The sequence below is a fragment of the Siccirubricoccus soli genome, from assembly GCF_024178315.1.
Classification (GTDB): domain Bacteria; phylum Pseudomonadota; class Alphaproteobacteria; order Acetobacterales; family Acetobacteraceae; genus Siccirubricoccus; species Siccirubricoccus soli.
Genome location: NZ_JAMZIK010000091.1, coordinates 1 through 43459, shown reverse-complemented (window position 1 = coordinate 43459; position 43459 = coordinate 1). Strand labels below are relative to the sequence as shown.

Genomic DNA, 43459 nt, shown 5'->3' with positions numbered 1-43459 from the left:
CGGCGTGCTGGTGGAACTGCTGCGCGACGTCCAGCTCATGCCTGCCCCGCTGCGGCCCGAGGATGCCGCGGCGATGCTGCGCCGGCTCGCCCTGTGGCCGGTGCTGGACGGCGTGCGCGGCCGCCCTGCATTGGATGTGCGGGCGGCGGTGGAGGCGCTGGTCCGGCTCTCCTGGCTCGCCGCCGATCTCGGGCCGCGGCTGATCGAGATGGACCTGAACCCGCTGCTGCTGCGCGCCGCCGGGCGCGGGGCGGTGGCGGTGGATGCGCGCGCCACCATCGGGGGAGAGAGCCCATGAGGATTGCCCGCCGCCCCTTGCTCGCCGCCCTGGCCCTGTCCCCCCTGGCCCTGCCCGCCCTGGCACGGGCGCAAACCGCCTGGCCCAGCCGGCCCGTCACCCTGATCGTGCCCTACCCGCCGGGCGGCTCCTCGGACAATGTCGCGCGGCCCATCCAGCTTCCGCTCTCTGCCGCGCTCGGCCAGAACATCGTCATCGAGAACCGGGGCGGCGCCGGCGGCTCCATCGGCGCGGCCGCGGTCGCCCCGGCGAAGCCGGATGGCTACACCCTGCTGGTCTGGCCGACCGCGGTGCTGACCATCAGCCCGCACATGATGCGCCTGCCCTACGACCCGGCGAAGGATTTCACCCCCATCGCCATGCTCGCCGCCTCGGATGGGGTGATGGCCATGCACCCCCGCGTGCCGGTTCGCACCATGCCGGAATTCCTCGCCTATGCCCGGGCCAACCCGGGCAAGCTGCGCTTCAGCAGCGCCGGCAACGGCACCATCACCCAGATGACCGGCGAGATCTTCGCGGATGCCGCCGGCATCAGGCTGGAGCACGTGCCCTATCGCGGCTCCGCCCCCGCCTTCACCGCGCTGCTCGCCGGCGAGGTGGAGCTGCAATTCGACCCTGTGGCGATTCCGGCGGTGAAGGATGGCCGCGTCATCGGCCTGGCCACCACCGGCGAGACGCGCAGCCCGGAGCTGCCGGAGCTGCCGACGCTGCGCGAGCTGGGCCTGTTCGGCCAGGGCGGCATTTCCTTCTTCGGCCTGGCCGGCCCCGCCGGCCTGCCGGTCGAGGTGGTGGACCGGCTGGTCGCGGCGCTCGGGCCCGTGCTGGCCCTGCCGGAGGTGGCGCGGGCGATGGCGCCGGTCGGGCTGCGGCCACGGCTGGAAGCGGGGGAGGCCTTCGCCCAGCGCATCGCGCAGGACCGGGCGATCTTTGGCGACATGGTACGGCGGACGGGAGCAAGGGCCGAATGAGCTACAGCGACATCAAGGTGTGGGACGAGGGCACGGTGCGCGTGGTGGCGCTCAACCGGCCGGACAAGGGCAATGCCATCACCAGGACCATGGCCGAGGAGGTGCAGGCGGCGATGACCGAGTTCGCCGCCTCCGGGCAGCGCGTCGCGGTGCTGACCGGCAGCGGCAGCAAGGCCTTCTCCTTCGGCGCCGACGTGACCGCGCCGCCGGAGCTGTGGCGCGCCGTGCCCAATGTCGGCTGGCAGACCGACAAGCCGCTGATCTGCGCGGTGGAGGGCTGGTGCATCGGCGGCGCGCTGGTGCTGGCGATGATGGCGGACCTCGCCGTCTGCGGCGCCCGCGCGAAGTTCTACTACCCCGAGGCGAAGCTCGGCCTGACCGGCGGCATGATCGCCGCGCTCCCCTCCCGCATCCCGCATAAATTCGCCATGGAGCTGATGCTGCTCTGCCGCACCTTCGACGCGGCGAAGTCGGAGCGCGTGGGGCTGGTGAACGAGGTGGTGGAGGAAGGCGGGGCGTTGGCCCGCGCGATCGAATGGGGGCAGGAGATCGCCGGCTTCGCGCCGCTTGTCACCGGCGCCATCAAGCGCATGGTGCTGGACGACATCCTGCCGCGCGGCCCTTCCGAGCAATGGGCGCTGCAGCTGCAGCGGCTGACGAAGATCCGCGAATCGGAGGATTTCAAGGAAGGCGTGGCGGCGTTCCGCGACAAGCGGCCACCGCAGTTCCGCGGGGAGTGATCGGGGCTCCGCCCCGGGCCGGCAGAGGGCGCTGCCCTCTGCACACCCGCCGGGGGGGCGGCACTGCCGGCAACGACCAGCCCCCGGACCCCGGTGTGAGCTTTCCGAGCCGTCGGACGCCGCACGCCATCGCCGTGTCGCCGTCCGGTCAGACGGCTTTCCCCAAAGCTTCACTGTTCCGCCAAGCGCCGCTCCGTCACACCCCCCGGGCGAGGGATGGGAAACCGGCATGCGGCGAGTCGTCATCACTGGCATGGGGATCGTCTGCCCGCTCGGCCAGGGGATCGAGCCGGTGTGGCGCCGGCTGCTGGAATCGCAGACCGGCATCGGCAGCCTGACGGCCTGCAACGCGGATGGCCTGCCCTGCCGCGTCGCCGGCCAGGTGCCGCCGGGCGTCTGGTCGGACCTGCCCGGCCGCCAGGCGCCGGACCGCGCCGACCGGGCCGGGCAGCTCGCCCTGCTCGCCGCCCGCCAGGCGCTGGCGGATGCCGGCTGGGCGCCCGCCGAGGAAGCGGCGATGGAAGCCACCGGCGTCTCCATCGGCTCCGGCTGCGGCGCCCTCGATGCCATCCATGAGGGCGCGCAGCGGCTGCAGAACGGCATCGCGCGGCGGCACCCGCAAGGGGTGCTGCCCGGCGCGCTGATCCACCAGCTCGCCGCCCAGCTCGCCGAGGCCTTCGCCTTCCTCGGCCCGCGCCGCGCCGTCTCCACCGCCTGCTCCTCCGGCGCGCATGCGCTGGGCGATGCAGCGCGGCTGATCGCCTGCGGGGAGGCGGAGGTGATGCTGGCTGGCGGCGTGGATGCCGCCATCAGCGAGCTCGGCATCGCCGGTTTCGCCGCGGCGCGGGCGCTCTCCACCGGCTTCAACGACACGCCCGCCCGCGCCTCCCGTCCCTGGGACCGGGAGCGGGACGGCTTCGTGATGGGGGAGGGGGCGGGGATGGTCCTGCTCGAATCCCTCGACCATGCCCGGCGTCGCGGCGCGCGCATCCATGCCGAGATCGCCGGCTACGGCATGTCCGGCGACGCGCATCACGTCACCGCCCCCGCCGCGGGCCATGCGGGCGCCGAGCGCGCCATGCGCGCCGCGCTGCGCCAGGCGGGGCTGGCGCCGGAGCAGGTGGGCTATGTGAATGCGCACGGCACCTCCACCCCGCTCGGCGACGATCTGGAGCTGGAAGCGGTGGAGCGCCTGTGGGGCGAGGCGGCGCGGGAGCTGGCCATGTCCTCCACCAAATCCGCGACCGGCCACATGCTGGGCGCGGCGGGGGCGGCGGAGGCGATCTTCTGCGTGCTGGCGATCCGCGACGGCGTGGCGCCGCCGACGCTGAACCTGGATGCGCCGAGCCGCGAGAGTCCGATCGACCGCGTGGCCTGGGTGGCGCAGGAGAGGCCGATCCGGGCGGCGCTGTCGAACAGCTTCGGCTTCGGCGGGACCAATGCCAGCCTGCTGTTCCGGGCGGCGTAACGCCCGGCGAAACCGCGGCGCCGCCCTGCCGGCGTGAGTGGAATTGCGCGGCATTGGAGCATTTTCGGCTCGCATGCGTTCCCCGAAAACGCTCTACGCCTGTGTTTGCAGAGCAGGTTCACGCCTTCGGGCAATGGCGCCCTGCGGCGATCTGCTCTGGAGGTTCGCACAGCCTGCCCTGTGCAGGGCGGCAGGCTGCGTCTGGGCCTAGAGCGTTTTCGGTTTACATGCGTTCACCGAAAACGCTCTAAGCCTGTGTTTGCAGAGTAGATTCACGCCTTCGCGCGATGCCGCCCTACGGCGATCTGCTCTAATCGGCGATCTACGGCCTGGCCAGCGCGTGCGGGAAGCTCGGCAGCAGCAGCTCCGCCAGCAGCCCGGCCAGCACCGGCAGCGCGATGGAGGCGATCAGCCGGATGAGGATGAAGCGCGGCCCCAGCACCGGCCATTCCCAGGCGATCACCCGATGGAAGCCGAGGATCGCCCAGCCGGAGACCAGCGCCACCACCTGCGGCCCGCCCGCGCCCGCCTTGATGAAGGTGAGCACCAGGGGGAAGGAGACGAAGGGCCCGCCCGGGATGAAGCCGCCGGCGAAGGAGGCGATGACGAGTCCCGTCAGCCCGCTCTCCGGCCCCAGCAGCCCGCTGCCGATATCGGCCGGGATCAGCTCTGCCAGGAAGGCCGCCATGGGCAGGGCGAGCGCCAGCAGCGGCAGGACCCGGACCACCGTCTGACCGGTTTCCCTGAGCGCGCGCTGCGCCGTCGGCAGGCCGCGCCGCAGGGTGAGGCCGAAGGCGATCAGCGCCACGGCGATGAGGAGGATCTGCCCCGGCGTCATGCCGGGCCCGCCCCGGGCGGCGACCAGCGGATCGGCACCCGCCGCGCCAGGACGCCGGCGATGAAGGGCAGGGGCAGGCCGCAGAGGAAGCGCAGCAGGGCGAAATCCGCACCGAGCAGCGGCACCTCCCAGACCAGCACCCGTTGCAGCCCGTTCAGCGCCCAGGCGACGATGAAGGCGATGAGGGCACCCCGGTCCGCCCCGCCCTGGGCCAGCACCAGCACCAGGGGGAAGGCGGCCATCGGCCCGCCCGGCATGGCCATGCCGGCAACCGTGGCCAGCAGCAGCCCGCGCATCCCGCTCTCGGCGCCCATCCACCTGGCCAGCACGCCGGTGGGGACGAGCTGCTTCAGGCTGCCCGCCAGCAACAGCCCCGCCAGCATGGCCGGCAGGATCACCAGGAAGAGGTCGGCGGCATTGCCGAGGGCGTGGCGGAAGGCGGCAGGGCCGCGGAGCTGATGGACCAGGGCGCCGGCCAGCAGGCCGATGGCGCCGATGATGACGGCGCTGGAATTGCGACGAAAGAAGGAAAGCATGCCCGCCCAGGCTGCGCCCAAGCCGCCTCGGCGGCAAGGGGCCCCCCAGCCGCCGGTCCCCGTCCCTGATGGCGTGCGGCGCCCTGGCGTGGCCTTGCTGGGCCGGCCCCCGGGAAGCCGCGCGGCGGCTCCGGGCCTACAGCCTGACGCTCTCGGTCCGGAAATGCTCCTCCGCGGTCTGCTGGAATTCGGTGTCCAGCACGAAGGCGGCGGCACCGGCCAGCAGGATGGCGAGGACGATGCCGGTGAGGACGGCTTTCACGGCGGAACTCCCTGTCGGATGCGGGTCCGTTCAGCCTATGGGTGCGCGGCCGGCCCGTTGCAAGGCCGTTTCCGCTGCCGCCAGCTCCTCCGCCGTATTGGCGTTGAAGAAGGGGTCCAGCGGCACCGCCGGCCATTCCGCCGTGGCGCAGCCGAAGCGGGCGGTCCAACGGTCGATCTTGCGCTCGCCCGCCAGCAGCGCCGCCCGCAACTCCCCCCGCAGCGCGACGGGCCAGAGGCCGATGGGCGGGTGCATCCAGCCGCCGGAGGCGGCGCAGGCCATGGGCACGCCTGCCGCCTGCCGGGCCGCTTCCAGCCGCGCTGCCAGGTCCGGCGGCAGGAAGGGCCCGTCCCCCGGCACGGAGAGCACCGTCGCCATCCCCGGCCGGTGCGCCGCCGCCCAGTCCAGCGCCGCCAGCACCCCGGCCAGCGGCCCGGGGTAGTCCGGCAGCGGGTCCGCCAGCACCGTCAGCCCGAAGGCCGCGAAGCGCGCCGGATCGCCATTGGCGTTCAGCACCACCTCCGCCACCTGCGGCGTCAGCCGTTCCAGGACATGCGCCAGCAGCGGCCGGCCTGCCAGCCTCCGCAGCGGCTTGTCCCCACCCCCCATGCGCCGCGCCAGCCCGCCGGCCAGCACCACGCCCAGCAAGCCTTGGTTCCTAGCTTCGGTCAAAGGCGCCGTTCCTCCGTCCCGGCCATGCATTCGCAGCGCGGGGTGGCGGGGCCGGGGTCAAGGATGGCCGCAGGCGGCGCAGAGCGTCCTTGAGGCCGGCCCTGCCACCCCGCGACACTCGGCGCATCCGGGCGCGCTCACGCCCCCTCCGCCTCCCGGCTGTTCTTCCGCCAGTGCTTCGCGCTCTCCTCCTCGACATAGGTCAGGTCCGCGTCGAAGACGATCCGCGCCTCGCCCGAGAGCGCGGTGAACCGCTTGCCCTTGCACCGCCCGATGAGCGTCACCCCCACCTCTCGCGCCAGCTCCACCCCCCAGGCGGTGAAGCCGCTGCGCGAGACCAGGATGGGGATGCCCATCCGCACCGTCTTGATCACCATCTCCGAGGTCAGCCGCCCGGTGGTGTAGAAGATCTTGTCGCCGCCAAGCGTGCCGCTGCGGAACATCCAGCCCGCGATCTTGTCCACCGCGTTGTGCCGGCCGACATCCTCCATATAGACCAGCGGCCGGTCGCGCTCGCACAGCGCACAGCCATGGATGGCGCCGGCTTCCAGGTAGAGCGTCGGCAGGGTGTTGATCCGGTGCAGCAGCCGGTAGAGCCAGCTCGTTCGGATCTCGGCCGAGGCCGGCAGCCGCGCCGCGGAGAAATCCTCCATCAGGTCGCCGAAGGCGGTGCCCTGGGCGCAGCCGCTGGTCAGGGTCTTCTTCTTCAGCTTCTCTTCGAAGTCGGTGCGGCGCTCGGTGCGCACCACCACCACCTGCAGATCGTCGTCGTACTCGACCGCCGTGACCCGGTCGTCCGGCCGCAGCATGCCCTGGTTCAGCAGGTAGCCCAGCGCCAGATCCTCCGGCCGGTCGAGGATCGTCATCATGGTGACGATCTCCTGCCCGTTCAGGTAGAGCGTCAGCGGCCGCTCCACCGTCACGCTCGCCTCGATGCGCGCGCCGGTGTGGTCCAGCCCGGTCACGCGGCGGGTCAGGCGGGGGTCGGCGGGGTCCGGCTGGACCAGCAGCTTCGCATCCATGGGAGAGAGGGTGGTGCGGCGCCCGGCCGGGCGCAACCGCCCCGCGGGGCAGGACGTTCGCCCCCGGAAAGGGAGAATGCCATGCCCCGCTACCTCTTCCCCGCCGAGGCCGGCATCGGCCCGGCCGGCGCCCTGCCCTCCACCGAAGCCGTGCTGGCGCGCTTCGCGGCGCTCGGCCTGCCGCATCAGGGTATCTCTGCCCGGTTGAAGGGGGATTGCCTGACGCTGGAGGGCGAGGTGGCGGATGGTGAGGCGCGGGAGCGCCTGGTGCTGGCCGCCGGCAACATGCCGGGGATCGCGGCGGTGGATGACCGGCTGGCGCCGCGGCACACGCCCAGCCTGCTGGAGAGCCTCGGCAGCTTCGCCCGCCTGCCCGCCGGCAGCGCCAGTACGGCGGCGGCGGAGGAGACGGTGCATGCGGCGCAGCCGGAGCCCGGGGAGCGCTTCGGGGCCGGCGGCAGCCTGTTCCACACCGTGGCGCCGGGCGAGACGCTGGAAGCGATTGCCGCGCGGCATTACGGCGATGCGCGTCGCGCCGTGGCGATCCTGGAGGCCAACCAGCCGATGTTGAGCGGGCCGGACGCGGTGCGGCCGGGCGTCGTGCTGCGGGTGCCGGAGCGCTAGAGCGGTTTCCGTTCGCACTGGCTCACGGAGCCCGCTCTAGGTTGTTGTTATAGCGAGCAAATACCTCCGATCAGATGCTTCCATCTGATCGGAATTTGCTCTAGCCCGCAGGGCTGGCGGCACCTCCCGCGCCGCGGCGAGGAGGCCGGGCGGGAGGCAGCGGCTGCCGCGCCTCCCATGCCCGCGTATCGTGTTCGGGGTCCCACCGCGCTGGTCGCGGTGGCGGGCTGCCAACCGCGCCTGGCAAAGCTGCTGCCCTGCGTCCTTCCGCGGCCATGCCACGGAAGGCTTGTGAAGCCTTGAAACCTTGGACAGTCCGCGGCGCACGCCCTCGCATAGCCGCGCAGCGGCTTCTTGGGGGTCGCATTCCCAACGCCGGCGCCGGACGCTCCCGTGTGGCGCCCAGGGCGCGGCGCCCGGCCTTCCGGCGCCGCCTCGCCTAGCTCGCCACCTCATCCGCCATGCGCGCGCCGCGGGTGCCCATCGGCCGCTCCGGCCCCGTCGTCGTGTCACGCGCCGTCTGGTGCTCCATCTCCGCATCCAGCTCCGCCCCCACCAGCACGACGGTGGCGGAGAGCCAGATCCAGGTCATGAAGCCGATGACGGCGCCGAGCGAGCCATAGGTCTCGTTGTAGCTGCCGAAATTCGTGACGTACCAGGAGAAGCCCAGGGAGAAGACCAGCCAGGCGAGGGAGGCGAAGGCGCTGCCCCAGCTCACCCAGCGCCATTGCGCCCGCTCCCGGCTCGGCCCGTAGCGGTAGAGGCAGGCGAGGAAGAGGCCCACCGCCAGCAGCAGCACCGGCCAGCGCGCCAGGCGCAGCACCGTCTCCAGCACCCCGTCCAGGCCGATGAAGGCGAGGGCGACCGGCAGCACCACCACCGCCGCCATGGCGAGCAGGATGAACAGGATGCCCGCCAGGGTGAAGGTCATGGTCACCAGGAGGCGGCGGAAGAAGCTGCGTTTCTCCTTCTCCTCATAGACCACGTTCAACGCATCCACGATCGCCTTCATCGCCTGGTTGGAAGACCAGAGCGAGGTGGCGAGGCCGATCAGCGCGCCGAAGCCGAGCGTGCCCTCGCCCTTCGCCGTGATGCGCTTCACCTGCTCCTCGATGATCTCCATGCCGCCGCCCGGCACGACGGAGCCGACGGCGCCGAGATGCTCGCTGATCGTCGCCGGATCGGCGAAGAGCCCGTAGAGCGAGACCAGCGCGGCGAGGGCGGGGAAGAGCGCGAGCAGGGCATAGAAGGTGACGCCCGCCGCCTCGGTCAGCACCCGGTCGTCGGAGACCTGGGAGACCGTCCGCTTCGCGATCGCCCACCAGCCGCGTGGCGGGATCTCCTCGGGCCGGGTCGCGTCGCGGCCATGGCTGCCGCCGCCGCGGGCACGGTCCCCGTGGCGATGACGGGCGCGGTGGGAGCGACCGGCATCCTTCTCCGCCCGCGGCGCGGCACGCCGCGGCCGGGCCGCCTCCGCAGGCGGCCGTGCCTCGCGGTTGAAGGCCGCCAGCAGCAGGCCGCCGGCCGCCAGGGCACCGAGCAGGAGAGGGCTGGGCTTCGGCTCCTTCATGGTCGTCGCCTCCGCTGGCTTCGGAATGTCGGCAGGCGAACGCTATGGCCGCGCGATGGTCGCGAGTTGCATGGCCGGCCGGGCCGGGGCATCTCGGCGCCGCCAAGGAGACGTGCCATGCCCCGCCTCGCCCGCCGCGCCCTGCCCATGCTCGCCGCCAGCCTTGCCGCGCCGGCCTTCGCCCAGACCTATCCCGACCGGACCATCACCCTGGTGGTGCCCTTCCTTGCCGGCGGCTCCACCGACATTGCCGCCCGCATCCTGGCGGAGCGGATGTCGGCGAAGCTCGGCCCGCAGGCGCGCATCGTGGTGGAGAACCGGGCCGGGGCCGGCGGCTCGGTCGGCAGCGAATGGGTGCGGCACCGCCCGGCGGATGGCTACACCCTGCTGCTCGCCTCGGCCTCCGCCCTCGGCACCAACCCGGCCGCCCTGCCGCAGCAGACGCCCTACGACCCGGTGGCGGATTTCACCCAGATCGCGGTCATCGGCGGCGGGCCCATCGTGCTGGTGGTGCCGGCGCAATCGCCCTTCCGCAGCGCGCAGGAGCTGCTGGAGGCGGTGAAGGCCAGGCCTGGCCACTACAGCTGGGCGACCAGCGGGGCAGGGGGCATCGGCCACCTCACCGGGGAGGCGATCAAGGTCGCCTATGGCGGGTTGCGGGCGGAGCACGTGCCCTATCGCGGCGGCTCCGCGGTGATGGAGGCGCTGGCCAAGGGCGAGGTGGACTACTCGCTGGAAGTGCTGGCCTCCACCGCTCCGCATATCCGGGACGGGCTGTCGCGCGGGCTGGCGGTGTCCTCCCTGCGGCGGCATCCGCTCTTCCCCGACATCCCGTCGCTGGACGAGGTGGGGCTGAGCGGCTTCGAGATCACCACCTGGAACCTGCTCGTGGCGCCGCGCGGCCTGCCGGAGCCCCTGGCGGCGCAGCTCTCGGCCGCGGCGAATGCGGTGCTGGCCGAGCCGGCGGCGGCGGAGCGGATGGCGGCGGCCGGGGTGGACCCGGCGGCGCCCAGCACCCCGGCCAGCAGCCGGGATTTCCTCCTGGCGGAGGTCGCCAAGTTCAAGGGCATCGTGGAGAAGGCGGGGCTGCGGCTGGGGCGGGGGTGAAGGCCAGGGGCTCTGCCCGTTGGCGGCAGCGCCGCCAACCCCGCCGGGGCCGGGACTTGGCCCCGGACCCCGGTCCGGGTTTCGGACCCGACAATGCAACCGCACGCTCGCACCCAAGCCCGGGCGCGGCCCATGCCGCTTGCCAAGCCTGCCGCCGCGGGCGGAGGGTGGCACCATGCGCCCCCTCCTCGTCCTGCCATTCCTGCTGCTGCCCCTGGCCGCCCTGGCCCAGACAGCCCCGCCGTCCGCCCGCGGCGCGGAGGCGCGCAAGGCCGAGCTCGACCGCGCCTTCGAGGCGTTGCGCAGCGCCCCGGACGAGGCCGGCGCCGCGCTGGTGGAAACCCGCATCCGCCAGCTCTGGGCCCAGGCCGCCTCCCCTGCCGTCACCCTGCTGCTGCGCCGCGGCGCCCGGAACTTGGAGGCGCAGTTGCCCGAGGAGGCGCTGGAGGATTTCGACGCCGCCATCACCCTCTCCCCGGAATTCGCCGAGGCCTGGCATCTGCGCGCCCAGGCCTATCTCCGCGCCGGCGACATCCCGGCCGCGGTACGCGACCTGCGAGAGGTGCTGCGGCTGGAACCGCGACACTGGGCGGCGCTGGAAACCCTGGCCGCGGCGCAGGAGGCCGCCGGGGATGCGGAGGGCGCGCTGCGCAGCCTGCGCGCCGCGCTGGAGATCAGCCCGAAGACCCCGGGCGGGGCGGAGAAGCTGCGGGAATTGCAGCGCAAGGCCGAGGGCGAGGCGCTCTGATCGTTTTGCACTCGCATAGGATGGCGTCCGTGTCATGCAACGGACGCAACCCGGCCATCCGCTTAAATGACGTGCCGGTAAGGTATCCCTTGGTATCCTCGTAAGGATCGCAGCATTCCGCTGCCGCCGGAGGGAGGCCAAGTGTCGGAAATTCTCACCATGCTGCCCTGGGCCTTCGGCCTCGTCGCCGCGGCGGCCGCTCTCACCCGCATGCGCTGAGGCCGCTGGCCCCGGCCCCCCTGGGCCGGCATGATGTGAGGGCAACCCGCGGATGGCCCCGGGCGCGGCCACGGCCCATCTTGTGGCCATGCCCGACATGCATCCCATGCCCGACCCCGATGCCGCCCGCTGGGACGCCGTCCTGGCCCGCGACCCCAGCCCCGCCTGCGGGGCCTTCCTCTATGCGGTGACGACGCAGGGGGTGTTCTGCCGCCCCGGCTGCCCCTCCCGTCCCCCGCTCCGCCGCAATACCCGCTTCTTCCCCGATGCCGCCGCCGCCGAGGCGGCCGGCTTCCGTGCCTGCCGGCGCTGCGACCCGAAGGGGGAGCGCGCGGCGCTGCACGCCGCCGCCATCCGCGCCGCCTGCGACCTGATCGAGGCGAGCGAGAGCCTGCCGAGCCTGGCCGCCCTGGCCGACCGCGCCGGCTATGCCCGGCACCATTTCCTCCGGCTGTTCAAGGAGATCACTGGCGTGACCCCACATTCCTACGGCCAATCCGTGAAGGCCCGCAGGCTGCAGGCGGCGCTCGCCGCCGGCGACCGGGTCGCCGAAGCCGTCGCCGGCGCCGGCTATGGCAGCGAAAGCCGCGTCTATGGCGCGCCCGGCCAGGTGCTGGGCATGACCCCCGGCGCCGCCCGCCGCGGCGGGGCAGGGGAGGTGATCCGCACCGCCACGGCGATGAGTGCCCTTGGCCCGCTGATGGTGGGCGCCACCGAGAAGGGCGTCTGCTTCATCGGCTTCGCCGAGGATTTCGAGGCGCTGGAGGGCGATCTCCGCCAGCGCTTCCCGGGAGCCCGGGTGGAGGCAGCGCCCGACTCCCTGGCCGAGGCGGTGCGCGAGGTGATCGCCTTCCTCGAGGAGCCGAAGGCCGCGCTTGCCCTGCCGCTCGACCTGCGCGGCACCGCCTTCCAGCGCCGGGTGTGGGAGGCGCTGCAGGCGATTCCCTTCGGCGAGACCCGCACCTATTCCCAGATGGCCGAGGCGATCGGCGCCCCTCGCGCGGTGCGGGCGGTGGCACGGGCCTGCGCGCAGAATCACGTCTCGCTGGCGGTGCCCTGCCACCGTGTCATCGGCCGGGATGGCGACCTGACCGGCTATCGCTGGGGCGTGCCGCGCAAGCGGGCGCTGCTGGCGAAGGAGAGGGCCGGGGCGGGCAAGGGCTGACCCCGGCGCCCTGTCGATTCGTTGCGGGAGGCGGCGACGAATGTTGCCATCCGCGTCCCGGCTCGCGCAGATTGCCCCGGCCAGGAATGGGAGAATCGGGGCCGGATGGATATCGTCGCACGCGCCAAGGGGCTGATCACGCGCCCGGCGGCGGAATGGGCCGTCATCGCGGCGGAGCCGGCCGATACGAAGAGCCTGTTCATGAGCTACGCCGTGCCGCTCTCGGCGATCCCGGCGGTGGCGGGCTTCATCGGCTCCCTGCTCTTCGCCCGCATGCTGGGCGGCATGGTGGGCGGGCTGGGCGTGGTCTTCAGCCCCATTTCCCTGCTGCTGAATGCCATTGCCGGCTATGTGCTGGGCCTCGCCGGGGTATGGGTCTGGGGCAAGATCATCGAGGCGATGGCGCCGCGCTTCGGCGGGCGGGGGGACGAGGTCTCCGCCATGAAGCTCGCCGTCTATGCGCCCACCGCGGCCTGGGTGGCCGGAATCTTCGCCCTGCTGCCGCCGCTCGCCGTGCTCGGGCTGCTCGGCCTCTACAGCCTCTACATCTTCTGGAAGGGCGTGCCGGTGGTGGTGGGCGTGCCGGAGGACCGGCGGCTGGCCTTCACCGCCGCGGTCATCGTCATCGGCTTCCTCCTCAACCTGCTGGCCGGGATGTTCGCCGGGATGTTCCTGCGCTTCTGAGGCGAGGCGAGGGCCCCTCGCATCCGGGGCCCGCGGCTCCGGCCGCGTCTGCTGGACGCTCCGCGCCGAAGCTGGTCTGATCCCTGCCAAGGCCGCCCGGCAGGAGCGGCATGGGAGGGAGGATCATCCATGCAGGCATTCCCCGGCCGGCGCGCCCTGGGCGCCGCCGCACTCGCCGCGCTGGCGCAGCCCGGCCTGGCGCAGAATGAGGCGGCGGCCTGGCCGAACCGCCCGGTGCGGCTGATCGTCGGCTATCCCGCCGGCGGCTCCACCGATATCTGCGCCCGCATCCTGGCCGAGGACTTCCGTACCCGCCTGCCCCAGCCGGTCCTGGTGGAGAACCGCACCGGCGCGAATGGCTCCCTCGGCGCGGCCTTCGTCGCCGCGGCGACGGACGGCCATGCGCTGCTGGTCAGCAACACCAGCACCATGACGGTGAACCACCTGCTCTATCGCGACACGCGCTACCACCCGCTGCGCGATCTGCTGCCCATCGCCACGATCACCATCAGCCCCTTCATCCTGGTGATCAACCCGCGCAACCCGCGCACCCAGGGCGTGCGCAGCCTGGCGGAGCTGGTCGCGCTGGCGCGGCGCCAGCCGGGGCGGATCAGCTATGCCTCGGCCGGTGTCGGCAACCTGCAGCACCTGCATATGGAGCAGCTCCTGGCGGCGGCCGGGGCGCAGATGCTGCACGTGCCCTATCGCGGCTCCTCCCTGGCGACCAATGCCCTGGTGGCCGGCGAGGTGGACGTGCTGCTGGACACGCCGACGACCGCCGGGCCCCTGCTCCAGGCCGGCACCTTCCTGGCGCTGGCCACCACCGGCGACGCCCGCTGGCGCGAGCTGCCGGAGGTGCCGACGGTGAAGGAGGCCGGCTACCCGGAGTTCAGCGCGGTCTTCTGGAACGGGCTGGTCGCCCCCGCCGGCACGCCGCCAGAGTTGGTGCAGCGCCTCTACGCAATGATGGAAGCGGTGGCGGAATCGCCCACGGCGCGCCCGCCGCTGCTGGCGCAGGGCGACATCTTCGTGCTCGACCCGGCGCGCTTCCGCGCCCGCATCGCGGAGGACATCGAGCGCAACGCCGCGGCGATCAAGGCCGCCGGCATCGAGATGCAATAGGCGCGCGCCCTACTTCACCATCGCCACCCGGAGGGAATTCGTGGTGCCCGCCGTGCCGAAGGGTACGCCCGCCGTCACCACGATCTCCTGCCCCTGGCTGGCGAAGCCTTCCTGCTGCGCGGCGCGCAGGGCGCGGTTCACCATCTCGGACATGGAGTGGATCTCGCTGACCACCAGCGAGTGCACCCCCCACACCACCGCCAGGCGGCGTGCCGTGGCCTCGGACGGCGTCAGGCCGAGGATCGGGCAATCCGGCCGGTCCCGGGCCACGCGGAAGGTGGTGGTGCCGGTGGAGGTGAAGGCCGCAATGACCTGCGCCTTGATGGTGTGCGCCACCTGCACCGCGGCCGCCGAGATGGCGCCGGCGCTGGTCGCCTCCGGCTCCGGCCGCCCGGCATCGGTCACCGACCGCCAGCCCGGGTCCTGCTCCACCCGCGCCACGATGCGGTCCATCATGTTCACCGCCTCGAAGGGATATTGCCCGGCGGCGGTCTCGGCCGAGAGCATCACCGCATCGGCGCCGTCGAAGACGGCGGTCGCCACGTCGGACGCCTCGGCCCGCGTCGGCGCCGGGGCGCCGATCATGCTCTCCAGCATCTGGGTAGCGACCACCACCGGCTTGCCCAGGGCGCGGGCGGCGCGGACGATGCGCTTCTGGATGAGCGGCACCTCCTCCGGCGGCAGCTCCACGCCGAGATCGCCACGCGCCACCATGACGCAATCGGTCAGCGCCAGGATGGCGTCGAGATTCTCGACCGCCTGGGGCTTTTCCATCTTCACCATGATGAGGGCGCGGCCGGCGGCGATCGCCTTGGCCTCCGCCACATCCTCCGGCCGCTGGACGAAGGAGAGGCCGATATACTCGATCCCCCGGTCGAGGACGAAGGCCAGGTCCTCCCGGTCCTTCTGCGTCAGGGCGGGGATGGGCAGCGCCACGTCCGGGACATTGACGCCCTTGCGGTCCGAGAGGGCGCCGCCGACCAGCACTTCCGTCTCCAGATGGTCGCCGCGCACCCGGGTGACGCGCAGCCGCAGCTTGCCGTCATCCAGCAGCAGGGTGGTGCCGATCTGGGCGGCCTGGATGATCTCGGGGTGCGGAAGCTGAACGCGGCGGACATCGCCCGGCGTGGGCGAGAGGTCCAGCCGGAAGGGCTGGCCGGCCTGAAGCTGCACCCGCCCGCCCTGGAAGCGGCCGACGCGCAGCTTCGGCCCCTGGACATCGGCGAGGATGCCGATGGGGCGCCCGACCTTCGCCTCCACCGCCCGGATGATGGCGATTCGCTCGGCATGGTCGGCATGCGAACCATGGGAGAAATTGAGGCGGAAGACATCGGCGCCGGCGCGGTGCAGCCGTTCGATCATCTCCGGGCTGCTGCTGGCGGGGCCGAGGGTGGCGACGATCTTGGTGCGCCGCCGGCGGCGCAGGGCGATGCGGGAGGGCATGCGGGGCAGTCCTTGCGGCGGCGGGTGGAGGTCCGGGCGAAGCTGGTGCGGCGCCAAGTCCAGCAGCCGGGCGAGTTCCGCGACGCGCTCCGCCGGCACGCGCTGCCATTGCGAGACGGCGGCGGGGGAGATGCCGAGGCCGGTGGCGATGCGGGTGACCATGCCGCGGCGGGCGAGGAGTTCTTCCAGGGTCGGGTCACGCATGGGCGGTACTTATATAATTTAAGTTGGGGCTGTCTTGCTTAAATTTGCCGGCGGGGGCGCTTTTCATCCCACTGCAATGCCGCACCTCCCTCTTGGGCGGGAAGGGGCAGAGGCGCTCTCAGCCGGCGCCCTCGGTGATCCGCAGCGCCCGCTCCATCGCCTCCACGAAGCCGCCGCAGCGTGCCATCCCGCTGCTGCCGTCCCGCTGCTGCCAGAGCAGGGTCACCGGCACCACCTCCCGCCCGCCGCGGCCGATGATCGGCCGGGCCCAGATGCGGAAGCGGATGCCCGCGCCATCCCATTCCCAGCGGGTCAGGCCGAGGAGGGGCGGCAGGGGCGGTATCGCCTGGGGCAGCATGGCGCCAGCCTATGGCGGCAGACTGAACAAATAAAGAACATAATCAGCGGATGAGCACCGCCCGCACATCATTCACATTGGTCAGGGTCGGGCCGGTCACCACCAGATCCCCCAGCGCCCGGAACAGGCCGGTGCTGTCATGCGCGGCCAGCGCCGCCCGCGGGTCCAGCCCCAGGGCGCGGGCGCGGGCCAGGCTCTCCGGCGTGGCGATGGCGCCGGCGCAGTCGGATTTGCCGTCGATGCCGTCTGTGTCGCAGCAGAGCGCCCAGATATCGGGGTGGCCTTCCAGCGCCAGCGTTAGGCCGAGCAGGGTCTCCGTCCCCCGGCCGCCCTCGCCGGCCGGGCCGGCGATGGTCACCGTCGCCTCTCCGCCCGAGAGGATGACGCAGGGGGGGGGCACCGGCAGGCCATGGGTGGCGGCGGAGAGGGCAATGCCGCCCAGCACCCTGCCCATCTCCCGGGCTTCCCCCTCCAGTGCATCGCCGAGGATCAGCGGCGCCAGCCCCGCCGCCCGCGCCGCCTCCGCCATGGCCCGCAGCGCCAGCATGGGGGTGGCGATCATCCGCAACTCCGCCCCGGCCAGCCGCGGGTCGCCGGGCTTCGGGCTTTCCTCCACGGCCGCCGCCAGGTGGCGCGTCACCGCCTCGGGCAGCGTCATGCGGTAATGCGCGACCAGGGCGCGGGCCTCGGCGAAGCTGGTCGGGTCCGGCACGGTGGGGCCGGAGGCGATGACCGCCGGATCGTCCCCCGGCACGTCGGAAATGGCGAGCGTCACCACCCGCGCCGGATGCGCCGCCGCCGCCAGCCGCCCGCCGGAGAAGGCGCTGAGATGCTTGCGGATGCAGTTCATCTCGGTGATCGGGGCGCCGCTCCGCAGCAGCTCCCGGTTCACCGCCTTGAGGTCGTCCAGCGTCAGGCCAGGGGCGGGCAGGGTGGAGAGGGAGGAGCCGCCGCCGGAGACGAGGAACAGCACCAGATCCTCGGGCGAAAGGCCGCGGACCAGATCCAGCATCTCCGCCGCCGCCGCCGCGCCGGATTCGTCCGGCACCGGATGGGCGCCGAAGCGGAGGGCGATACGGCGGCCGGGCGGCGGGTCCGGCAGGTCGGCGCCATGCGGGGCGATGACGAGGCCGGTGAGCGGCACGCCGGCCCAGGCGCGCTCCACCGCCAGCGCCATCTTCGCCGCCGCCTTGCCGACGCCGATGACGAGGATGCGGCCGTTTCGCGGCGGCTCCGGCAAATGCGGCGGCAGGGAGACCAGCGGGTCCGCCGCCGCCAGCCCGGCCTCGAAGAGGCGCCGGAGCGCCGCCCGCGCGGTTGCGTCATCCCAGGCCATCGGCTGCCCCCCCTGCTGCCCCGCCTATGTCCCGCAGCGGCGGCGGGGCGGCAAGCTTCGGTCAGCGGGGGCAATCCCGCCCCGCGCTCCTGCCCTCTGGCAGCCCCCTTGGCAGCCCCCCCTGGCAGCCCCGCGCCCCTTGCCCCAAATTAGTGCGGACCGAGACCGGCGCCGCGCGCGAGGAGGGACCCATGGCTGCACCCGAGATGGACGAGAAGACCCGCACCGAGCTGGAGGCGGCCGCCTTCCGCACCCTGGTCGCGCACCTGCGGGAGCGCACCGATGTGCAGAACATCGACCTGATGAACCTGGCGGGGTTCTGCCGGAACTGCCTGAGCAAATGGTATCGGGCGGAGGCCGAGGCGAAGGGCATTCCGCTGAGCGACCCCGATGCGCGGGAGATCATCTACGGCATGCCCTACAAGGAATGGCAGGCGAAGTATCAGAAGGAGGCGACGCCGGAGCAGAAGGCGACATTCGCCGCCAGCAATCCGGGGCACTGAGGCTTTCCCCACGACCTTGCTGCGCAACGCCGCGAGGGCAGTGGGCGGGCCGGGCTCAGGCGGGGCGCTGGACGCCCGGTGGGGGCAGGGGTGCTGCCTTGGTCATTGATCCCTCCCCCCCGGGCCGGGTATTCCCCCGCCCTTCTTCTCTGGGGGAGTGGGGATGAGCGAAGCTGAGGCAGCGGCGAACCGGGCACGGACCGACGATCCGGAGGTGGGCGGCATCGCCGTGGACCGGCTGCGCTCGATCATCGAGCGCATCGAACGGCTGGAGGAGGAGCGCAAGGCCTTGGCCGGGGACATCAAGGACATCTTCGCCGAGGCGAAATCCGCCGGCTTCGACGTGAAGGTGATCCGCCAGATCATCTCCATCCGGAAGAAGGAGCCGGCTGAGGTGGAGGAGCAGGAGACGCTGCTCGACCTCTATCGCCGCGCGTTGGGGATGTAGCGTGTCCGATCGCCCGAACGACAGTGAGGGCGTGAAGCGGTCGGGTCAGGCCGGCATGGGCATGGGCGGGGCCATCCATGGCTGGCACGCCCATCTCTACTACCGCACGCCGGCGGAACCCACCCTGGCGGCGGCGGTCCGGGCGGAGATCGCGGCGCTGTTTCCCGTCGCGGTGCTCGGCCGCTGGCGGGACGAGCCGGTGGGGCCGCACCCGGCGCCGATGTACCAGGTGGCCTTCGGGCCGGACCTCTTCCCCGCCTTCCTGCCCTGGCTGGCGCTCAACCGCCGCGGCTTGGCCGTGCTGCTGCACCCGGAGACCGGGCGGCAGCGCGCCGACCATTCGCTGCATGCCCTGTGGTGCGGCGAGATCCTGCCGCTGAAGCTCGACCTGCTGCCGGAATAGCCGCCGTAACGCAAAAAGGCCGGGCATGGCCCGGCCGTTCCGCCTTTGCGTCCTCGGCGCCGGGCCGCAGCCCGGCCGGGGCTATTTGATCTTCGCCTCGCGGAATACGACGTGCTTGCGCACGACCGGGTCGTACTTCTTCAGCTCGAGCTTGCCGGTGGCGGTGCGGGTGTTCTTCTTGGTGACGTAGAAGAAGCCGGTCTCGGCGCTGCTCACCAGCTTGATCTGGATGGTGTTGGTCTTGGCCATGGGAGCCCTGCTAATGCCTTGGGCCGCTGGGCGGCCGAGAAAGGGAGGGGGTGGAAACTAGCCTGGAAATCCCGCAGGTCAAGCCTTGCGCGACAATTCGCCCCGGGGACCGGGGCTGGGCCCGGCTATCGCCGCCCCCCGATCGCCGTCTCATAGGCCTCCGCCACCTCCAGCAGCGTCTGGGCGGCGGACTCGTCGGAGGGCCGCCCCTCTGCCGGCGGGCAGGCGCTGCGCAGCGTCGCCACCTCCGCCTCAGGCAGCGGCGCCCGCAGCGCCCGGGCGCGGGCCAGCACGGGCGCCATCGGCGAAGGCTGCCCCTGCCGCAGCCCGGTCAGCGCCGCCTGGGTCGCCTCCGTGCCGAGGCTGGTGCACAGCATGGGCAGCACGCCGAGCCCCTGGATTGGCCAGCCCAGCGGCGCCAGGACGCGGGACCAGCTCACCAGCAGCTCCGCCCCGTTGGGCAGCGGCACCACGAGCTGGATCAGCCCCTTGCCCATGGTGGCGCTGCCCACCACCACCGCCCGGCCGCGATCGGCCAGCGCCGCCGCCACGATTTCCGCCGCGGAGGCGGTGCGGCCATCCACCAGCACCACCACCGGCAGCCCCGCCGTCAGATCGGGACCGGAGGCTTCCCAGACCCGCACCGCATCGGGATGCCGGCCGGAGGTCCGGGCAAGGACCCCATCCGAGAGGAAATTCCCCGCCACCGCCGCCGCCTGGCCCAGCAGCCCGCCGCGGTTGCCGCGCAGATCCAGCACCACGCCGCGCGGCCGCGGCCCGCGCAGCCCTTCCCGCAGCGCCACCGCCATCCGCGCTTCGGTGAGGCCGGAGAAGCTGTGCAGGCGGATCCACAGCACCTCCTCCCGCCGCTCCGCGGCCAGCGGCTCCGCCACCGCGGGGATGCGGCGCAGCACGAGCTGGAAGCGCCGGCGGCCGCGCGCCAGGCTCAGCGTCACCGGGGTGCCGGCGGCGCCTTCCAGCAGCAGCGCGGCCTCCGCCAGGTTGCGGGCGGAGACCGGCACGCCCTCCACCGCCAGCAGCCGGTCCCCGGGGCGGAGCCCGGCCCGGGCGGCCGGGCCGTCCGGCGCCAGCGCCGCCACCACCACCTCCCGCCCCCGCCCCGCCGCCAGGCTGAAGCCGAGCCCGGCCTGGCCGACGCGGCGGGTGCGGGAGGCCAGGGCCTCGGCCGGGGAGACGTAACGGCTATAGGGGTCCAGGTGGTTGAACAGCTCTTCGAAGGCGGAGCGCAGCATCGCCTCCTGCCCCGCCCGGCGCAGCGCCGGGGAGGCGCGCCAGCCTGCCTCGAACAGCGCCGCGAGCGCCAGTCCGAGCGGCACGGCGGCCGCTTCGGGCGAAGTGCCGGGCGGCAGGGCGGGGACCGGGCGGCTGGCCAGCGGGCGGTCCGGGCGGGAGAGCAGCAGGGTGCCGGCGCGCAGCTCCGGCTTCAGCTCCGGGTCCAGCACGGCCAAGCCGCGCAGCGACCAGAGGCCGAGCTCCGCCGGCGTCGCGGCATCCAGATGCCGTTCCAGCACCATGCCGAGGGCGATGGCGAGGACGGATTGCACTTGGTCCCGCGCGAAGCCCGGCTCCTCCACCGCCCCGGCGCCGAGCGGCCGGAGCAGCAGCCAGAGGATCAGCGCCGCCGACGCGAGGACCGTGCGACGCGGGGCGGTGGCATGCCCTGCAGCAGGTGGAACACCATGCCGCCGGTCAGCGGATTGGCCTCCGCAAGCCTGGCCTCCACCGCCTCGCCCAGGGCGAAGCGCAGCCCAGACCTTTCCCCGGCCAAGGCCTGACGGCCTTCGTCCAGTACCCATCGATCATCCGGCAGAGAGTTGAGCGGCACGAGTCCGCTCGCGCCATTCGCCAATACGGTGACGAAGAGGCCGAAGCGTGTCACGTTGGAAATGCGTGCCGCGAACACCTCTCCGACGTGCTGTGCCATGAAGGCCGCAAGATAGCGTTCCACCGCGTCACGTTCCGCCGCCGCGGCGCGGCGTTCGGTCGCGGTGATGTGTTCGCCGCTGTCCGGGAAGCGCGCCGCTTCCTCCTCCGCAAGCCCATCCGGGCCGAGCTTCAGCCCGCGGATCAGGGCGCGATGCACCAGCAGGTCGGCATAGCGGCGGATCGGGCTGGTGAAATGGGCGTAGCGCGGCAGGGCCAAGCCGAAATGGCCGATATTGTCCGGGGCGTATTCCGCCTGGGACTGGCCGCGCAGCACCGCCTCATGCACCAGCGGGGCTTCCGGCAGGTCGCGCGTCTGCTCCAGCACCTGGGCGAAATTGCGCGGCTGCACCTGGTCCCCGGGCGGCAGGGTGATGCCGAAGCTGCCGAGGAATTGCCGCAACCCTTCCAGCTTGCGGTCGGCCGGCCGGTCATGGATGCGGTACATGCAGGGCTGGCCCAGCCGCTCCAGCTCCTCGGCCGCCGCCACATTCGCCAGGATCATGAACTCCTCGACCAGCCGGTGGCTGTCGAGCCGGGCGCGGGGCTCGACGGCCAGCACGCGGCCCTCGGCGGAGAGCCGGACACGGCGCTCCGGCACGTCGAGATCGAGCGTGCCGCGCGCCTCGCGGGCGGCGGACAGCGCCCGGAAGGCGCCGTAAAGGGCCTCGCGCGTGCCGGCCGGGTCGGCGCCCGTCTCCACCTCCTCATAGGTCAGGCGGGCGGCGCTGCGCATGATGCCCCGGCCGAAACGGTGAGCGAGCTTGCGGCCGACGGCGTCGATGCGGAGCTCGGCGAAGAGGCAGCCGCGATCCTCGCCAGGCTTCAGGCTGCACCAGCCATTGGAAAGCGCCTCGGGCAGCATGGGCACGACGCGGTCGGGGAAATAGACGCTGTTGCCGCGCGTCCAGGCCTCCCGGTCCAGGGCCGAGCCGGGCGTCACGTAATGCGCGACATCGGCGATGGCGACCATTAGGCGCCAGCCGCTGCCCTCGGCCTCCGCCCAGACGGCGTCGTCGAAGTCGCGGGCATCCTCGCCGTCGATGGTGACGAGGGGCAGGGGGCGGAGATCCTCCCGCCCTTCGGGGCCGATGCCGCGGGCGCGCTCCGCCTCGCGCAGCGCCTCGGCAGGGAAGATCTCCGGGATGCCATGGGCGTGGATGCAGAGGAGGGAGACGGAGCGCGGCTCCCCCATCCGTCCCAGCCGTTCGACGATGCGCGCCGGGCGGGGGCCGAGGGGACGGCTGGGTAAGGGTTCAGCGAGGACAATCTCGCCCGGCTCGGCGCCGTTGGCCTCGCCGGGAGGCACCTGCCATTCCGCCTTGTGGCGGCGATCGGTCGGGATGAGGCGGCCTTCCTCATATACGCCGAGGATGCGCGCCGGCGTGCCGCCGCCGATGCGCTTCATCGTCCGGCCTTCGTACTTGCCGCCGCCGATGAATTTCAGCCGCGCCAGCACCCGTTCGCCGGGCGCCAGCGCCGCCTGGCCGGCTGCCTCGGGGCGCATGTAGATGAGGGGCGTGCGGCCCTGCTCCGCCTTCCAGCCCAGCGGGCGGGCGAGGGGGTCGCCATCCGGGTCGATGCCGAAGACCTCCACCGGCAGCACCTCCGGCAGCCGGTCGCCGCGCGGCGGCGGCACGAAGGCGCCCTCGGCTTCCAGCGCCTTCAGCATCACGCGCAGCGCGGGGCGCTGTTCGGCGGTCAGGCCGAAATGCCGGGCGATGTCGTTCTTGCCGAGACGGTCCGGGCTTTCGGCCAGGAGGCGGCGGATGTCGGCCTTGCTGGGAAGGGGATTGGGGGGCGCCATGGCGTTACTGCGGGCTCCGCCCCCGAGCCCCCGCCAGGGGGTGGACCACCCCCCGGACCCCGGTGTGAGTCGGCAGGTTCGACCGTCGGGTGTGGGGCCCGGAGCGGGGGCCGGGGCCAGGTCCTGGCCCCGGTGGGGGTGCGGGGGCAAAGCCCCCGATCTTCCTCATCACCCCTTACTCTTCTTCACCGCCGGCTTCTTCACCGCCGGCGCGGCCTTCTTGGCCGCCGGCTTCGCCTTCGGCTTGGCCGCCGCCGCCTTGCGCGGCGCGGGCGGGGCGGTGGGGATGGCTTCCGCCGCGGCGGCGGCGCGCTTCGGCGCGGGTTTGGCCTTGCCCTTCGCGCCTGCCTTGCCCTTCGGCGCCAGCTCCTTGCCCTTCTCGGCGAGCAGCGTGACCGCCTCCTCCAGTGTGATTTCCTCCATGGTCGCGTTGCGCGGCAGGTTGGCGACCATCTTGCCGTGCTGGGCGTAGGGGCCGAAGCGTCCCTTCTTCACCTCGACCGTCACGCCATCCTTCGGGTGCGGCCCCAGCACCCGCACCTTCGCGCGGGCCTTGGCCAGCAGCTCCATCGCCCGGTTCATGCCGAGGGAGAGCACGTCATCCCCCGGCTCCAGCGACTGGAAGACGGAGCCGACCTTGATATAGGGGCCGAAGCGGCCGAGGCCGGCCTGGATCTCCTCCCCGCTCTCCGGGTCCCGCCCGATGATCCGCGGCAGGGAGAGCAGCTTCAGCGCCCGCTCGAGGTCGAGCGTGTCCGGGTCCATGTCCCGCGTCAGGCTGGCGCGCCTGGGCTTGGTAGGCTTGCCGCGGTCATCCGTGCCGCCCTCGCCGAGCTGGACATAGACGCCATAGGGGCCGCGGCGGACCGTCACCATCTCGCCGGTCGCGGGGTCGCGGCCCAGCTCGCGCGGGCCTTCCGTCAGCCCCGTCGTGCCCTCGCCCTCGGCGCCGGGCGCGATCAGCGGGCGGGTGTAGCGGCAATCCGGGTAGTTGGAGCAGCCGATGAAGGCGCCGGTCCGCCCCAGCCGCAGGCCGAGCCTGCCATTGCCGCAGGCCGGGCAGGCGCGCGGGTCGGTGCCGTCGCCGCGCTCGGGGAAGAAATGCGGCCCCAGCTCCTCGTCCAGCGCGTCGATGACATCGCTGATCTTGAGGTCCTTGGTCGCGTCGACGGCGCGCTTGAAGGCCTCCCAGAACTGCCGCATCACCGCGCGCCAGTCCACCTTGCCGTCGGAGATCTCGTCGAGCTGCTCCTCGAGCGCGGCGGTGAAGCCGGTATCGACGTAGCGCTCGAAGAATTTCACCAGGAAGGAGGTGACGAGGCGGCCGCGATCCTCCGGGATGAAGCGGCGCTTCTCCAGCTTCACATAGTCCCGGTCCTGCAGGGTCTGCAGGATGGAGGCGTAGGTGGAGGGGCGGCCGATGCCGAGCTCCTCCAGCTTCTTCACCAGCGAGGCCTCCGAGTAGCGTGGCGGCGGCTGGGTGAAGTGCTGGCTGGCCGTCACCTCGCCGCGCTTCAGCGGGTCGCGCTCGCGCATCGGCGGCAGGGTGCGGCTTTCCTCGTCCTCGCTCGGCGCCACGCCGGTGATGCCGGCGCGGGCATCGGCGGCGCGGTCGTCCTCGTCCTCCCGGTACAGCTTCAGGAAGCCGTCGAAGGCGATGACGGAGCCGGTGGCGCGGAGGATGGTCTGCTTCGACTGGTCGGCGATCTCGACCGTGGTCTGGTCCAGCTCCGCCGACTGCATCTGGGAGGCGACGGCGCGCTTCCAGATCAGCTCGTAGAGCCGGCGCTGCCGCTCATCCAGGTAGCGGGCGACCCTCTCCGGCGTGTTGCGCACATCGGTCGGACGGATCGCCTCATGCGCCTCCTGGGCGTTCTTCGCCTTGCTCTGGTACTCGCGCGGCGCGCCGGGCAGGTAGTCGCGGCCGAACTCGCCCTGCACATGGTCGCGGATGGCGGCGATCGCCTCCCGCGCCATCTGCACGCCATCGGTCCGCATATAGGTGATGAGGCCGACCGTCTCGCCGCCGATCTCGACGCCCTCATACAATTGCTGGGCGGTGCGCATCGTCACCTGCGCGCCCATGCCGAGCTTGCGGCTGGCCTCCATCTGCAGGGTGGAGGTGGTGAAGGGCGGCGGCGGGTGGCGCTTGACCCGGCGCTTCTCCAGCGAGAGGACGCTGAACTCGCCCGCCTCGACGGCCGCCTTGGCGCGCATCGCCGCGGCCTCGTTCGGCAGGTCGAACTGGTCCAGCTTCTTGCCGTTCAGATGCGTCAGCCGGGCGGTGAAGGGCGCGCCCTGGGGCGTCTGGAAGCGGCCCTCCACCGTCCAGTACTCGCGCGCCTTGAAGGCCTCGATCTCGGCCTCGCGCTCGCAGATCAGCCGCAGCGCGACGGATTGCACGCGGCCGGCGGAACGGCTGCCGGGCAGCTTCCGCCAGAGCACGGGGGAGAGGGTGAAGCCCACCAGGTAGTCCAGCGCGCGGCGGGCCATGTAGGCGTCGATCAGCGGCGCATCGAGATCCCGCGGATGGGCGATGGCCTGCTGGATGGCGCGCTTGGTGATCTCGTTGAAGGTGATGCGGCGGACCTCGAGCCCCTTCAGCGCGCCCTTCCGCGCCAGCATCTCCCGGACATGCCAGGAGATCGCCTCGCCCTCCCGGTCGGGGTCGGTGGCGAGGAAGAGGCGGCGGGCCCCCTTCAGCGCGCGGGCGATCTCGTTCACCTGCCGCTCGCCGCGGTCCTCGCTCTCCCAATCCATGGCGAAATCCTCCTCCGGCCGGACGGAGCCGTCCTTCGGGGGGAGGTCGCGGACATGGCCGAAGCTCGCCAGCACCGTGAAGTCGCGGCCGAGATACTTGTTGATGGTCTTGGCCTTGGCGGGCGATTCGACGACGACGACGTCGGGCATGGAGCGGGGATCCACAGGAGCCGTTCTGGCGGCAAGAATGACTGGGCCGCAGGAGTTCCCCTCGCCCGTTCAGGCCCGGCCGGTGCGTGCCACCCGGTTCCCCGGCAGCAATTCCACCCGCCCGGCCAGTTCGAGATCGAGCAGGATCGCCTGGACCGCGGAGGGGGACAGGTGGCAGCGCCGCATCACCTCGTCAACCGCGATCGGCGTGGGTCCAAGCAATTCAACTACTTGATCCGTGTCCGCCGGGCCCTCGGTGGCGGGGCCGGACGATTCCACAATCTCGGCGGCAGGCGGCCAGTCGAGCTTCGGCTGCAGGATCGGAGCGGCGCGGGGGGCCTCCGGCAGGTGGGCCAGCACATCCTCCACCCCCTCCGTCAGATGGGCGCCCTGGCGGATGAGGTCGTTGGAACCGCGGCAGCGCGGGTCCAGCGGGCTGCCGGGGACGGCGAAGAGCTCCCGCCCCGCCTCCAGCGCCAGCCTGGCGGTGATGAGGCTGCCGGAGCGCAGCGCCGCCTCCACCACCACCACGCCGAGGGAGAGGCCGGCGACGATCCGGTTGCGGCGGGGGAAGTGCCGGGCGAGGGGGGCGGTGCCGAGCGGCGCCTCCGCCAGCACCGCGCCGCCCTCGGCGAGAATGCGGGCCTGCAGCCCGGCATGCTCCGGCGGGTAGGGCATGTCCGCCCCGCCGGCGACGCAGGCGATGGTGCGGCCGGCCCGCAGCGCGCCGAGATGCGCCGCGGCATCCACCCCGCGGGCGAGGCCGGAGACCACGGCAAGCCCCGCTTGGGCCAGGGCGCCGGCCAGTTCCTCCGCCAGGCGGCGCCCGGCGGCGGAGGCGTTGCGGGCGCCGACCAGGGCGACGGCGCGGGAGGAAAGCGCCGCGGGGTCCCCCAGCAGGGCGAGGACCGGCGGCGCATCCTCCTGCATCGCCAGCAGCGCCGGGTAGGGCGGTTCCCCCAAGTGCAGGAAGCGGCCGCCGAGCCGGGCCAGCGCCTCCGCCTCCCGCCGCGCCTCGACCTCCGGAAAGGGGGTGAAGGGCGCACCGCGCCGGGCGGCGAGGCGGGGCAGGGCGGCCAGCGCCGCGGCGGCGCTGCCATGGCGCTCCAGCAGCCGGCGGAAGGTCAGGGGGCCGATCCCCTCCGTGCGGGCCAGGCGCAGCCGGGCCAAGGCCTCCGCCGGAGAGCATGTCATTTCCTTCATCCGGCCTTGGCCTTCACGGTTCTTTTGTCGTCGGAACGGAAGATGAGGCGTCCCGCACCATGGGCGCCGCGGGCGCGCCGCTTTCCCCGGGGCGAATCATCGGGGCAGGAGAACAGCATGCGTCGCACGCTTCTCGCAATGATCGGCCTGATGGGCGCGGGCGCCGCCCCGGCGATGGCGCAGGGCCAGCAGGATTTCGCCCTGGTCAACCGGACCGGCTACCAGATCAACGAGGTCTATGTGGGGGCGTCCTCCTCTTCCTCCTGGGGGCGGGACCTGCTGGGCCAGGGGGTGCTGCAGAACCAGCGCTCGCTGAATATCCGCTTCGGCCGCAGCACGCGCGAGTGCAACTGGGACATCAAGGTCGTCTATGACGACGGCGACACCTCCGAATTCCGCGGCGTCGATCTCTGCTCCGTCAGCAAGGTGACGCTGTTCTGGAACCGCCAGGCCAACCAGACGCGTTTCGTCACGGAATAGATCGAATCGCCGTAGGGCGGCATCGCCCGAAGGCGTGAATCTGCTCTGCAACCAAAGGCGTAGGGCGTTTTCGGTGAACGCATGTGAACCGGAAACGCGCTAGGTGACCGGCCGGCACATCTCGCCGCCTTCCGCGGCTCTGCCGCGGAAGGCGGTGCGAGACCATCGGTGCCGGTGGCCGAGGGGCCGCGGCGCCGCGCGGCGATTTCCATGGGGCTCAGTGGCCCGCCCGGCGCCCGAAGATCAGCGCTTCCCGCTCCGCCAGCCCCATCACGTCCCAGGCGGCCGGTGCCTCTTCCGCGCTCTTGTTGTAGGGCGCGCGGCGCAGCCGGGCGGCCACCTGGCGCTGCCGGGCGCGGCTCAGCTCCGCCCAGAATTGCGTCAGCCAGGGATTCCGCCGCGCCCGTGCCCCGACCGTCGCCGGCTGCTCCGGCGTGACGGCGGGCGGGTTGGGGATGGGCGCCATGGCGCGGATCGGGCCGGGCCGGGGGTTCAGGGCATCGCACCCCGCCAGCAGCAGCAGCGCCAGGATCGCCGCCCTCATCGCCCGACGGCGTAGCCCTGCATGCCGCGCGGATTCGCGCCGGCGAAGATCTGCCCGTCCGGCTCCAGCCGCGCGCCGGTCAGGCGGCCCTCGCTCCACTCCCCGCCCATCTCCGCGGCATGGCCACGCGCCTGCAGCTCGGCCAGCACCTCGGGCGCGTAGCGGCCCTCCAGCACCAGCTTGCCGGGCTTGGCGCCGCGCGGCCAGAAGCTGCTGATCCAGTGCTCCGAATGGAAGCTCGGCAGGTCGATCGCCTGCTGGATGCCGAAGCGGTGGTCCACCATGCGGGCCAGCATGATGCTCTGCCACTGGTCCTGCTGCTCCCCGCCCGGGGTGCCGAAGCTCATCCAGGGCGTGCCATCCCGCAGCACCAGGCTGGGGGAGAGGGTGGTGCGCGGCCGCTTGCCGGGCTTGAGGCCGTTCGGCAGCGATTCATCCAGCCAGAACATCTGGCAGCGGCTACCAAGGCAGAAGCCGAGGCCGGGGATGGCCGGGGAGCTCTGCAGCCAGCCCGCCGAGGGGGTGGCGGAGACCATGTTGCCCCAGCGGTCGATGACATCGATATGGCAGGTATCGCCGCCCGAGGCGCCGAGGCGGGAGACGGTCGGCTCCCCGGTGCCGGCGGCCATGGCCATCTCCCGCGCGCGGCGGAGCGCGGCGGCGTAGTCGGTGCGCGGGGCGCGGCCATCCGGGCTGCCGGGGCGGAACTCGTTGTTCGCCTCGCGCCCGATCAGGGCGCGGCGGCCCTCCGTGTAGGCCTTGGAGAGCAGGGTCGCCATCGGTACGTCCGAGAAATCCGGGTCGCCGATCCAGGCCTCGCGGTCGGCGAAGGCGAGCTTCATGCACTCCGCCACGGTGTGGACGAACTCCGTCCCCACCGGGTCCATGCCGGCCACGTCGAAGCCTTCCAGCAGGGCGAGGGTCAGCAGCATGGCGGGCCCCTGGCTCCAGGGGCCGCATTTCAGCACGGTGCGGTCGCGGTACTGGCCGGCCAGGGGTGCCTCCACCGTGGCGCGCCAGCCGGCCATGTCATCGGCGGTCAGCAGCGCATGGTGGCGGCGGCCGGAGGTGTCGAGGGCGGCGAACTCCCGGCCGAACCTGTCGATCGCCTCGGCGACGAAGCCGCCATACCAGGCGTTCCGGGCGGCCTCGATCTGCGCTTCGCGGTCGGCGCCCACCGCCTCGGCCTCGCGGATCACGCGGGTGTAGGTCTCGGCCAGCTCCGGGTTGGTGTAGGTGCCGCCCGGCGTCAGCCCGCGCAGCCAGAGCGCGGCGGAGGTCGGCCAGGCGGTCTCGAAGAGGGGCCGCACCGTCTCGATGGTGGCGCAGATGCGCGGCACCACATGCGCGCCGCGGGCGGCGTAGCCAATGGCGTATTCCAGCACATCCGCCAGCGCCCAGGTGCCGTGGTCGCGCAGCATCAGCGCCCAGGCGTCGAAGGCGCCGGGGATGGGGGCGCAGAGGAAGCCGGTGCCGGGCACGAGGTCCAGCCCCAGCTCCCCCTTCAGCTTCTGCACCGTCATGGCGGCCGGCGCCGGCCCCTGGCCGCAGATCACCTGCTGCGTGCCGGTCTTGGCGCTGTGCAGGATGATGGGGCAATCGCCGCCGGGGCCGTTCAGATGCGGCTCCACCACCTGCAGGGTGAAGCCGGCGGCGGCGGCGGCGTCGAAGGCATTGCCGCCGCGTTCCAGCACCGCCATGCCGACCTGGGAGGCGATCCAGTGGGTGGAGGCGACGGCGCCGAAGGTGCCGGCAATTTCGGGGCGGGTGGTGAACATGCGGCAGCCTCATCTGCTGGACGGCCCCGATAGGGGCAGGCAGAGAGGGCGCGGTCAATCGGGGAGACTGCGAGCGTGCCAAGTGGCGTGGCAGGGGGCGTGCTGGTCGGGGTGGTCGGGCCCTCGGGCGCCGGGAAGGATACGCTGATGGCCGGCGCCCGGGCGGCGCTGGCGGGTGACCCGCGCTTCCGTTTCGTCCGCCGCTGCATCACCCGTCCGGCCGAGGCCGGGGGCGAGGCGCACGAGGCGCTGACCGAGGCGGCATTCGCGGCGCGGCAGGTGGCGGGGGGCTTCGCGCTCTCCTGGCGGGCGCATGGGCTGCACTACGGCATCCCGGCGGATATCGCGGCGGATCTGGCGGCCGGGCGGGTGGTGGTGGCGAACCTCTCCCGCACCGTGCTGGAGGCGGCGGCGGCGCGCCTGCCTTTGCTGGTGCTGGAGATCACCGCCCCGCCGGAGGTGCTGGCGGCCCGGCTGGCGGCGCGGGGGCGGGAGAGCGCGGCGGATATCGCGGCGCGGCTGGCGCGCGAGGCGCCGCTGCCGCCCGGGCTGCGCGTGACCCGGGTGGTGAATGACGGTCCGGCGGAGGCGGGCATCGCCGCCGTGCTGGCGGCGCTGCGCTCAGCCTGAGAGGGGCAGCCTTTCCGCGATCAGGAAGGGCGCGCCCGGCCCGGATTGGGTGAAGAGGCAGAGCTCGCGCACCAGGCGCGGCCGGGCCGGGGCCTCGCCCAGGAAGTCGGTGACGGCGGGCAGCACCACCGCCTTCTCCGCCGGCGTCAGGCGACGCGTCAGCGTCACATGGAAGCGCCATTCGGCGAAGACATAGGGGTAGCCCCAGCGCTCCAGCAGCGCCGCCTGGGCGGGGCTGAGCTTCGCCTTGCGGCGGCGGGCCAGCTCCGCCTCGCTTGGCGGGGCGCGGCAATCGTCCAGCGCCTCGACGCAGGCCCCGGCGAAGGCGTGCAGCTCCGGGCAGGGCGCCGTCTCCCGCAGCGCCAGGAACCCGTCCAGGTCCGTCACCGCCAGGGGCGGCAGGGCGAAGGGCGCGGTGCGGGCGGCCAGCGCGGCGGCGCGGTCGGCGGCCTCCGCCCAGCTCCCCGCCAGGCGGAAGGGCGGCTTCAGCGTGGCGTGCAGACCATAGCCGCGCGGATCGGCGGTGAGCTCCGCGATGTCGAGGCCGGGCAGGGCGGGCTGGGGCAGCGCCGCCCCGGACTCCGCATCCCGCCCCAGCCAGGCGGAGCCGAGGCGGTGCAGCGGGTCCTCCAGCTCCGGCGCCCAGTAGAGCGCCATCCGCGCTTCCGGGGAGGGCGCGCCGATCACGCGACGCGCTCCCCCTGGCGCCACACCCGGCGCACCACCGCCATGCCGTCCCGCGCATGCACCTGCACGAGATCGGCGCGCAGGCCGGGGGCGATCCGGCCGCGATCGGCAAGCCGGGCCATGCGGGCCGGCGCCGCCGTCACCATGGCAACCGCTTGCGGCAGGGCGATGCCGGTCTCCGCCGCGCAGCGCCAGACGGCCTCCACCAGGGCGGCGGGAACGTAGTCGCTGGCCAGGGCATCCACCACGCCTTCCCGCACCATGTCGGCGGCGTTGACATTGCCGGAATGGCTGCCGCCCCGCACGATGTTCGGCGCGCCGGCGATCACCTCCACGCCGATCCGCTTCGCCGCCCGCGCCGCCGCCATCGCCACCGGGAACTCGCTGATGCGGATGCCATCCTCGGCATTGCGGATCACCTCCTCCGCATGCTCGTCGTCATGGCTGGCCAGCGGCAGGTCGCGATGCGCCAGCCGGTCCAGCAGCCAGCGGCGCTGCGGCTCCCGCAGCCTGGCGCGCTGCTCCAGCAGCTCCGCGATGCGGCGGTCCACCTGTTCCAGGCTGTGCTGGGTCTGGCGCTGGCGCATGGCGCGGTAGCGCCCCAGGTCGCGGTACTGGCCGATGCCGGGGGAATGATCCATCAGGCTGGCCATCACCACGCGCGGGTGGTCGGCGACGCTTTCCAGCGCTTCCGGCATGTCCTTCGCCGGCAGCTCGCAGCGGAGGTGGAGGAAATGCTCCGCCTTCAGCAGCCCGCTCTCCGCCAGCGCCGTCAGGTCGGCCACGCCGTCGCGGAAGGTCTGGCCGCGGCCGGGGTCGAAGCCGAGATCGCCGAGGCAGAGCGCATCCAGCACCGTGGTGACGCCGGCCGCGGCGCATTGCGCGTCATGCGCCAGCATGGCGGAGCGGCTGGGCCAGCGGGCATTGGCACGCGGCAGCACCTGGCGCTCCAGGTTATCGGTATGCACGTCGACGATGCCGGGCATCAGGTAGTCGCCATCGAGGTCGATGGCGCCGGGGATCGCGCTGCCGCCGGGCTGGAGCTCGGCGATCACGCCGTCCCGCAGCACCAGCGTACCGGACTCCATCGCATCCGGCAGGATCAGCGTCGCGTTGGTCAGGATGGTTTCGGTCATGCGGCAGCCTGGATGGGGGAGACATGGAAGAGGCGGTCGGCGACGCGGTCGCGGACCTCGGCATCGTGGAAGATGCCGATGATGGCGGCGCCCTTCGCTTTCGCCTCGGCGATCAGCGCCACCACCACGTCGCGGTTGGCGGCATCGAGGCTGGCGGTGGGCTCGTCCAGCAGCAGCACGGGGTAGTGCGGGGCGAAGCCGCGGGCTAGGTTCACCCGCTGCTGCTCGCCGCCGGAGAAGGTGGCGGGCGGCAGGGCGTGCAGCGGCGCGGGCAGGTTCAGCCGCGCCAGCAGCGCGGCGGCGCGGGCGCGCGCCTCCTCGGCCGGCACGCCGCGGGCGCGCAGCGGCTCGGCGACGATGTCGAGCGTCGGCACGCGCGGGATGACGCGGAGGAACTGGCTGACATAGCCGAGCGTCTCCCGCCTGATCTCCCGCACCAGCCGCGGATCGGCGGTGGCGAGATCCACCTCCTCGCCGCGATGGCGCAGCAGGATGCGGCCTTCGCCGGCGCCGTAATTGCCGTAGAGGCAGCGCATCAGCGTGGACTTGCCGGCGCCGGAGGGGCCGGAGAGGGCCACGCATTCGCCGGGTACCACCGCAAGCTCCACGCCGCGCAGGACGGGGATGCGGGTGCTGCCCTGGAGGTGCAGGGTGAAGGTCTTGCCCAGCCCCTGCGTTTGAATCGCTGGCGGCCCGATGACCGGAGCGCCGGATGGCGCGGAGGTCTGAATCGGCCCGCCTTCATGCAAGGTCTTCATGCGGCCAGCACCGATGCGACGAGGAGTTGCGTGTATTCGTGCTGCGGATCGTCCAGCACGCGGTCGGTCAGCCCCTGCTCCACCACCCGTCCGTGGCGCATGACCAGCAGCCGGTGGGCCAGCAGCCGGGCGGCGGCGATATCATGCGTCACCAGCAGCACGGCGAGGCCGAGATCGGCGACCAGCTCCCGGATCAGGTCGAGCAGCCGCGCCTGCACGGAGACATCGAGGCCGCCGGTCGGCTCATCCATGAAGACCAGCCGCGGATGCGTCACCAGGGTGCGGGCGATCTGCAGGCGCTGCTGCATGCCGCCGGAGAATTGCCGCGGCAGCATGTCGATGCGCGCCGGGTCAATCTCCACGCGCCGCAGCCATTCCGTGGCGGCCTCCCGGATGCTGCCGTAATGGCGGGCGCCGGTGGCCATCAGCCGCTCGCCGATATTGCCGCCGGCGGAGACGCCCATGCGCAGCCCGTCGCGTGGATTCTGATGGACGAAGCCCCAATCCGTGCGGTGCAGGCGGCGCAGCGCTGCCTCGCCCATGGCGTGGATATCGGCCGCCTCGCCATCCGGGGCGCGGTAGGTGACGGTGCCGGCCTCCGGCTTCAGCAGGCCGGAGAGGACGCGGAGCAGGGTGGATTTGCCCGAACCGCTCTCCCCAACGATGGCGACGACCTCGCCGGGGAAGATCTCGATGCCCACATCGTCGAGGGCGGTGACGGGGCCGTAGCGGAGGGTGAGGCCGGAGGCCTCCAGCAGCGGGGCGTTGCTCATTCCGCAGCCTCCCGCGCGGCTTGCCGCGTGTTGCAGTAATCCGTATCCGAGCACACGAACATCCGGCCGCCCTTGTCGTCCGTCACCACCTCATCCAGGTAGCTGTCCCGGGCGCCGCAGAGGGCGCAGGCGGCGTTGGCGCGGATGGGCTGGAAGGGGTGGTCCTCGAAATCCAGGCTCTGCACGCTGGTATAGGGCGGCACGGCGTAGATCCGCTTCTCCCGCCCCGCGCCGAAGAGCTGCAAGGCCGGCATGCGGTGCATCTTCGGATTGTCGAAGGCCGGGATGGGCGAGGGCGACATCAGGTACCGCCCGCCGACCATCACCGGATAATTGTAGCTGATGGCGATATGGCCGTGCCGGGCGATGTCCTCGTAGAGCCTCACATGCATCAGCCCGTAATCGGCCAGCGCATGCATCCGCCTGGTCTCGGAGACGCGGGGTTCCAGCCGGAACAGCGGCTCCGGCATCGGCACCTGATAGACCAGGATCTGGCCCTCGCGCAGCTTCACCTCCGGGATGCGGTGGCGGGTCTGGATGATGGTGGCGCCGGATGTGCGCTCCGTGGTGGCGACGCCAGCCACCTTGGCGAAGAAGCGGCGGATCGAGACGGCGTTGGTGGTGTCGTCCGCCCCCTGGTCGATGACCTTCAGCCGGTCCTGCGGCCCGATGACGCTGGCCGTCACCTGGATGCCGCCGGTGCCCCAGCCATAGGGCAGCGGCATCTCCCGGCTGCCGAAGGGCACCTGATGGCCGGGGATCGCCACCGCCTTGAGCAGGGCGCGGCGGATCATCCGCTTGGTGTTCTCGTCCAGGTAGCCGAAATTGTATCCTGTCTCGATGGTCATTCGGCGGCCTCCCGGAACACCGTGGCGCGCATCTCCCGCACCTTCTCCAGCTCGCTCTGGAAATCGACGTAATGCGGCAGCTTGAGGTGCTCGACGAAGCCGGTCGCCTCGACATTGTCGCAATGGTACAGCACGAACTCCTCGCTCTGGGCGGGGGCGTCCACCTCCTCGCCCAGCTCCCGGGCGCGCAGGGCACGGTCCACCAGGGACATCGCCATCGCCTTGCGCTCGCCATGGCCGAAGACCAGGCCGTAGCCGCGGGTGAATTGCGGCGGCTCGGTCTTCGAGCCGGCGAATTGGTTCACCATCTGGCATTCCGTCACGGTGATCTCGCCGATCTCGATGGGGAAGCCGAGCTCGGGCGGCGCGATCTCCACCGCCACCTCGCCCATGCGGATCTCGCCGACGAAGGGGTGGGCATTGCCGTAGCCGCGCTGGGTGGAATAGCCCATGGCGAGCAGGAAGCCCTCATCGCCGCGGGCAAGCGCCTGCAGCCGCAGCGGGCGCTCGGCGGGGAAGGAAAGCGGCTCGCGCGTCAGGTCGGGCGGCTCGGTCTCGCTCGGCGCCTCCGGGGCCATCAGCCCTTCCTGGGCGAGGATGCCGGTGACGCGCGGCGTCGCCTCGCCATCCGGCGTGGCCTGCGGCGCGGGGGGCGGGGTGCCGCCGGCGGCCAGCGCGAAATCCAGCAGCCGGTGGGTGTAGTCGAAGGTCGGGCCCAGCACCTGGCCGCCGGGCAGGTCCTTATAGGTGGCGCTGATCCGGCGGCGGAGGCGCATGGCGCCGGTGTCCATCGGCAGGCTGGCGCCGAAGCGGGGCAGGGTGGTGCGGTAGGCGCGCAGCAGGAAGGCGGCCTCGATCAGGTCGCCCCGCGCCTGCTTCACCGCCAGGGCGGCGAGGCCGCGATCGTAGCAAGCGCCCTCCGCCATCACCCGGTCCACGGCGAGGCCCAATTGCTGCTCGATCTGCTCCAGGCTCAGCTCGGGCAGCGTGGCATCGCCGCGCCGCGCCTCGGCCAGCCAGGCATGGGCGGCGTCGATCGCGCGCTCGCCGCCCTTCACCGCGACATAGGCCATCTACGCCTCCTCGATCCTGGTGGTGCGCGGCAAGGCGGCGAGCCAGGGCCCGGCGGTCAGCACCACATCCACGCCGCGGGGGAAACCCCGGCGGTTGGCCGCCCATTGCCGCAGGAAATCCGCCGGCAGCCCTGCCACCTGCAGCCGGTGCTCGGTCTCGATCCCGGGGCCGGTCAGCTTCCAGCCCACCGTCTCGGCCAGCGTCCTCACCTCGACGATCAGGGTGGCGGAGCGGTGCGGCTCCTCCTCGCTGCCCTGGGCCAGGGTGGCGAGGGCCGGCATCCGGCCGGTGGCGAGTAGGAAGGCGGCCTCCGCGGGCGAGGCCACCAGCGGGCAGCCGGCATGGAAGCGCAGCCAGTCCTCCGCCGCCCTGCCGGCATCGGTCCAGACCGGCGTGTCGGCATCCGCGAGCGTCAGCATCGTGGCGGCAGCCGCCACGCCAAGCGGCGCCGGCGGCTGGTCGATGCCGGCGACGCGCTGCAAGCGCCCGGGGCGGGACATGGCTTCCAGGATCGCCCGGAAGCAGGATTGGGCGCCGAGGACGGGGTCGGCGAAGCCGGGGGTGAGCTCGCTCATCTCAACGCCCCCTCAACGCATCGTCTGCATGGTGAAGAACTGCACCTTGGTCGCGGCGGCGCGGGCGGCCATGGCAGCGGCGCGCTCCGCCTGCGCGGCCGCCAGGGGCTCGATTACCGCTTCCAGCAGGGCGGGGCGCCGCACGGGGTCCTGCAGGGCGGCGTCCAGCCGCGCCGCCAGTTCCGCCTGGCGCTGGTCGCGGCCGGCGACATAGGCATGGCCGACCCGCCCCTCCGCATCGCGGACGGAGCAGCGGGTGACGGTCATCTCACCCAGGTTGAAGGGGGCGCCGTCGCCGCCCTGGCGGCCGCGCGCCATCACCAGCCCGGTCTCCGGCCCGCGCAGGCGGGTGGCCGCCGGCAGGGGCGGGGCGGCGTCCAGGCGGGCGGCGATGGCGGCGCCATCGGCCCGCGCCAATATGCCCATCCAGCGGCGGCGCGCCTGCTGCTCCGGGCTGAGGGAAGGAAGGTCGCTGCTCATGGGTCCCAGCATAATCATCTAGACATCTGTATGTCCAGCAGGCTATGCAGCTTTCTATAGCCACGCTAGGTCCGGGCCATGGTTGATATTTCCATGACAAAGCCATCGACGAAGCCGGGGCCGCAGGCGGGGCCGGGCCCGCTTGCATCCCCGCCGGCCCTGGCCCGTGGCCAGGGCGTCGCCCTCTGGCGGCAGATCGCCGGCACGCTGGAATCCGAGATCGCCGGCGGCAGCCTCGAGCCCGGCACCCGCCTGCCGACCGAGGCGGAGCTGACCGCCCGCTTCGGCGTCAACCGCCACACCGTCCGCCGGGCGATGGAGGAGCTGGAAAGCCGCGGCCTGGTGCGGGTGGAGCAGGGCCGCGGCAGCTTCGTCGCGGAGGATGTGCTGGACTACCCGCTCGGTCCGCGCACCCGCTTCTCGGAAACCATCCGCCGGCAGAACCGCGAGCCGCAGGGCCGCATCCTCCGCATCGAGGAGACGGTGGCGGACAGCACCATCGCGGAGCTGCTGAAGCTCCGCCGCGGCAAGCCGGTGGTGGTGGCGGAGCGGCTGGGCCTGGTGGATGGCCGTCCGGTGGTGGTCGGGGCGCACTGGTTCTCGGTGGAGCGCTTCCCGCGCATCGCGGCGCTGCTGGCCGAGGATGCCTCCGTCACCAAGGCACTGTCGCAGCTCGGCGTGCCGGAGTATCGCCGCCTCGTCACCCGCATCACGGCGCGGATGCCGACGCCGGAGGAGGCGGTGCTGCTGGAGCAGGCGCGGTCCCGCCCGGTGCTGGTGACGGAATCGGTCAATGTCGACGGCGCCGGCGCCCCGGTGGAGGCGAGCATCGCCCGCTACGCCGCCGGCCGCATGCAGATCGTGGTGGAGAGCTGAGCATGGGCTGGAGGATCGCGGGCGGGCAGGTGCTGCAGGACGGCACGCTGGATCCGGGCGAGCTGCATCTGGCGGGCGGCGTGATCGCCAAGGCCGGCGGCGGCCGCAGCTTCGACGCCACGGGGCTGCTCGTCATGCCCGGCCTCATCGACATCCATGGCGATGCGCATGAGCGCAGCATCCAGCCGCGGCCGGGGATCGGCTTCCCCATGGGCTTCGCGGTGCGGGATGCGGCGTCGCAGCTCCTCGGCCTCGGCATCACCACCGCCTATATGGGCGTGACCCTTTCCTGGGAGCCGGGGCTGCGCAGCCTCGAGGCCTGGCGCGGGCTGATGGCGGCGCTGGACGCGGCGAAGCCGGCGATCGACCTGCGCGTGCATCTGCGCTTCGAGGCGGACAACCTGGACGCCCTGCCGGATGCGCTGGCGGATATCGCGGCGGGCCGCGTCCACCTGATCGGCTTCAACGACCATACGCCCGCTATCCTGAAGAAGCTCGGCAATCCGAAGGAGGTGGCGAAATACGCCGGCCGCGCCGGGCTGACGCCGGAGGCGTTCCGCACGCTGATCGAGGGCGTGGCGGCGAAGCGCGGCGAGGTGCCGGCGACGCGGCGGAAGCTGGCGGAGGCCGCCGCCGCGCGCGGCCTGCCCATGCTGAGCCATGACGACGCCACGCTGGAGGACCGCGCCCTGTTCCGCGGCCTCGGCGCCCGGATCTGCGAATTCCCGATGGCGGAGGAGGTGGCGGCGGATGCCCGCGCCGCCGGCGAGCATGTGGTGATGGGCGCGCCCAATGTGGTGCGCGGCGGCAGCCATCTCGGCTGGGCCAGCGCGGCGCCGCTGGCGGAGCGGGGGCTCGTGACGGTGCTGGCCTCCGACTACCACTGGCCGGCGCTGCTGGAGGCGCCCTTCGCCATGGCGCGGCGGGGGAAGATGTCGCTGGCGGCGGCCTGGGATCTGGTCTCGGCCAACCCGGCGGCGGCAGCGGAGCTCAGCGACCGAGGGCGGCTGGCCGAGGGGCTGCGCGGCGATGTGGTGGTGATAGATCCGGCCGGGCCGCATGTGGTGGCGGTGTTCTGCGGCGGGGAACTGGCGCATCTCGGCGCCGGCGGGGCGCGGCGGCTGGGCTAAGCAGGGGGCGCTGCCCCCTGCACCCCCGCCGGGGCCAGGACCGGGCCCCGGACCCCGGTCTGAGTTTCGGACCCGACGGTTGAACCTGCGGACTCGCGCCGGGACAAGAGGGTGGTCGGCGGCAGTGCCGCCAACCCCCGGCGGGAGTGCAGGAGGCGGCGCCCTCTGCCGGGGGTTTGGGGCAGAACCCCGTGGCTTACGGCGCCTCGTCCTCCGGCCCGCTCCAGGTGAAGCGTTGCAGGTCCAGCGCGCATAGCCCGGCGATGTTCCACCGGCGGGCCCAGTCCCGCACCGCCTGCCGGTAGCTTTCCTCCGCCGGAATCCCATCCGGCCAGCCAGGCGGGTTGAAGGTGGAGATGCCATTGATGGTCGGGATGTGCCGCACAGCCGCCACCAGCATCGCCTCGGTATTGTGGTTGTAGGGGTTGTCCACCTCCTCCCCGAAGCGGCTCTGCTGCCGCGCGGCGGAGACGTAGAAGGCCTGGCACCCTGCGGGGGGCGGCGGCACCGCCGCCAGCCGCGCCGCCTCCAGCGGATGGTCGAGGAAGAGCGGGGCGTAGAGGTTCACCTGCTCCGCCACCAGCAGGGCACAGGCCGCCAGCACGGCCGGGCGCGGCCAGCGCGGCGCCCAGGCCGCCAGCGCGCTCATCGCCAGCAGTACCACCGGCACGGCGAGGAAGATCTGGTAGCGCGCCACCACCCGCGGCGCCTTGCCCCCCGGGAAGTAGTCATAGACCAGCGCCCAGCCCGTCACCTCGCCGAAGCGCAGCGTCAGGACCCAGGTCACCACCGTGGCGATCGCGACGGCGCGGAACAGCCGCCGCCGTGCCGGGTCCAGCCCCCGTGCCGGCCCTGCCAGCCACAGCAGGGACGCCATGAACAGCCCGAGCAGCAGCAGCGGGAAGCCCGTCATATGCTCGGACCAGAAGGGGAAGCCGGGGCGGAAGGCGCCGTTCAGCGCCCGCACCAGCCAGCCCCAGAGCAGGTTCCGCTCCCCCACATGGATCACGTCGAGCAGGCTCGGCGCATGGCTCAGCACCAGCGGCCAGGGATGCATGCCGGTCTCGGCGGCCTTGGGCAGGTAGAGCCGCAGGAAGGGCAGGTTCAGCAGCAGGGCGAGGCCGGCCAGGAGCAGCAGCGGCAGCCAGCAGGCGCGCAGCCCCTGCCACAAGCGCCGCCGCCCCTCCGCCCCCGCCACTATCAGCCAGGAGGGCAGCAGCGCCGTGGCGAAGAAGACACAGTACCAGGCCATGTAGAAGCCGGTCAGCAGCGCCAGGGCGAAGCCGAGGCAGAACCCCGCCCCCCAGCCCAGCAGCGCGCCGCGCCGCCCTTCCAGCAGGGCCGCCGCCGCGCCATGCGCCAGCCAGGCCAGCAGCGGCACCAGCCCGATGCTGAACAGCTGCGCATGGCTGCCGCGGATGTAGAGGTTGTTGCTGATGGTGAAGAGCCCCGCCCCCAGCACGGCCGCCGGCCAGGGCAGCCTCCCCGCCCGCCGCAACAGGGCGAACATCGCGCCATAGCCCAGCGCCCGCAGCCCGATATTCGTCAGCTCCCCGGCCAGGAAGGGATCGGCGCCGAGCGCCCGGGGCAGGCTGTAGAGCAGGCTGAAGGCCAGGTAGCCGTCATTGTAGCCGAGGGTGCCGGGGACCGGATGGAAGTAGCCGGTCACGTCCCAGGGCTGCAGCCCCCGCAGCACGTTCCACCAATGCTCCATGATGGAGAGCGCGATGACCGCGTCGTGCCGGTCCCCCAGCAGCAGGGCGAAGCCATCCGCGAGCTGGTGGCGGAAGAAGAGGATGAGGCTGGCGAGCCCTGCCGCCAGCATGATCGCACGGGCCCGCGGCCCCATCGCATCCGGGACGGAACCGCCTGCCTGCATCCTGTAGCCTTATGGGGAAAAATGGCTCCGGCGGTTGGATTCGAACCAACGACCAACGGATTAACAGTCCGCTGCGCTACCGCTGCGCCACGCCGGATCAGCCAGTGGGCGGCGCCTATAACAGGGCGACGCCACGGAAGGAAGCCCCCGCCAGGCGGAAGCATCGTGCGATTGGAGGTCCGGGGCGGAATTGAACCGCCGTAGCAGGTTTTGCAGACCTGTGCCTGACCACTCGGCCACCGGACCATCGCACGCGCCGCCGGGTGGTCCGGCGACGCGGCCCTCTATCGGGCCGGCGCGCGGGGAGGTCAAGCTGCGCTGCAACACGCGGGCGCTTGGCGTCCGCCCCGGCCGCCCCCTATAACCGCGCACTGGTTGCCGCCGGGCCGGGTTGCACCCTGGCCGAGGCGGTATCGGAGATGTCGAGCCAGCGATCGGGGCCTTGGCGGTTCCGGCCCAAGGCTGGCGCTGGCCAAGGAGGTTCCTGCCGCATGGACTACGCCGAAGCGCGGCGCCGCATGGTGGATGGGCAGCTTCGCCCGAACCGGGTGACGGATCCGCGGGTGCTGGACGCGATGCGCAGCCTGAGGCGGGAGGCATTCCTGCCGCCGCAACTGCAGAGCCGCGCCTATGCCGATGAGGATGTGCCGCTGCCCGGCGGCCGCGCCATGCTGCAGCCCATGGTGATCGCCCGCCTGCTGCAATTGCTGGAGCCGCGGCCGGGCGACCGCGGCCTCGTCCTCGGTGCCGGCACCGGCTATGGCGCGGCCTGCCTCGGCCATGCCGGGGTGCGCGTGGTGGCGATGGAAGCCGATCCGGGGCTGGCGGGCCTGGCCCGCGCCGCCTGGGCCGCGACGCTGCCCGCCGGCATGGTGCGGCTGGAAGCCGGCAGCCCGACCGCCGGGCACCCCGCCGGCGCGCCCTACGACGTTATCCTGATCGAGGGCGAGGTGCCGGAGATTCCGGCCGCCATCAGCGACCAGCTCGCCGAGGGCGGGCGCCTCGCGACGGTGCTGGCGGTGGGCGGGCGGCAGGGCCATGCCATGCTCGGCCGCCGCATCGGCGGCACCTTCAGCCTGGTGCCGGCCTTCGATTGTGCCGCCCCCGCCTTGCCGGAGTTCCAGCCTGCTCCCAGCTTCGTGTTCTGACCGCGCCTGCCGCCGCGGCGCCGACCGGCGTCTTCACTCGGCGGCAAGGCTGCGATGCAAGGATAGGGACAAGATGACGCTTTCCCGCCCCGCCCTGGCCCTGGCTGCGCTGCTGGCGCCGGCCGCCTTCTCCTCGGCGGCCAGGGCGCAGACCCTGGCCGAGGCGCTGGCCATGGCCTATGCCAACAACCCGACTCTGCTCTCGGCCCGCGCCAATCTGCGGGCGGTGGATGAGAACGTGCCGCAGGCCCTGGCCGGCTGGCGCCCCACCGTCACCATCAACAGCACGACCTCCGCCGCGGATGTGCATGTCCGCAGCCGCACCAACGACCTTGTCTCCACCGGGCATTTCGAGCGCGGCATCTATCAGAACGGCATCACCATCACCCAGCCGGTGTTCCGCGGCGGCCGCACCGTGGCCTCCACCCGCCGGGCGGAGAACCAGGTGCTTGCCCAGCGCGCCCGGCTGCTGGCCACCGAGCAGCAGGTGATGCAGGACACCGTCACCGCTTATGTCGCCGTGATTCGGGACCAGGAGCTGCTGCGGCTCAACATCAACAATGAGCAGGTGCTGTCCGAACAGCTCCGCGCGACCAATGAGCGCTTCCGCGTCGGCGAGATCACCCGCACCGACGTGGCGCAGGCGGAATCCCGCCTGGCCGGTGCCCGCTCCTCTCGCTCCCAGGCGGAAGGCAATCTGCAGATCAGCCGCGCCACCTTCCAGCGCCTGGTCGGCGCCGTGCCGCAGCGGCTGACGGCGCCGCAGCCGCTGCGCCAGCCGGTGACCACCGCGCAGGAGGCCGCCCAGGCGGCCGCCACCAACAACCCCACCGTGGTCGCCGCGCTGTTCGACGAGGCCGGGGCGCGGGACAATATCAACATCCAGATCTCCCAGCTCCTGCCGCAGATCAGCGTGCAGGGCACGGCCCAGCGCTCAGACAACAGCCTGGTCAGCACGGCGGACCAGCTGCGCTCCACCTACAGCCAGGTGACGGCGAACGTGACCGTGCCGATCTACCAGGGTGGCGCGGAGTATTCGGCGGTGCGCCAGGCCCGGCAATCCGCCCAGCAGGCGCGGCAGGTGGTGGACGAGCAGCGCCGCACCGTGGTGCAGGCGGCCACCCAGGCCTTCGAGCAGCTCCAGAGCTCCAAGGCGCAGGTCGACGCCGTGCGGGCGCAGATTCGCGCCGCCGAGATCGCGCTGGACGGCGTGCAGCGCGAGGCGATCGTCGGCAGCCGCACCACCCTCGACGTGCTGAATGCCGAGCAGGAATTGCTGAACGCCCGCACCAGCCTGGTGCAGGCCCTGTCCACCGTGGTGTCGCAATCCTACACCCTGGCGGCGGCGATCGGCCGGCTCACGGCGCTCGACCTCGGCCTGGCGGTGGAGCCCTATGATGCCCGGGCTTACTACAACGCGGTGCGCAACCGCTGGATCGGGCTCGGCGACTACTCCAATGTGACGGAACGCCGCTGATGTCCGGGGGCGCCGCCTCGCCGCCCGGCGGCGCCCAGCCGCCCCAGGGGCCCGCCCAGGGCGGGGCGATCCAGGGCGACCCGAGCATGGAGGACATCCTGGCCTCCATCCGCCGCATCCTGAACGAGGAGGAGCCGGGCCAGGGCGCCGCAGCCGCCGCGCCGCCGCCGGTCCCGAAGCCCGCGGGTGAGGAGCCGGAGGCCGAGGCCCTGCCCCTGACGGAGGAGATGCTGGTGGAGGCGCCGCCCCCGCCCGAGGCGCCGGCCCCGTCGCCCCCGGTCCTCGCGGTGCCGCCGGCATCGGAGCCGGCGGCCGTGGCGCCGCCCCCGGCGGTC

The 43459-nt window shown here is 72.7% G+C and carries 44 protein-coding genes, 2 tRNA genes and 1 pseudogene; 20 read left to right on the top strand and 27 right to left on the bottom strand.

Annotated features, from left to right (window positions below; genetic code table 11):
- From NJ376_RS15010 to fabF, 4 genes are all read left to right on the top strand, one after another.
- Nucleotides 1-298 (top strand): acetate--CoA ligase family protein (locus tag NJ376_RS15010; RefSeq protein WP_252954099.1); only part of this gene is annotated, 298 nt, incomplete at its 5' end.
- Entirely contained in the window at nt 295-1266 is a 972-nt protein-coding gene (locus NJ376_RS15005; protein WP_252954098.1) for a Bug family tripartite tricarboxylate transporter substrate binding protein, read from the top strand. The genes NJ376_RS15010 and NJ376_RS15005, both read left to right, overlap by 4 nt.
- Nucleotides 1263-2006, top strand: a complete 744-nt coding sequence (locus tag NJ376_RS15000) for an enoyl-CoA hydratase/isomerase family protein (protein WP_252954097.1) — start codon at nt 1263-1265, stop codon at nt 2004-2006. The genes NJ376_RS15005 and NJ376_RS15000 overlap by 4 nt, the downstream gene beginning before the upstream one ends.
- 229 nt (nt 2007-2235) lie before the next feature.
- Complete coding sequence (gene fabF / locus NJ376_RS14995) at nt 2236-3474, top strand: beta-ketoacyl-ACP synthase II (protein WP_252954096.1); 1239 nt, start codon at nt 2236-2238, stop codon at nt 3472-3474.
- Between the two features lie 322 nt (nt 3475-3796).
- Here the strand turns inward: fabF and NJ376_RS14990 are convergent, their stop codons facing one another.
- The 5 genes from NJ376_RS14990 to fdhD form a co-directional block, all read right to left on the bottom strand.
- Nucleotides 3797-4312, bottom strand: a complete 516-nt coding sequence (locus NJ376_RS14990; protein ID WP_252954095.1) for a permease — start codon at nt 4310-4312, stop codon at nt 3797-3799.
- Nucleotides 4309-4848, bottom strand: coding sequence for a hypothetical protein (locus NJ376_RS14985; RefSeq protein ID WP_252954094.1), 540 nt, complete (start codon nt 4846-4848; stop codon nt 4309-4311). Before NJ376_RS14985 ends, NJ376_RS14990 begins: the two co-directional genes overlap by 4 nt.
- Before the next feature lie 136 nt (nt 4849-4984).
- A complete protein-coding gene (locus NJ376_RS28740; RefSeq protein ID WP_256476367.1) occupies nt 4985-5110 on the bottom strand; it encodes a hypothetical protein in 126 nt (41 codons plus the stop codon).
- A 30-nt stretch (nt 5111-5140) separates the two neighbouring features.
- On the bottom strand, nt 5141-5782 hold the full coding sequence (gene mobA, locus NJ376_RS14980; RefSeq protein ID WP_256476366.1) for a molybdenum cofactor guanylyltransferase MobA: 642 nt from the start codon (nt 5780-5782) through the stop codon (nt 5141-5143).
- A gap of 137 nt (nt 5783-5919) precedes the next feature.
- Nucleotides 5920-6804 carry a formate dehydrogenase accessory sulfurtransferase FdhD gene (gene fdhD / locus NJ376_RS14975; protein WP_252954093.1) on the bottom strand — a complete coding sequence of 295 codons (885 nt, stop codon included), beginning with the start codon at nt 6802-6804 and terminating at the stop codon, nt 5920-5922.
- Between the two features lie 81 nt (nt 6805-6885).
- Between fdhD and NJ376_RS14970 the strand changes: the two genes are divergently transcribed.
- Nucleotides 6886-7428 (top strand): LysM peptidoglycan-binding domain-containing protein, encoded by a 543-nt coding sequence (locus NJ376_RS14970; RefSeq protein ID WP_252954092.1) that lies wholly within the window; start codon nt 6886-6888, stop codon nt 7426-7428.
- Nucleotides 7429-7867: 439 nt separating this feature from the next.
- On the opposite strand, the gene NJ376_RS14965 is transcribed toward NJ376_RS14970, so the two are convergent.
- Nucleotides 7868-8998 (bottom strand): YihY/virulence factor BrkB family protein, encoded by a 1131-nt coding sequence (locus NJ376_RS14965; protein ID WP_252954091.1) that lies wholly within the window; start codon nt 8996-8998, stop codon nt 7868-7870.
- Between the two features lie 117 nt (nt 8999-9115).
- Between NJ376_RS14965 and NJ376_RS14960 the strand changes: the two genes are divergently transcribed.
- The 5 genes from NJ376_RS14960 (at nt 9116) to NJ376_RS14940 (ending at nt 14043) form a co-directional block, all read left to right on the top strand.
- Complete coding sequence (locus NJ376_RS14960) at nt 9116-10105, top strand: Bug family tripartite tricarboxylate transporter substrate binding protein (protein WP_252954090.1); 990 nt, start codon at nt 9116-9118, stop codon at nt 10103-10105.
- 175 nt (nt 10106-10280) lie between these two features.
- Nucleotides 10281-10853, top strand: a complete 573-nt coding sequence (locus NJ376_RS14955; protein WP_252954089.1) for a tetratricopeptide repeat protein — start codon at nt 10281-10283, stop codon at nt 10851-10853.
- A 325-nt stretch (nt 10854-11178) separates the two neighbouring features.
- The gene (ada, locus tag NJ376_RS14950) at nt 11179-12237 is read left to right on the top strand and encodes a bifunctional DNA-binding transcriptional regulator/O6-methylguanine-DNA methyltransferase Ada (protein WP_252954088.1); all 1059 of its coding nucleotides are present in this window, start codon (nt 11179-11181) and stop codon (nt 12235-12237) included.
- A 105-nt stretch (nt 12238-12342) separates the two neighbouring features.
- Nucleotides 12343-12921, top strand: coding sequence for a Yip1 family protein (locus tag NJ376_RS14945; protein WP_252954087.1), 579 nt, complete (start codon nt 12343-12345; stop codon nt 12919-12921).
- Nucleotides 12922-13050: 129 nt separating this feature from the next.
- Nucleotides 13051-14043, top strand: a complete 993-nt coding sequence (locus NJ376_RS14940; protein ID WP_252954086.1) for a Bug family tripartite tricarboxylate transporter substrate binding protein — start codon at nt 13051-13053, stop codon at nt 14041-14043.
- A gap of 9 nt (nt 14044-14052) precedes the next feature.
- Here the strand turns inward: NJ376_RS14940 and pyk are convergent, their stop codons facing one another.
- The 3 genes from pyk to NJ376_RS14925 form a co-directional block, all read right to left on the bottom strand.
- On the bottom strand, nt 14053-15486 hold the full coding sequence (gene pyk, locus NJ376_RS14935) for a pyruvate kinase (RefSeq protein WP_252954100.1): 1434 nt from the start codon (nt 15484-15486) through the stop codon (nt 14053-14055).
- Between the two features lie 322 nt (nt 15487-15808).
- Entirely contained in the window at nt 15809-16048 is a 240-nt protein-coding gene (locus NJ376_RS14930) for a hypothetical protein (RefSeq protein WP_252954085.1), read from the bottom strand.
- Nucleotides 16049-16091: 43 nt separating this feature from the next.
- On the bottom strand, nt 16092-17384 hold the full coding sequence (locus NJ376_RS14925; RefSeq protein ID WP_252954084.1) for a glycerate kinase type-2 family protein: 1293 nt from the start codon (nt 17382-17384) through the stop codon (nt 16092-16094).
- A 191-nt stretch (nt 17385-17575) separates the two neighbouring features.
- On the opposite strand from NJ376_RS14925, the gene NJ376_RS14920 reads away from it, so the two are divergent.
- The 3 genes from NJ376_RS14920 to NJ376_RS14910 all read left to right on the top strand — a co-directional run bounded on the left by NJ376_RS14920 (nt 17576) and on the right by NJ376_RS14910 (nt 18738).
- On the top strand, nt 17576-17887 hold the full coding sequence (locus tag NJ376_RS14920) for a DUF1244 domain-containing protein (protein ID WP_252954083.1): 312 nt from the start codon (nt 17576-17578) through the stop codon (nt 17885-17887).
- Nucleotides 17888-18050: 163 nt separating this feature from the next.
- Nucleotides 18051-18335, top strand: coding sequence for a DUF2312 domain-containing protein (locus NJ376_RS14915; protein ID WP_149536923.1), 285 nt, complete (start codon nt 18051-18053; stop codon nt 18333-18335).
- A 1-nt stretch (nt 18336) separates the two neighbouring features.
- The gene (locus tag NJ376_RS14910; protein WP_252954082.1) at nt 18337-18738 is read left to right on the top strand and encodes a DOPA 4,5-dioxygenase family protein; all 402 of its coding nucleotides are present in this window, start codon (nt 18337-18339) and stop codon (nt 18736-18738) included.
- A gap of 81 nt (nt 18739-18819) precedes the next feature.
- Here NJ376_RS14910 and rpmG read toward each other — a convergent pair whose 3' ends face one another.
- The 5 genes from rpmG to dprA form a co-directional block, all read right to left on the bottom strand.
- Complete coding sequence (rpmG, locus tag NJ376_RS14905) at nt 18820-18987, bottom strand: 50S ribosomal protein L33 (protein ID WP_252954081.1); 168 nt, start codon at nt 18985-18987, stop codon at nt 18820-18822.
- A gap of 125 nt (nt 18988-19112) precedes the next feature.
- Nucleotides 19113-20582: a S41 family peptidase gene (locus NJ376_RS14900; protein ID WP_252954080.1), complete on the bottom strand. Its 1470-nt coding sequence runs from the start codon at nt 20580-20582 to the stop codon at nt 19113-19115.
- Nucleotides 20583-20620: 38 nt separating this feature from the next.
- Nucleotides 20621-22738: a ribonuclease R family protein gene (locus NJ376_RS14895; protein ID WP_252954079.1), complete on the bottom strand. Its 2118-nt coding sequence runs from the start codon at nt 22736-22738 to the stop codon at nt 20621-20623.
- 168 nt (nt 22739-22906) lie between these two features.
- Nucleotides 22907-25648, bottom strand: coding sequence for a type I DNA topoisomerase (topA, locus tag NJ376_RS14890; protein ID WP_252954078.1), 2742 nt, complete (start codon nt 25646-25648; stop codon nt 22907-22909).
- A 69-nt stretch (nt 25649-25717) separates the two neighbouring features.
- Nucleotides 25718-26842, bottom strand: coding sequence for a DNA-processing protein DprA (gene dprA / locus NJ376_RS14885; RefSeq protein WP_252954077.1), 1125 nt, complete (start codon nt 26840-26842; stop codon nt 25718-25720).
- A 126-nt stretch (nt 26843-26968) separates the two neighbouring features.
- Between dprA and NJ376_RS14880 the strand changes: the two genes are divergently transcribed.
- Complete coding sequence (locus tag NJ376_RS14880; protein ID WP_252954076.1) at nt 26969-27331, top strand: hypothetical protein; 363 nt, start codon at nt 26969-26971, stop codon at nt 27329-27331.
- 217 nt (nt 27332-27548) lie between these two features.
- Here NJ376_RS14880 and NJ376_RS14875 read toward each other — a convergent pair whose 3' ends face one another.
- On the bottom strand, nt 27549-27875 hold the full coding sequence (locus NJ376_RS14875) for a hypothetical protein (protein WP_252954075.1): 327 nt from the start codon (nt 27873-27875) through the stop codon (nt 27549-27551).
- Nucleotides 27872-29653 carry a gamma-glutamyltransferase family protein gene (locus NJ376_RS14870; protein WP_252954074.1) on the bottom strand — a complete coding sequence of 594 codons (1782 nt, stop codon included), beginning with the start codon at nt 29651-29653 and terminating at the stop codon, nt 27872-27874. The genes NJ376_RS14875 and NJ376_RS14870 overlap by 4 nt, the downstream gene beginning before the upstream one ends.
- Nucleotides 29654-29728: 75 nt before the next feature.
- Between NJ376_RS14870 and phnN the strand changes: the two genes are divergently transcribed.
- Nucleotides 29729-30283, top strand: a complete 555-nt coding sequence (gene phnN / locus NJ376_RS14865) for a phosphonate metabolism protein/1,5-bisphosphokinase (PRPP-forming) PhnN (RefSeq protein ID WP_252954073.1) — start codon at nt 29729-29731, stop codon at nt 30281-30283.
- On the opposite strand, the gene NJ376_RS14860 is transcribed toward phnN, so the two are convergent.
- From NJ376_RS14860 to phnG, 8 genes are read right to left on the bottom strand one after another with little or no spacing between them, the layout of a single operon-like run.
- On the bottom strand, nt 30275-30970 hold the full coding sequence (locus NJ376_RS14860; protein ID WP_252954072.1) for a DUF1045 domain-containing protein: 696 nt from the start codon (nt 30968-30970) through the stop codon (nt 30275-30277). The two genes, phnN and NJ376_RS14860, sit on opposite strands and share 9 nt — an antisense overlap.
- A complete protein-coding gene (locus NJ376_RS14855; RefSeq protein ID WP_252954071.1) occupies nt 30967-32106 on the bottom strand; it encodes an alpha-D-ribose 1-methylphosphonate 5-triphosphate diphosphatase in 1140 nt (379 codons plus the stop codon). The genes NJ376_RS14860 and NJ376_RS14855 overlap by 4 nt, the downstream gene beginning before the upstream one ends.
- Nucleotides 32103-32864, bottom strand: a complete 762-nt coding sequence (phnL, locus tag NJ376_RS14850; protein ID WP_252954070.1) for a phosphonate C-P lyase system protein PhnL — start codon at nt 32862-32864, stop codon at nt 32103-32105. Before phnL ends, NJ376_RS14855 begins: the two co-directional genes overlap by 4 nt.
- Complete coding sequence (gene phnK, locus NJ376_RS14845) at nt 32861-33637, bottom strand: phosphonate C-P lyase system protein PhnK (RefSeq protein WP_252954069.1); 777 nt, start codon at nt 33635-33637, stop codon at nt 32861-32863. The genes phnL and phnK overlap by 4 nt, the downstream gene beginning before the upstream one ends.
- Complete coding sequence (locus tag NJ376_RS14840; protein WP_252954068.1) at nt 33634-34485, bottom strand: alpha-D-ribose 1-methylphosphonate 5-phosphate C-P-lyase PhnJ; 852 nt, start codon at nt 34483-34485, stop codon at nt 33634-33636. Before NJ376_RS14840 ends, phnK begins: the two co-directional genes overlap by 4 nt.
- Nucleotides 34482-35558, bottom strand: a complete 1077-nt coding sequence (locus NJ376_RS14835; RefSeq protein WP_252954067.1) for a carbon-phosphorus lyase complex subunit PhnI — start codon at nt 35556-35558, stop codon at nt 34482-34484. Before NJ376_RS14835 ends, NJ376_RS14840 begins: the two co-directional genes overlap by 4 nt.
- Complete coding sequence (gene phnH, locus NJ376_RS14830; RefSeq protein ID WP_252954066.1) at nt 35559-36134, bottom strand: phosphonate C-P lyase system protein PhnH; 576 nt, start codon at nt 36132-36134, stop codon at nt 35559-35561.
- A 12-nt stretch (nt 36135-36146) separates the two neighbouring features.
- A complete protein-coding gene (phnG, locus tag NJ376_RS14825; RefSeq protein ID WP_252954065.1) occupies nt 36147-36614 on the bottom strand; it encodes a phosphonate C-P lyase system protein PhnG in 468 nt (155 codons plus the stop codon).
- A 93-nt stretch (nt 36615-36707) separates the two neighbouring features.
- On the opposite strand from phnG, the gene phnF reads away from it, so the two are divergent.
- Together phnF and NJ376_RS14815 are read left to right on the top strand one after the other, a co-directional pair.
- A complete protein-coding gene (gene phnF / locus NJ376_RS14820) occupies nt 36708-37490 on the top strand; it encodes a phosphonate metabolism transcriptional regulator PhnF (protein ID WP_252954064.1) in 783 nt (260 codons plus the stop codon).
- A 2-nt stretch (nt 37491-37492) separates the two neighbouring features.
- Nucleotides 37493-38620 carry an alpha-D-ribose 1-methylphosphonate 5-triphosphate diphosphatase gene (locus tag NJ376_RS14815; protein ID WP_252954063.1) on the top strand — a complete coding sequence of 376 codons (1128 nt, stop codon included), beginning with the start codon at nt 37493-37495 and terminating at the stop codon, nt 38618-38620.
- Nucleotides 38621-38816: 196 nt separating this feature from the next.
- Here NJ376_RS14815 and NJ376_RS14810 read toward each other — a convergent pair whose 3' ends face one another.
- The 3 genes from NJ376_RS14810 to NJ376_RS14800 all read right to left on the bottom strand — a co-directional run bounded on the left by NJ376_RS14810 (nt 38817) and on the right by NJ376_RS14800 (nt 40745).
- A complete protein-coding gene (locus tag NJ376_RS14810; protein ID WP_252954062.1) occupies nt 38817-40499 on the bottom strand; it encodes a hypothetical protein in 1683 nt (560 codons plus the stop codon).
- Between the two features lie 22 nt (nt 40500-40521).
- Nucleotides 40522-40596 (bottom strand) — tRNA-Asn (locus tag NJ376_RS14805).
- Between the two features lie 75 nt (nt 40597-40671).
- Nucleotides 40672-40745: transfer RNA gene (locus NJ376_RS14800), tRNA-Cys, on the bottom strand.
- Nucleotides 40746-40990: 245 nt separating this feature from the next.
- Here NJ376_RS14800 and NJ376_RS14795 point away from each other — a divergent pair.
- The 3 genes and pseudogenes from NJ376_RS14795 to NJ376_RS14785 all read left to right on the top strand — a co-directional run.
- Nucleotides 40991-41647: a protein-L-isoaspartate O-methyltransferase family protein gene (locus tag NJ376_RS14795; protein WP_252954061.1), complete on the top strand. Its 657-nt coding sequence runs from the start codon at nt 40991-40993 to the stop codon at nt 41645-41647.
- A 73-nt stretch (nt 41648-41720) separates the two neighbouring features.
- Nucleotides 41721-43124, top strand: a complete 1404-nt coding sequence (locus tag NJ376_RS14790) for a TolC family outer membrane protein (protein ID WP_252954060.1) — start codon at nt 41721-41723, stop codon at nt 43122-43124.
- Nucleotides 43124-43459: pseudogene (locus NJ376_RS14785) on the top strand (hypothetical protein); the annotation flags it as partial. The gene NJ376_RS14790 and the pseudogene NJ376_RS14785, both read left to right, overlap by 1 nt.

Coding starts and splice junctions, on each gene's coding strand:
- NJ376_RS14945 (WP_252954087.1), top strand. CDS start 12,343: ATGGATATCGTCGCACGCGCCAAGGGGCTGATCACGCGCCCGGCGGCG.
- NJ376_RS14790 (WP_252954060.1), top strand. CDS start 41,721: ATGACGCTTTCCCGCCCCGCCCTGGCCCTGGCTGCGCTGCTGGCGCCG.
- NJ376_RS14915 (WP_149536923.1), top strand. CDS start 18,051: ATGAGCGAAGCTGAGGCAGCGGCGAACCGGGCACGGACCGACGATCCG.
- NJ376_RS14870 (WP_252954074.1), bottom strand. CDS start 29,653: ATGTTCACCACCCGCCCCGAAATTGCCGGCACCTTCGGCGCCGTCGCC.
- dprA (WP_252954077.1), bottom strand. CDS start 26,842: ATGACATGCTCTCCGGCGGAGGCCTTGGCCCGGCTGCGCCTGGCCCGC.
- NJ376_RS14880 (WP_252954076.1), top strand. CDS start 26,969: ATGCGTCGCACGCTTCTCGCAATGATCGGCCTGATGGGCGCGGGCGCC.
- pyk (WP_252954100.1), bottom strand. CDS start 15,486: ATGCCCTCCCGCATCGCCCTGCGCCGCCGGCGGCGCACCAAGATCGTC.
- NJ376_RS14895 (WP_252954079.1), bottom strand. CDS start 22,738: ATGGCGCCCCCCAATCCCCTTCCCAGCAAGGCCGACATCCGCCGCCTC.
- phnL (WP_252954070.1), bottom strand. CDS start 32,864: ATGAAGACCTTGCATGAAGGCGGGCCGATTCAGACCTCCGCGCCATCC.
- NJ376_RS15005 (WP_252954098.1), top strand. CDS start 295: ATGAGGATTGCCCGCCGCCCCTTGCTCGCCGCCCTGGCCCTGTCCCCC.
- NJ376_RS14960 (WP_252954090.1), top strand. CDS start 9,116: ATGCCCCGCCTCGCCCGCCGCGCCCTGCCCATGCTCGCCGCCAGCCTT.
- phnG (WP_252954065.1), bottom strand. CDS start 36,614: ATGAGCAGCGACCTTCCTTCCCTCAGCCCGGAGCAGCAGGCGCGCCGC.
- NJ376_RS14930 (WP_252954085.1), bottom strand. CDS start 16,048: ATGCTGCCCCAGGCGATACCGCCCCTGCCGCCCCTCCTCGGCCTGACC.
- fdhD (WP_252954093.1), bottom strand. CDS start 6,804: ATGGATGCGAAGCTGCTGGTCCAGCCGGACCCCGCCGACCCCCGCCTG.
- NJ376_RS14840 (WP_252954068.1), bottom strand. CDS start 34,485: ATGACCATCGAGACAGGATACAATTTCGGCTACCTGGACGAGAACACC.
- rpmG (WP_252954081.1), bottom strand. CDS start 18,987: ATGGCCAAGACCAACACCATCCAGATCAAGCTGGTGAGCAGCGCCGAG.
- phnK (WP_252954069.1), bottom strand. CDS start 33,637: ATGAGCAACGCCCCGCTGCTGGAGGCCTCCGGCCTCACCCTCCGCTAC.
- NJ376_RS14990 (WP_252954095.1), bottom strand. CDS start 4,312: ATGACGCCGGGGCAGATCCTCCTCATCGCCGTGGCGCTGATCGCCTTC.
- phnF (WP_252954064.1), top strand. CDS start 36,708: ATGACAAAGCCATCGACGAAGCCGGGGCCGCAGGCGGGGCCGGGCCCG.
- NJ376_RS14940 (WP_252954086.1), top strand. CDS start 13,051: ATGCAGGCATTCCCCGGCCGGCGCGCCCTGGGCGCCGCCGCACTCGCC.
- NJ376_RS15000 (WP_252954097.1), top strand. CDS start 1,263: ATGAGCTACAGCGACATCAAGGTGTGGGACGAGGGCACGGTGCGCGTG.
- NJ376_RS14835 (WP_252954067.1), bottom strand. CDS start 35,558: ATGGCCTATGTCGCGGTGAAGGGCGGCGAGCGCGCGATCGACGCCGCC.
- NJ376_RS14965 (WP_252954091.1), bottom strand. CDS start 8,998: ATGAAGGAGCCGAAGCCCAGCCCTCTCCTGCTCGGTGCCCTGGCGGCC.
- NJ376_RS14815 (WP_252954063.1), top strand. CDS start 37,493: ATGGGCTGGAGGATCGCGGGCGGGCAGGTGCTGCAGGACGGCACGCTG.
- NJ376_RS14985 (WP_252954094.1), bottom strand. CDS start 4,848: ATGCTTTCCTTCTTTCGTCGCAATTCCAGCGCCGTCATCATCGGCGCC.
- NJ376_RS14970 (WP_252954092.1), top strand. CDS start 6,886: ATGCCCCGCTACCTCTTCCCCGCCGAGGCCGGCATCGGCCCGGCCGGC.
- NJ376_RS14810 (WP_252954062.1), bottom strand. CDS start 40,499: ATGCAGGCAGGCGGTTCCGTCCCGGATGCGATGGGGCCGCGGGCCCGT.
- NJ376_RS14855 (WP_252954071.1), bottom strand. CDS start 32,106: ATGACCGAAACCATCCTGACCAACGCGACGCTGATCCTGCCGGATGCG.
- fabF (WP_252954096.1), top strand. CDS start 2,236: ATGCGGCGAGTCGTCATCACTGGCATGGGGATCGTCTGCCCGCTCGGC.
- NJ376_RS14920 (WP_252954083.1), top strand. CDS start 17,576: ATGGCTGCACCCGAGATGGACGAGAAGACCCGCACCGAGCTGGAGGCG.
- NJ376_RS14925 (WP_252954084.1), bottom strand. CDS start 17,384: ATGGCCTGGGATGACGCAACCGCGCGGGCGGCGCTCCGGCGCCTCTTC.
- NJ376_RS14875 (WP_252954075.1), bottom strand. CDS start 27,875: ATGAGGGCGGCGATCCTGGCGCTGCTGCTGCTGGCGGGGTGCGATGCC.
- topA (WP_252954078.1), bottom strand. CDS start 25,648: ATGCCCGACGTCGTCGTCGTCGAATCGCCCGCCAAGGCCAAGACCATC.
- NJ376_RS14795 (WP_252954061.1), top strand. CDS start 40,991: ATGGACTACGCCGAAGCGCGGCGCCGCATGGTGGATGGGCAGCTTCGC.
- NJ376_RS14955 (WP_252954089.1), top strand. CDS start 10,281: ATGCGCCCCCTCCTCGTCCTGCCATTCCTGCTGCTGCCCCTGGCCGCC.
- phnH (WP_252954066.1), bottom strand. CDS start 36,134: ATGAGCGAGCTCACCCCCGGCTTCGCCGACCCCGTCCTCGGCGCCCAA.
- ada (WP_252954088.1), top strand. CDS start 11,179: ATGCCCGACCCCGATGCCGCCCGCTGGGACGCCGTCCTGGCCCGCGAC.